The organism is Fluviicola taffensis DSM 16823 (genome assembly GCF_943372375.1).
Classification (GTDB): Bacteria; Bacteroidota; Bacteroidia; order Flavobacteriales_D; family Crocinitomicaceae; genus Fluviicola; species Fluviicola taffensis_A.
The window spans coordinates 1-57,671 of the sequence record NZ_CALRYJ010000015.1; the positions used below are offsets into that span (position 1 = coordinate 1).

Genomic DNA, 57,671 nt, shown 5'->3' on the forward strand with positions numbered 1-57,671 from the left:
CTTCCATTATCATCTACGATGCACAAGGAAAAGTTGTCATGACAATGAATCAGGTTCAATCCGGAGAGATGCTTTCACTTGAGGCATTCGAAAGAGGAGTTTACTTGGTGAACATTATGACTACTTCAGGTAATCATACCGAAAGATTGGTGAAACAATAATTTGCCATCAAAAAATAGAAAACGGCGGTCTCATTTGAACCGCCGTTTTTATTTTACCCCTTTCTAATTCCGGGTTTTCCCTGTTTTTTGTGTAACGAATAAGAACAAAAGACAAATAACCCTAATTTAGCAACGTTATGCCAAAAAAAAACGCTTCTTCCACTAAGCAGTCTTCGCAAAAAGCAACTGCACCAGTCGTACTGGTCGACAATTCACAATTAATCCAACGCAGAATTTTTTGGATGTTGTCCATTGCTGCATTCGTACTATTCGGATCTACTATCCAACATGGATTCGTACTGGATGATTTAGCCGTGATTGAAAACAATCGGTTTGTTCAAGAAGGTTTCGGGGGAATCCCGGATCTGTTTTCTACTTTTTACTGGAAAGGTTTTTGGGATGCCAATGCCGGATTATACCGCCCTTTATCCATGGTCATGTTTGCAATCGAATGGGCAATTTCACCTAACACCCCTGCAATACACCATTTCGTCAATGTACTTTTATATGCCCTTACCATTGGATTACTCTTTAAACTCCTGATAAAATTACTACCTAATTATTCCGTTTGGGTTTCGTTCGCAATCACACTTGTTTTCATGGTTCATCCAAGTCATACAGAAGTGGTAGCAAATATCAAAAGTCGGGATGAAATTCTCTGTTTCCTGTTCTTCCTACTCACTTTTCAAAGTATACTGAAAGCGAGAAAAGGAAAAACAATCGATACGGTCAAAACAGTTCTTTTATTCCTAGCTTGTCTCTTATCCAAGGAAGCCGGAATCATGTATCTACCGATTTTAGGACTTTACTTTTGGATGGTAAAAAGCGAATCAATCGGTTCAGCCTTTAAAAGACTAGTTCCATTGCTCATCATCACAGGAGCCTGGTTGATTCTGCACCAATTGGTCATTCATTCCGACCCTACTCCACCCATTCAATATGGCTACCATGATAATTCACTGATTGCATGTGAAAACGGGTCACGATACGCTACCGGAATCAGTATTCTTGGTCGTTATATCCTCGAATCCGTAGCTCCTTACAATCTAAGCTACGATTATTCCTACAATCAGATTCCTTGTTTGAGTTTTACTTCTCTTCCTGTAATTGGTACATTGGCAGCTTTGATCCTATCCGCAATGATTGTCATCAAAACACGCAAATCAAAACCCGAAATTGCATTTGGAATCCTGTTTTTCTTTATTACCATAGCCTTGGTAACGAATATTTTCTCTTTGATCGGAACCACCTATGCCAATCGCTTAGTTTACGCTCCTTCCTTAGGAATCATTATGGCATTCGTTATAGGTCTATTCACTTTATTCAAGGCTCAACAAACTGAAAAATGGCAATCAGGAGCAATCTTGATTTCGGGATTAATCGGAATTGGGTTCAGTGTCCAGACTATCCAGCGAAACCAGGTTTGGGAATCCAACGCGACTCTTTTCGCTGCAGATGTTCAAAACAGTCCGAACAGTGCGCGTGTTCACTTCAATAACGGTGTTCTGAAAATGAATACCGATGAACTCGATTCCATAGCGGCACGACAACAATTACTAGTTGCTGCATCCAGTTTCAAAAAGGCCATTTCCATTGATTCATTGGACGTAGGCTCTTATATTGATCTCGGAGTTACCTGCTTTCGATTGAATCAATTTGAACAATCCATTTTCTATACCCAAAAAGCGATCGATCTAAACCCAAAGGATACTTCGCTATATGCAAATTTGGGAGATGGTTATTTCATGATAAACGATTTTGACCGATCGGCTAAAGCGCTCAAAAAAGGTGTGCTTTGGAAAGATGCCACTCCTACCAATTACAAACACTACGGTATTTCCCTATTCAATTTGAAGCGCTACAAAGAAGCCATTCCCGTTTTCCAAAAAGGGCTTCAAAAATTCCCTGATGATGTCGAAATGGCTTCCAACTTAGGGAACTCCTATGGTGCTGCAGCTAACTTCGGAGAAGCCGGGCAGGTATTTGAAACTATTTACACCAAAGATTCTTCGAATGTGAATGCGCTTCGATTAATGGTCATATCCTATGAACAAGCTGGAAACAAGGCTAAAGTAACTCAATACGGTCCTTTATTAAAATAGGAATTCTGATGGCTTACTCAAGCTGAAAAGTATTAAAACCAAGTTACTACTGGTTAAATGGAGGCTCATCTTGGGTCTCCTTTTTTGTTTAATTTGTCACGTCCTGAAATAAAAAAGAGAGGAATTAATTAAAATTCCCCTCTTGCTTTAACTTACTCAAAAAATGATGATTTAGGTGGCAATTAATTTCAGTAAGCGCAAATGCATTTGAATCAAGGTTAAATTCTGCAATGCAATTTTGGTTGTATTGGAGGCTAGGTCAATCGAACTAATCTCAAACACCAAATCTTTTTGTTCAGGATAAGCCGCTTTTAATCTTCCGTTTATTTGTTCGGTCAACTTACAAATCAAATCCCATTTCTCTTGAATAGTTGCATCGATAACACGTGACATTGCTTCTTCCTTGGGCAAGCGGCTGAAGGCTTCATCTTCCGGCATTACATCGTATTCCTTTTCCGTTAATTGTGTTGAGCTTCGAATGATCATCGATTTCAAACTGATGATTTCCTGATTCAACTTAACCACTTGTTTCTGCAATGCTCTAACATCTGCTTGGTTTACTGATGTAACCTTTGATTGATCCATCTTTTGAACTTCTTCATTCAGCAAGCGATACGCTTGTTGCGAAGACTCTTCTACCTTGGTGGAATACCCCAAATTATACATTGCGAACAATAATCCGCCGCAAGCCATCATCAAAACGGAGTTAACAGTTGTATTGAATTTCAACTCCGGTTCTCTGAATCGTGTAAAGAAGTAGAGCGGAACATAAACAAAGGTGAAAGAAACCAATCCGCCTAACATCAATATGTTTGCGTATGGCCAGTGCATGATTTTAAATAAAAATCCGAGTGAGGTGAAGATCCCTATGAGGAAACCAAAACTAAGTACAATTTTATCGGTTTTAGAAGTTTTATCCTTGAATTTTATTGCAATCATCAAGGGCAAGAAAATTAAGCTGAACAGAGTTATTCCTAGCACTATGCAGACTCCGGCTCCAGGGTAATGTAAGATTTTAAAAATAGAGCCTATAAACGTGAATGCGGCTGCTAATAGTCCTGATATATTTACTATTTTTTTCATGGCGTAAAAATGTTTGAAGGTTAATAACAATTCTGTTTCCTCCTGAATTTCACGCAAGTTGTCGTTAAAAAATCGAGGCAAGAGCCCTTGAAAGAACTGGTCAAAGTTGTCTGTTTCAGACATTTCATTCTCAATAATACAGCACATGTGATCCAGTAGGTTATATTGCAGATCTTCAATAGTAACCCCATGCGCTTCAATTTCACGAAGAATAAAATCAACTTGCTCGTCCGAAACTCTAACCATTTCCAGTTCTTGGCTCTAAATCCAACAGGAACTTCATGGTATTCATGAAATCCACCAACTCGTTTACCTTCTCTTTGGCTGTCGACTGCCCTTTTTCAGTGAGTGTATAGTACTTGCGTACCCGTTTCCCGATAAACACCGCTTCCGTTTGCAATTCGCCTTGTGACTCAAGCGCATGCAGGGTTGGATAAAGTGCTCCTTCGGTAATTTGGATTTTCTCACCGGTGAGATCTTTGACGCGTTGGGTAATTTCATAACCGTACATTCTGCCGTTGTCCTTAAGCAGATTGAGAACGATTGTTTTGAGTGTACCTTTTAAAAGTTCTGATGAATACATAGGACAAATATACATAAGAATATTATGTATGCAAATTTTTACATAAGAAAGTTAGGTATAAAATTAACTTAAAAAGTTAATACATTGATTTTAAGTATTTTAATAATGTGTTATTTTGATTTTTTCTTGAGAAACTGAATTAGATCGATTATGCAAATCATCTTTTTCACTGACTTGAAAAGTCAAAAAGTGAAATACGGTTTTAAAAGTTCTTTCAAAAAACAGATTTTAGACTGCTGATTTAAGGCTGCTTATCCATTCCTCAGCTTTCTCCTGTGAAAGGAAAAATTTAACAGGTTTATCAGGCTTCAGATTTGAAAGAAAAAAATTCGCCATGATGCGTTGTGCGGGAGAATTAATAACATAAGCTTTTGCGATTGCATAAGACATGGCGAGAGGACCGGCTAAAGTTTGCATACTTTCTGCAGTGATATTGGAATATTGCCCGGAAAGAATGAGTAAATAATATTGCTTTCCTTCAGTTATTGACAAAATATCTCTTATCACAATTGCTGTTTGAGAATCATCGTACTCTACGTCTTTAAACGTTGTTATTTCCAACACATCATCAGATCTGAGCGTGATATTACAGTATTCGCCTTTTAGTTCTTTTAGTATCATTTTGTTACAAAGTAATGATCCAGTTCAAATGTAATTAATTTAACACAACAACCGATAATTGTTAATCGGAGAATGATTCATCCTTTACAAACTTACATTTTATCAAACAACAGAGCAAACCAATTTGAGCAACAAGATGGAATCGATTCAGGCATTGTGAGGATACATCTATCCAGTGTAAGATTAGCCCATTTTACCAAGGTAATATTTTTTCGAAGTCCAAATTGAATTGATTCGTCCCCATCAGAAGCACAATTTCCAGCCTTCAATCCAAATTTCCACCATTTTGGTACATTCATCAAATCCACCCTTTCGAATCTTTTCGAAAAGCAGTCAATTTGCTGCAAAAAGATGAAACACTCGTTTACTTCTATCGTTCTATTCTGCTTAACATTCCTCTTGTTTCAATCTGATTCAATCGCCCAGGAAATCAAATCCGAACCTGTAAAACCAGTCATCAAATTCAATCCGTTTGATGGCGTAATCGTTGCAGGATATGTTGATAATGGTGCTTTCGTGAATTTTACAGGACCAAGTGTCAGCCTCACTATTAAAAACTCAAAAATCCTTCTGGGGATGCTTCCTTCTCTTCGCTACAAAGAAGATCATGGGATCTTCAAAAACTCCCCGATTACTCCTAACCTGGGTTGTGGACTGACCTATTGCTATAAAAAAATTGCAGTGCAAGTCCCTCTTTACTATAACGCCAAAACAGCAACAGCAAACGGTAGGTGGAATATCGGGATTGGAGTCGGGATGCGCCTGAAATGAGAAAAAGCGATATTCAGATAAGTAATCCGTAATTTTACTCAGCTCTTAAGCCTGTAAAGACAATGGAACAAAAGCTTCTCTCCTATTTTTCAAGGATACTTCCTCTTACTCAAGAGGAAATTGATGGAATTGTTGCAACAATGACAATCAAAAAATATTCAAAGGGAACCATTCTATTAAGTGAAGGCAAAATTTCATCTGAAGCATATTTCGTTTTGGAGGGTTGTGTGCGTCAGTATTTCCTGATAGACGGTCAAGAAAAAACAAACAACTTTTTCACGGAAGAACAGTGGGTCATTTCCATGCAAAGTATGGCAAATAGTACTCCTTCAAAGCACTTCCTGGAATGTTGCGAAGACAGTCTTCTGGTTGTAGGAAACCGCGAAAAAGAAGAATTACTTTACCGTCAATTCCCCAAATTGGAAACGATTTCCCGCAAGGTGATGGAAAAAGTGTTTGCCGAACAACAGGAACTATCAGCATCCTATTTTACCGATACACCAGAAGAAAGGTATTTGAATTTGTGGCGTACACGACCAGAGTTATTGCAACGAATTCCACAATACATCATAGCAAGTTATGTAGGAGTAAAACCGGAATCACTCAGCAGAATCAGAAGGCGCCTTTGGCTTTGAATTTTCTCAATCAGCTGTAACCTGAATTCCCACATTCCCCTTTTTATGACCCAAGTCCACATAGGCATGTGCAGAGGCGATTTGATTCAGGGTATATGTCCGATCCAAAACAGGTTGATATTTCCCTTCGTCTATCAGATCCTTGATCAAATTCATTCCCTCTGCTGATTCCTTGATCACTCCTGTCAATACTTTCCGTCCGGTCATTCGTGCGAATCCTCCACGCAGCATTTGAGGCAATCCGGCAGCTCCGAGAATCAAGACTCCGTCTTTTTTCAAATGTTTGATGCTTTGAGAGAAACTCAGCTTATTTACCGCTTCATAAATTACATCGTAACGAGTGTTGTTTACAGATAGCTTTTCCTTTTGGTAATCGATCACGCTATCTGCACCGATCTGCTTCATCAAATCTGCATTTGAAGCACTGCAAACGGCCGTCACTTCCGCTCCGAAGCTTTTTGCCAATTGTACCGCTGCGGAACCCACCGCTCCGGAAGCTCCGTAAATCAATACTTTCTGTCCGGGTTGAATCCCTGCTTTTCGGATGAAATGTAAAGCTGTCATTGCTCCAAAAGGAATGATTGCTGCTTCCGTATGACTTACCGATTCAGGTTTTAAACTCAACGCAGCCGTTTCTTTAATTGCTTTAAATTCGGCATAAGCTCCAAAACTCATTCCGGTCGACCCAAAAACAGCATCTCCAACTTTAAACCGGGTAACAGCAGTTCCGATTTCTACTACTTCTCCGGAAAAAACACCTCCCAGAATGGGTTTCTTCGGTTTGGAAAATCCGAAAAACAACCGTACCGCCCAAGGGTCCGCTTTTCGAATGCGAACATCGCCTGAATTCACTGCTGTTGCGTGAATCCGTATCAGTAATTCATTTGCTTGAGGTGTCGGTTTGGGAAGATCCACCATTTTCAGTACCTCCGGACTTCCGTAGGCTGTACAGTAAACTGCTTTCATGTTCTATTACAATTGATTTGAACACAAAAGTATTCCAACAGCTTTCGGAATTCATTGACTTGGGTTAAGAAAACATTTGAATACTAAAATACGAGTCGTCAAAATTCATAATCTGATTATTCGACATTTCAAAAAAGTCAAAAAGAAACCAATTCAAGGATTAGTCTCTTTTTGACATAAAACGGAATTATTCAGGTTATTCTATGACCAATTTACCAAGTGCTTCCTTAGTAAACATTCTCAAATCATCTTGGTGACCTTCCTTGATTTTTTGTACCCAAAATGGATCTGCCAAGATTGGACGTCCAACAGCAACCAAATCAAAGTCACCTCTATCCAAACGACGAATTAATTCATCCAAAGATCTTGGTTCCGAACTTTCCCCGGCAAACGAACCAAAGAAGTCGCCTGACAGCCCCACTGAACCAACTGTGATTGTTGCTTTTCCACTTAGTTTTTTTGCCCAGCCAGCAAAGTTTAAATCAGATCCTTCAAACTCAGGTTCCCAAAAACGACGTTGAGAACAATGAAAAATATCGACACCTGCATCGCTTAAAGGATTCAACCAAGCTTCCATTTCCTGAGGTGTTTTTGCTAGCTTATAATCATAAGCTGTTGGTTTGAACTGTGACATCCGAAAAATAATTGCAAAGTCTTCGCCAACTTGTTTGCGAACCTCTTTGATCACTTCAACCGCAAATCGCGTACGTTCAGAAAGCGTTTTTCCTCCGTAAATATCCGTACGTTGATTCGTTCCTTCCCAGAAAAACTGGTCAATCAAATACCCATGCGCACCATGAATTTCCACCGTATCAAATCCTAAGCGTTTTGCATCAGCAGCAGCTTTACCAAACGCTGCAATGGTATCAGCAATGTCTGAATCAGTCATTGTTCTTCCATTATTAAATCCAGGATGATTCAACCCAGACGGACCTTCAAAAGGAACTGGAGGCAACCAACCGGAAGCATGATTATTCATCACCCCCATGTGCCAAATTTGTGGAGCCATTTGACCTCCAGAAGCATGCACGCTATCAATCACATTTTTCCAACCGTTCAGCGCATCTGTTCCATAAAAATGAGGAATATTTCCATCGTTCGACGATGATGGTCTATCAATGACTGTTCCTTCAGATAAAATCAACCCAACTCCACCTTCAGCTCTTTTTTGATAATAAGTTGCTACCTCAGTTGTAGGAACACCATTTGGTGAGAAAGAACGAGTCATTGGAGCCATGACTATGCGGTTCTTCATATTTAATGATTTCAGATTAAAAGGTCTGAATAGACTTGTATTTTTCATGAAAATTTTAATTTAAAGTTCTGATTGAATAAAGTTTGATAAAAGCGAAAAAGTCTCTTCATTCCGCTTGTAATAGGTCCACTGACCTTTTCTTGTTGACTGCACTAAACCTGCACGTTGCAACATCGATAAATGCTCCGATACGGTAGACTGCGTAAATCCACACTTTTGGTGAATTAGTTGAACACAAACTCCATCTCCATATTCTGCTTGCCCGGGAAAATTGACTTCGGGTTTTTTTAACCATTCCAGTATCTGCAGTCTGGCTTGGTTTGATAAAGCTTTGAATATTTCTACTTGATTCATGGTACAAAGGTATATCGGAATATCCCGATATATAAATTTATCCAACTTAAAATTTGTTAATCATTCTTCTTTAAGACGAAACTTAAAGCCCGGTAAGGAAATGACCAAAATGATTTTCTAAACCCTATTCTTTAGCTTGAAATAACTAATTTTAATTCATGGCTCAAAAAGCAATCATTATCGGATCCGGAATTGCGGGAATTGCGAGTGCAATCCGTCTAACTAAAAAGGGATACGCTGTTTCTGTTTTTGAAACAAATGACTATCCGGGAGGCAAACTGACAACCATTCAACTCGGGAATTACCGTTTTGATGCGGGTCCTTCCCTCTTTACGCTTCCAACGTTGGTCGATGAGTTATTTGAAATTGCAGGAAAAAATCCGAGGGATTACTTCAATTATCAACAACTCGAAATGCTTTGCCATTATTTCTATGAAGATGGGACTGTTTTACACGCTTACGCAGATCAAAAACAATTATTGAACGAAGTCGAGAAAAAACTTCAAGTAGATTCCAAACCTTTGAAATCATATCTGGAACACAGTGAATATATCTTTGAGCGCACAAGGCATTCCTTTCTTGAAAAGTCCTTGCATAAATTCAGTTCTTATATTTCTTTGGATATTCTGAAAACGGTTACTTCCATGCGAAAGCTGAATCTGTTTGAAAGCATGCATGAAGTCAATCAAACGCAGTTGAATCATCCGAAACTGGTTCAGCTTTTCGATCGATTCGCCACCTACAATGGTTCGAATCCTTACAAAGCTCCCGGAGTACTAAACAGCATCCCACATCTTGAATTCGGAATCGGTTCCTTTTTTCCGCAGGAAGGAATGCACCACATTCTAAAAGCATGTATGAAATTAGCAGAAGAATTGGGTGTGAAATTTCAGTTCAATGAACGAGTCCGAGACATTCAACTAAAGAATGGAAAAGTAATCGGAATTGAAACTGAAAAAGGAGTTTATCCGGCCGAATTGATTATCAGCAATTGCGATGTGAAACAAACTTACAATCAATTAATCCCAAAACAAAAAGCTCCAAAAAAGACAATGGAGCAGGAACCAAGCAGTTCTGCACTCATTTTTTATTGGGGAATTAACCAACCGTTTCCCGAATTGGATGTTCACAATATTCTATTCAGCGCTGATTACGAAGAAGAGTTTAAAGCCATTTTCAATGAAAATACAGTTAGTGCCGATCCAACGGTTTATATCCATATTTCATCCAAAATCGTTTCCGACGATGCGCCTAAAGGCACCGAAAATTGGTTTGTAATGGTGAATGTTCCCAGCGACCAAGGTCAGGATTGGGAAAAATTGCGTTTACGTGTTCGACAGGCAGTTATTGAAAAAGTCAACCGGATTCTGAAAACCGATATTGAATCGTTGATTGAAGTAGAAGATTATTTAGACCCGATTCGTATCTCGGAACGCACAAATAGTTTCGCCGGAGCACTTTATGGAGCAAGCTCAAACGACCGGATGGCTGCATTTTTCCGTCATCCCAACTTCTCTAAAGTAAAAGGCCTTTATTTCGCCGGAGGAAGTGTTCATCCCGGAGGAGGAATTCCTCTATGCTTGCTTTCCGCGAAGATTACTACGGACCTAATTGATTAGTCCTAGCCAATAATTGTGTATTTTCGACAGAACGAATGAATCATTTCCTTAAGTCGAATTTTTTGTGAAAACCATTTTACTAATCGAAGACGATGCCATTTTGAGTCGCAATATCAGCGATGCATTGATGGAAGAACAACTCCAGGTTGAATTTGTTTACGATGGAACCATTGCGGAAAAACTACTGAAGAAAAAAAAGTTCGACTGCGTTATCCTGGATATTAATTTACCTGGAAAAAACGGCTACGAAATTTGCAAAAGCTTTCGTTCGTATAATACTCAGACACCTGTTATCATGCTCACTGCTTTTGATGAATTGGAAGATAAGGTTCAAGGATATGATTGTGGTGCGGATGACTATCTCACGAAACCTTTCTACATGCGTGAATTGTTATTGCGCATCCAATCCCTGATAAAACGGAGTGAGACTGGTAATTCAAAAGATTCCTCTGAAAATGCGGTTCTTCTCGCAGACGATGTGGTCATTAATCAGACCACCAAGAAAGTCACCCGGAAAGGACAGGAAATTTCACTGACACCAAGAGAGTTCCAGATCCTTCTTAAATTGGTTTCTTCCAAAGGAGAATTGGTCTCCAAACAAGACCTGGTAAAAGAGATCTGGGGAAACATCGTCGATGCAAACACCAATACCATCGAGGTTTATATCAACTTCTTGAGAGGTAAGGTCGATAAACCCTTCGGGAAGCAAAGTATCAAGACAAAAATCGGCTACGGCTATTATTTTGATGCGGAATGAAAATCAGGAACAAGATATTATTCTACTTCTCACTGATCATTCCGGCGATCACTGCTATTGCCTTCCTGGTTATCTACATTTTGTCTTCAGAAAATAGGGAAGAAAGTTTCCAAATGAGACAAAAGGAAAAAATTTCCACCACACTCGAATTCCTTTCTGACATCAAGGAATCGGATGCGGATATCATTGAAACCCTGGATCAGATTACTATCAATGAATTATATAACGAAAAACTGCTTCTCTTCAACAAGGACAAGGAACTCATCTACTCCAATATTGTAGATATTCCTGTTCCCGTTTCCAAAGACATCCTGATCCACCTGAATCCAAAAAACAAATGGATCGAAACCAAAGACGGTTTATATGACGTTGTCGGGACCTACATTCACCGGAAAGGAAAAATCTATTACGGAGTAAGCAAGGCCTATGACGATTTCGGGTACTCCAAATTGCGGTATTTGAAATATATTTTGGTTATCACATTTATCAGTATCACTATCGTAATCGTTCTTGTATCCTTTTATATTTCGCGTAAAATCACCAATCCGTTGGAAAACATCACCGCCCAAATCAGCAGCTACGATTTCAGTTCCAATTTCCAACCGATCGCATTCAGGGATACGCGGGATGAAATTGCTGTCCTGGCAAATGTTTTCAATGAATTAATGACCCGGATGAATGAAGCTTTCGCCTTCCAAAAACACGCAATCCACCATATTTCACATGAACTGAAAACACCAATTGCAATTCTTGTCTCCAACTTCGAGCGAATGGAAAAAGAAACGGATCCCGAAGCATTGAAAACCCAGATCAAGAATCAAAAGGAAGATACCCGTAGTTTAAGTGAGATCATCAATTCACTGCTTGAAATTGCAAAAATTGAAACTACCAATGATCATTTCAATGAGCGATTCAGAATAGACGAGCTTATTTTCGATGTTTCTGACAACCTGAAAAATGTGTACCCCGATTTTGTGTTCTCAGTGGATTACCTGGAACCTATTGATGAAAGTCAATTGGAAATAACCGGTAATTCAAGACTCATGAGGGCCGCTCTTTCCAATCTGATGGAAAATGCAATCAATTACAGTTCCGATAGCCATGCATCCATTCACATAGAGAGCCAAGGACAATTGGAAATCTATTTTGAGAACAAAGGAAAAATCCTGACCAAGCAAGAAGTCAATTACCTCTTCAAACATTTCTTCCGTGGGGGAAATAGCAAAGGAAAAAAAGGATTTGGCCTGGGTCTGGTATTCGTGAATAAAATCATTACAATGCATGGAGGTTCAATAACTTATGAAGCAAAATCCAAGAACATCAACCGCTTCCGAATCATCCTTCCTTAAGCTAAATTTTACCCGTTTTAAGCTGTTTTTAAGCTCCTGAAAAGTTAATTTGTACTTTATAAAATCAAGTACATGCAACAATTAGTAGTGTCACTATTCCTGATTCTTCTGACCTCAGTTGGAATTCACGCACAAGATACGTTGCGACTCAGCATCAGAAGAGCAGACAGTGTATTTCTAGCTAAAAATTATTACCTCTTGGCAGCTTCCATGGATATTGAAGCACAAAGAGCACAAATAATTCAGGCGAAGATTTATCCCAATCCCATTTTCACAGCAGATTTCAATGCGTATGATCCATCCAATAATCAGGTGTTTCACGCAGGGAAATCAGGGCAAAAAGCATTCCAGCTGGAACAGCTCATTATACTAGGCGGAAAACGACATGCGGAAATTGAACTGGCAAAAACAAATGTCGGAATTGCCGAGTTGGAGTTCCAACAATTGGTCCGTGAGCTCAAATTTCGATTGCACAGCGACTTATACACCATTGGTCAACAGGATTTTCTTTTGAGAAAGTATGCCAATCAACTGAATTTGCTGGATACACTTCTGAAATCTTATGAGACCCAGGCGAACAAAGGAAACATCGCCCTGAAGGAAGTGGTGCGTTTGCGCGGTGCCTATATTCAGTTGAATAATGATCGCGCAGAATTGTTTCGATCTTACATCCAAACACAAACTGACCTGCAGATCCTCTTACAGACAAATTCCATTATTTTACCCGATTCCACGGAAAGCGATCTGAGTCATTACCTCATCCCTTCTTCAGTTGGTGATATCCAAACCACCGCAATGGAAAATCTTCCCGAATTGCTTGTAATCAGACAGAACAAGGTACTTGCAGAGCAATATCTGAACTATCAAAAACGCGCTGCGGTTCCCGATATCAACTTGTTTGCCTCCTATGACCAACGTGGAGGAGCATTCAACAATCAGATCAATGCCGGAATTGCGATTCCACTGCCTTTCTGGAATCGGAACCAGGGAAATATCAAAACCTCCCAATACCGTTTGCAGGAAGCGGAATACAACCTGTTTGCAAAGGAAAATGAGATCATCAGCCGAATCAATAACAATTACGCCTATTACGTGCAAACCGTCTCCGAATACAAAAAATCAACTGAACTGTACAATGATGATTTTGAAAAAACGGTGGAAGGGATGACCATGAATTTCCAAAAAAGGAATGTTTCCATTATTGAATTCATTGATTTTTTTGAATCGTACAATGATGTATTGGCAGAATTACTTCGCATTAAAACACAATTGGTCATCTCAGCAGAGCAAATCAATCTATTAACCGGAAAAGATATTTATTAAGATGAAAATAACCCGATATATTATTGGAGCATCCATTGCTCTTGGTTTTTTAATCCTTGACTCATGCAGCACTAAGGAATCCGAAAACACGGTGGAAACCTTCACCATGAGTGATACCATGTTGAAAAAGTGTGAGTTCTATACTACCGGTAATCAGGACGTAAAAAACAGCATCCGTCTCTTCGGGAAAATTGAAGCAGACAACAACAGAATGGCTCAAATCTATCCTATTCTGAGCGGTGTGGTGACCTCCATCAACGTGGGATTGGGCGACTATGTGAAACAAGGTCAGATTCTGGCAAGTATCCAGAGTGTGGAGATTGCAGGTTTCCAAAAAGAACGTTTGAATGCGATCAACGATGTTTCGACAGCTGAAAAAAACTTGCAGGTTGCCAAAGACCTGTTCTCCGGGAAATTGAATTCCGAAAAGGATGTTGCAATGGCTTCAAAAGAATTGGAAATGGCAAGAGCGGAACTCAGAAGAATCAATGAGATCTATAAGATTTACAATTTGAAATCCGGTTCAATTTACAACATTGTAGCTCCGATGAGTGGTTTCGTGATTACCAAAACCCTGTTTCAAAACGAGCAGCTGCGTTCCACTGATTCCGAAGCCTTGTTTACCATCGCAGAAACAAAAGAAATCTGGGCAGTGGCGAATGTGAATGAGATTGATATCAGTAAAATCAGGGAAGGATACGATGTCACAGTGCAAACCCTGGCTTTTCCCGATCATCCCTACAACGCAAAAATCCAGAAGATTTACAACGTGATCGACGAAAAGACGAAATCCATGAAAATCCGGATCTCCCTTCCAAATGCCGATTTCAAGTTAAAACCCGAGATGAATTGCACGGTGGATGTGCATTATTCTGAAAATCAGCAAATGATCACCATTCCTTCTTCTTCGATCATTTTTGACAAGAATAAATATTGGGTGATGGTTTTCAAAAACCGGCACGATATCGAAACCCGTGAAGTGGAGGTTTACCGGCAATTGGGAGACATTTCATACATCAATCACGGGTTGAAATCCGGAGAAAAGATCATTTCGCAGAATGGTTTACTGATTTACGACGCTTTAAACGATTAAAAAAGGGAACATGAACAATTTCATAAAAGGTATTCTTTCATTCTCCCTGAAGAACAAATTCTTCACGTTTTTCTGGGTTGGATTAATAGTAATCGCTGGAGTTATAAGCTATATCCGTATTCCGATCGAAGCTTTCCCGGACGTCACCAATACGCAAATCATCATTGTTACCGAATGGAACGGTCGAAGTGCCGAAGAAGTGGAACGCTTTGTCACCACTCCGATTGAGATCTCCATGAACAGTGTACAGCGAAAAACAAATGTCCGCAGTATCACCATGTTTGGTCTGTCTGTTATCAAAGTTATTTTTGAAGACGATGTGGACGACTTCTTTGCAAGACAACAGGTCAACAATCAGCTGAAAAACATCCAGCTTCCGGATGGTGTGGACGCCGATGTACAGCCACCTTATGGTCCAACCGGAGAAATCTTCCGCTATGTCTTGAAAAGTAAAGACCGCGATTCCAGGGAATTGCTTACCATCCAAAACTGGACCATTGACCGTGAATTGAGAAGTGTCGCAGGGGTTGCGGATGTAGTGGCTTTCGGAGGACAGGAAAAGATCTATGAGATTTCTGTTGACCCGGTAAAACTGCAGCAATACAACCTCACTCCTCTCGAATTATATGATGCAGTGAGTAAATCCAACCTGAATGTCGGTGGAGATGTAATCGAGAAAAACGGACAAGCTTACGTCGTCAGGGGAATTGGTTTATTGGATGGAAAAACGGATATTGAAAATACGATAGTCGATATCTTCAACGGGAATCCATTACTCGTGAAAAATGTAGCGACCGTTCAGGAATCAAGCGCTCCAAGGGTCGGACAAGTTGGATTGGACACCAAAGACGATGTAGTCGAGGGAATTGTCGTCATGCGAAAAGGTGAAAATCCCAGCGAAGTCCTGTCCCGCGTAAAGGAAAAGATTGATGAACTGAATTCCACCACCCTTCCTTCCGATGTGAAAATGGAAACATTCTACGATCGGGATAACCTCATGAAATATTGTACCGATACGGTGATGCACAATTTGGTGGAAGGGATTGTTCTGGTCACAGTTATCGTGTTCATTTTCATGGCCGATTGGCGTACAACGGTCATTGTAGCTATTGTAATTCCACTTGCCCTGCTCTTTGCTTTCTTTATGCTTTATTTGAAAGGAATGAGCGCCAATCTATTGTCACTTGGAGCCATTGACTTTGGAATCATCATAGATGGAGCCGTCGTCATGGTCGAGGGCATCTTTGTTGCTCTCGATCACAAAGCGAAACAAGTTGGAATGGAACGGTTTAACAAGCTAGCCAAGTTGGGCTTGATACGTTCAACGGGAGTTCAAATGGGAAAGGCGATCTTCTTTTCAAAATTGATCATCATCTCTGCCCTGCTTCCTATCTTCTCTTTTGAAAAAGTGGAAGGCAAAATGTTCTCTCCTTTGGCATGGACACTTGGATTTGCATTATTGGGCGCACTCATTTTTACATTGACATTGGTTCCTTTATTGAGTTCCATTCTATTGCGCAAGAATGTTGTTGAAAAGCACAATTTTTTCACGCGTTTTGTCAGCAATACGGTCGCTAAGGGATTTAATTGGACTTTTGGGCGGAAGAAATTAGCATTGCTCATCTCATTCATTGTCTTTGGATTAACCATCTTTTCCACTCGTTGGTTGGGTACCGAATTCCTTCCACAACTAAATGAAGGTGCACTTTGGGTGGAAGCTAAAATGCCTATGAGCTACTCTTTGCCTAAAACCGTTGAAATGGTTCATACTTTACGCGGAGAATTGACCCAATTCCCGGAAGTAAATGGTGTACTTTCCCAAACAGGAAGAAGTAATGACGGAACAGATCCAAGTGGTTTCTATTATGTTCAAATGCAAGTGAACCTGAAACCTAAAGACGAATGGAAGCGGAAAATCACTTTGGATGAACTGGTGGAACAAATGGATAAGAAGTTGAAAAAATATCAGGGTATCAACTACAATTATTCGCAACCGATTATTGATAATGTGGCAGAAGCAGTTGCCGGAATGAATGCTTCCAACGCCATTAAGATTTATGGAGATGATCTGGACAAACTGGATGAATATGCCAACCAGGTTCTCAACCAGATTAAAGACGTGCCCGGAATTAAGGATGTCGGGATCTTGCGGAACATCGGTCAACCGGAAATGAGTGTGGTTCTGGACGAAGAGAAAATGGCCATTTATGGCGTAACAAAAGCCGAAACACAAGCTGTAATTGAAATGGCGATCGGAGGAAAAACAGCCACTCAGAAATACGAAGGTGAAAAGAAATTTGACATCCGTATTCGTTACGACAAGGATTTCAGAAAGAACGAAGAAGACATTTTGATGTTGATGATCCCTACAATCAATGGAAACCGGATTCCATTGAAAGAAGTGGCAACGGTGAAAGAAGTAACCGGTCCAGCATTCATCTACCGTGACAACACCAAACGGTTCATCGGTGTGAAATTCTCCGTTAGGGAACGGGATCTTGGAAGTACGATAGCGGAAGCGCAGCACAAAGTAAAAAGTCATGTAAAACTTCCGGACGGTTACCGGATGAGTTGGAATGGAGAATTTGAAAATCAGGTGCGCGCAAGTCACCGATTATCACAAGTGGTTCCCATCAGCTTGATCATGATCTTCATTCTCTTATTCATCATGTTCAACAACGCGCGTGATGCTGCTTATGTTTTGATAAACGTGCCTTTCGCACTGATCGGAGGAATCCTTGCATTGCATATTACCGGAATGAACTTCGGGATTTCAGCAGGAGTCGGATTCATCGCGTTATTCGGGATTTGTGTGCAAAACGGTGTGATCCTGATTTCAGAGTTCCATAAACAGGCAAAATCCATGGATGACCTCAATCAGGCTATTGTGAACGCAGTTAAGGTTCGAACCAGACCTGTTGTGATGACAGCGATGATGGCCGCAATCGGATTACTTCCGGCAGCTATCAGCACCGGAATCGGTTCGGAGAGTCAAAAACCGCTGGCAATTGTCATTATCGGAGGATTGGTTACCGCAACGATTTTCACGTTACTCGTCTTCCCGATTATCTATCACAAAGCTTTGCATTTAAGAGAGAAAAAGAAACAAATTCCAAGAATTAAGTGAGGCTCTTTGTAGTGTTTGATGTCTCACAAGAAGTCCCCGATCTGCAAAAGCGAATCGGGGATTTTTAGTTTATCTCAAAATAGTGACATGACCATTGAGGTCAATGCGGTAATCCTTCATTTTTTGCTTGATGACGATCTTCCAGGTGTAAGCTCCTTCTTTACAAAGTTCCCCGTTGTATGTTCCATCCCAACCAACAGTTGTATCATGAGTTTCGAATAAAACTTCTCCCCAGCGGTCAAAAATAAGCATCGTATAAGATTGTTTATCGAATGCATCATTGAAAATCGGTAAGAACACATTGTTCACCTCATCTCCATCCGGAGTGAAGGCATTGGGAACATACCAGGTCAAATCCTCCTTTACCTCTATAGTTGCTTCCGCCGAATCAATACAAATTCCATTCGTTGCATATAAGACAATCGTATAATTCCCTGCCTTATCCGGATAAGTATGACTTGGATTGAACCCATTGGAAGTAAATCCATCTCCAAAATCCCAAGAGTAATTCGTTGCGTTCGAAGAGTTATTGTCTGTCGAAACAAATGGATTGTAGGATGAAAGTTCCGTTGGAGTCGCATCAAAACTTGCAACTGGTTGCGGGAATATCGTAATCATATCGGTATTCACCAAGGTATTTACGCAACCATTTAAATCCGTTACGGTCAAACTCACATCAAAGACCCCGTCACTCGTATAATTTTGAATAACCGTTCCACAAGTATTTTGTGGTCCTAACCCCTCAAAATTCCAGGTACAATTCGATGAATTCGGTGTCGTGTTATTGAACGTGATCTCTTGAGGATTACATCCTGAAGAAATATCACTGTTAAATGTAATCACTGGCAAAGCGTAGATTGTCACAGTCACATTATCCGTTGTGGAACAAGATCCGACACTTGCTGTGAGCGTATAATTCGTTACACCTGCAACGGTTGGATCAAAAGTTGGATTTGCACTATTTGCATTGCTTAACCCGGTTATTGGTGACCAGGAATAAGTTACTCCTGCAACCGGGGTTTGACCGATCTGATTCGTTCCCGATGAATTGGCACAAATAGTCGCATCGTTTCCTGCATTTGCTATTGGAGGAGAATCAACCGTAATGGTAAAACTGGTTGTTGACCCGACACACCCGCTTAAAGTTGGTGTAATGGTAATGGTAGCGCTATTAGAACCTGAACCCGAATTCAAGCCTGTAAAGGAAGTAATATTACCCGATCCGCTTGTAGCCAAACCGGTGGTTCCATTGGTATTCATCCAGGTAAATGTTGCTCCTGCAGGCGTTGAAGCAAATGCAGGAACAGAAACCGTCGTATTAGAACAAACGGCGATTGAAGCAACCGGATTTGCAGTTGGAGGTGATGAAATTGTTACCGTTACTGACCCAACCAATGCCGAACTACATCCACCCGGAGGATTGATTTGAACACTAACCAACGAATAAGTTGTTGTGGAAGTTGGAGAAACTGATACGGATGCATTTCCGGCAGCATCCAAAACAATGGTTTGATTCACTCCACCAACCTGGTATGTTACCGTTGCATTTGGAGTTCCTGTAAAACTGATTGGTGTACTTAAACCACTGCAGATTGTTGCACTTCCCGCAATAGTTGCAGTTGGTAAAGCAACTACAGTAATCACTTGTGTCGTTATACATCCTCCCGAATTCATGTAGGTAATCGTCGTTGTTCCAGCTGAAACCGCCGTTACAACACCAGTGCTTGAAACAGTAGCCACTGCCGTATTTGAAGAAACCCAGGGAGTGGATGCATGAGCAGTTCCCGTCCCTGTCAAATTGGTTGTTCCTCCGATACACAATGTCGCCAATGGAGCATTGATTGTAGGAGTTGGATTAACCACAATAGTCGTGGTTGAAGTACATGGAACCCCTGCCACAGTTGCAGTTACCGTATAAGTATACGAACCTGCTGCAGCAGGAACAGGAACTCCCGTAGGATTTTGAACGTTTGAAGTATAACCGCTTGGTCCGACCCAATTCCAGGTAGCTCCGACTACATTCGTTGCTGTCAAATTGAACGTTGCTACACCTTGACAAACATCTCCGCTATTTCCAGCCGTCACGGTACATCCTCCACAGGAATTCACAGTGATAGTTGCTGTTGCAGTTGTAGAGGACGGACATAATGCATTACCTCCGGATGAATTCACTGTATATGTATATGTTCCCGGAGTTGATGGTGGAGTTGCAGTAACAGTTGCACCAACAGTCGCACTTAAGTTTGGAGAAGCATTCCAAGTATATGTTCCATTTCCACCAGTAGCTGTAAGCGTGACAGATTGCCCGGCGCAAATTATTGAGGTAGAAGGATTTACATCTACTGGAATTGCTACACCACTATTTGCAGCAAAGGTATAATCACAAACATCACCATTAAAACCGTCAATCATGATATAGTAGGTGTTACCAGGAGTCAAACCTGTTGCCGAAACGTTTTGGGATGAAGCAGTTGGTCCTAATGCCTGACAATAATATGAAGTAACAGGACCAGAACAGTTAGTCGCAGAAAAAATCATGATTTGAATCCCTTCATTATTCTGGGAATTATAAACCCAAACATTAAATGAAATCGAAGTGGAAGATGCCACAAATGATAAATAAGAATCATTTTCTACCGATCCACAAAAGGCTCCAAGAAGACCAGTTGCAGGACAAGAACTTAATCCTAAAAATCCACAACCTAATAATGAACCTGCAGATCCCCAGGCATCCGGTGTATAACTTGCGGATGTATTTCCGCAATATCCATTTAAATCACAAATCGGTGTTGCCGTAGCACACGTATTTCCCGCAGCCGGATTTGCTCCACATGGAGGCTGTCCAATCCCTGATACACTGATCAGAACAAAAACAAAAAGGTAGATCAACTTTTTCATTTGACAACCTTTAAACGTTCCTCGATATAGAACAAAATTTGTTTATCCTTGTAAGATGACTGAGTTCTACTTCTGTAAGTATAGAATTCATGCCATTTTTTCAAATCAAAAACAGAAAGTTGATCAATTGAACGATAATAGATTTGCAATGAATCTGATGACAATGAATCAGAAGTAGCCTGATAAACAGACTGGGAACACACATCAGTAGTATGTGCATACGTAGTAGATGCACCAATAACCGAAGCTATTGCTGCTAGTAGTAGTAATCTCATAGTGTTGAATTATTTTACAAATTCTATCTTAAGAACGAAATTACAACAAAGTAGTTGCCTTATTTCATATCCAAACCAAGGTTTAACCGAATAATAACTAATTGTTTTTTATTTAACAATTAGTTATCTTCTCAATAGACCGTGTTTCAAGATCAAACTAGTTGCTTAAAAAATTCAGGATAATCCTATTCACAGTGGCTGGCTGATCAAAACTTAAAAAGTGTCCGGCACTTTCAATAGTTCCGGTTTGGACATTTGGAATCCACTTCTTCGCCTTTTCCAAACATCGCTGATTATTGATAATGTCCTTATCCCCTATTAATACCAAAACCGGCATGTTTAAAGTCTCCACAGATTTTCGGGAATAAGGCGTCATGTCGAAAACGCATCTGGAAATACCTTCCTTTTCCGTGCCTAAATAATATTGATCAAAATAGGTCTTACTTATTTTGATACTTCTCACAGATAAACCGGATAATACCTGATCCAACTTTTCCTTATTCGGAGAAATACTGTAAGTGATATTGCTTAATAAGGCAGAACTGGGTTTAATCCATGTAAAAGTCTGAGTCGGACTCAACGAATCAATAAATACAGAGGGATGACAAATCCGATCGTGCGCACCATATAAAGCAAAAAATTTATCTAATTTACCCGAAAAAATTGTGAACACAACCAATAATCAAAAGGCAGTCGATTTATTCAACAAAAAGGCAGATTCCTATCAGGAACGATTTTTATCTGTGGATGCATACTCTGAAAGTTTTCATGCACTCCTATCATTGCTCGACAAAAACAGTCGTGTCCTGGATGTTGCTTGTGGTCCCGGAAATATTTCCAAATTTTTATTGAATGAACGACCTGAATTAACAATTCTTGGAATTGATTTGGCTCCAAACATGATTGAATGGGCGAAAAAAAATAATCCTACAGCAAGGTTTATGGTTCATGATGCCCAACAAATTAATCAACTGTCAGAGACCTTCGATGCAATCATAGTGGGTTTTCTTTTTCCCTATTTCATGATGACACAAGTTAGGGAATTCATCGGAAAGGCTTATAAAAAGCTTCATACGGGTGGAATACTATACATCAGTACCATGGAGGACCGATATGAGAACTCCCGTTTGAGATCATCCAGTACCGGAGAACAATTATTGATGCATTATTACGAAGCCGCTGATTTAATTGAAATCCTGGAAATGAATCAATTTCAAGTCGTTTTTGAGAAAAGGCAACTGTTTTCCACCGATCTTCCTGAAAGCGATACCGATCTGATGTTGATTGCACGAAAAATCAACTAGGTTCGTCTTTTAGAATACTGTTCAAAGAGCCAGAAATCGCAAACCGACTCCTGAACAGCAATCCAATGAATAACTTCGTTATTCATTAAACTATTTGTACAGCGTAGGAGTTACTTTCTGACAAATCAATTTCATTCCGGATCACATCTTCCAGCTTTTCCCTTTGTCGGATCAGATGTGGAACCCCATCTCTCAGATAAACCTCCGCCGGTCTTAAACGGGAGTTGTATTGATTGCTCATACTAAAACCATATGCTCCTGCATTGTGAATTGCCAATATGTTTCCCACTTTCGCCTCTGAAATCGGGCGGTCATAACCAAAAGTGTCCGTTTCACAAATGTAGCCAACGACCGAGTAAAGCTTTTTCTGCCCTTCCACATTCGAAATGTTTTCAATTCGATGATATGCATTGTAAAACATGGGGCGTATCAGATGATTTTGTCCACTGTTAACCCCCAGAAAGACAGTTGAAGTGGTTTGTTTAACTACGTTCACAGAAACCAATAAGACGCCGCTTTCACTTACCAAAAACTTACCCGGTTCAAACCACAGTTCAATTTCACGACCGTATTCCTTGCAGAAATTTTGGAAGGATTCTCCGATCTTCATCCCTATTTCTTCAATCGGCGTTACAAAGTCCCCTTCCTTATAAGCTACTTTAAAACCGGAACCAAAATCCATGAATTCCAATTCAGGGAAGTAGCTTGCTGCCTGATACAACAGATCTGCGCCTTGCAAGAACACATCTGCATCCACAATATCGCTGCCAGTATGCATGTGCAAACCAACGATGTGCAATTTATAGTGATCCACAATCCGCTGAATATGTCGCAATTGATGAATGGAAATTCCGAATTTGGAATCGATGTGTCCCACCGAAATATTTGCATGACCACCTGCCAAAATATGTGGATTTATGCGAATACATACCGGAACACTTGATCCGTAAACCATTCCAAAATGTTCCAAAACACTCAGATTATCAATATTGATCATAACTCCCAAGGCTACCGCTTCCTCAATTTCAGAAAACGCCACTCCGTTTGGTGTATACATGATTTCACCTGCATCAAATCCTGCTCTCAAACCCAAAATCACTTCCTCAATTGAAACTGCATCCAAACCTGCCCCTTCGCGTTTAAGTGTCTTCAAAACATTAATATTGCTCAATGCCTTCATAGCATAGTGCAATTTCACCTCTTGGGACCCAAAGGCGTTTTTCAAACGTTTGTACTGTGAAATGATTTTTGCTTCGTCGTACACATAAAGGGGAGTTCCGTATTCTTTTGCTACAGATTCTAAGAGTGTTGAGTTCATTTTATTGTTACTTTTCAGGGTGCAAAACTATAAACAAAAATTAATTTCACAAAATTTTTGTTTTAACACATTTTGTTTGAAATAAAACATTTAACTCTTGAACGAATGAGCTTTTGATTTGTACATCACTAAAACCAATTCTATGAAAAAACCCATTTTAAGCGGATTACTACTTCTTTTCCCTATTCTTTTATTTGCCCAAAACATGCAGGAGCAAGTTTTGAAGACAGAAATCAAACGTGTCAAATTGTTTCTTACAGCCGGCGAAATGACTCATGAAACTCCGGTTAAATTAGCTAAAGGGAGAAACAAGATCATCTTTTCAGGAATTTCTGCATTTGCCGACCCTAGAACCATCCAGTTTACGGGTACTGGTACTTTTCGCTTGGTTTCTATTTCAACCGAAATGGATTTCCTGGCTGCAGAACAATGGAATCCAAGGATCAAAGTTCTGGCGGATTCATTGGAACACTTGAAAGATCGTCATCAGCTGAATGTGGATCTATTGGGATCTTATCAGGCTGAACTTGGGATCTTGAATACCAATAAGGATTTAAAAGGTCAGAATACTTTGACCATAGACCAGATAAAAGCAGCCGGAGAATATTACCGTACACGTACCTTTGAAATCAATAAGACGGTTACGAAAATTAAAAAGGAACAAGACGTTTTATCAGCTAAAATCAATGATACCCGTTTTCAATTGACTGAATTGAATTACACCGAAAACCAACGAAGCAATCAAGTGATCGTCCTGATTGACGTAGACAACAATACGGATATTTCAGGCGTCTTGAAATACCTGGTTTCCGATTGTGGCTGGGCAGCTACCTATGACCTGTCTGCTACTGATCTGAACCAACCTATCAATCTGAAATACAAAGCACAGGTATACAACAACACCGGAAACGACTGGAAAAATGTTTCATTGACTTTGAGCACTTCCGATCCGCTTCTTAGCGCTGCATCTCCGGTTTTAAATCCGTTTTATATCCGCTACGGGGAACAAGCTGAGTATAGTAAAAAAGCATCTATTCAACCTATTCAGCAAAAAACAGAATTCCGCAACGAAGTCATGAATGAAATCAACATGGCAAATCAGCGTGCGTATGATAATTATGTGTTGGATCAAAAGGTTAGTGAGAATAATGAATTTTTCTCATCTGACCGTTCAGGTTCCAAAAATGAAGGCAAAAAGGTCAGCACCGTTGCAATGAAACAAATCGAGATCTCTGATTTGAATGCAGAGTTCGTAATCGCACATCCATTTTCTTGTCCGACAGATGCGAAACCGTATATCGTAGAGATCAAGGAAATCAATATGCCTGCAACCTTCACACATGTTTCCATCCCGAAACTGGATCAAGGTTCATTCCTGTTGGCAAACATCGTAGGATGGCAAGACCTTGATCTGATCCCTGGTCCTACCAATGTTTATTTCGCAGGAAACTATGTTGGAGTCAGTGAGATCAACACCAATAATGTGGATGATACCTTGAGTCTATCTTTCGGTCGCGATTCTAAAATTCAGGTATTGCGTAAGTTGAAATCAGAAATGAGTACGAAAAAAGTTTCCGGAAGCACGAAAAAAGATACGTATTTCTATGATATTCAAGTTCGAAACAACCGCACGGTACCGGTAAAAATAAATGTATTCGACCAGATTCCACTTTCCAGCAATAGTGAAATCACTGTTACTGTGGAAACAATCGGAACGGGCAAGAAGAATGATCTGACAGGTGAAGTATCTTATTATATAACGCTTCAGCCAGGAGAAACCATTAACCTGGAATTGGGCTATTCGGTCAAGTATCCGAAAAATGCAAAAATCAGTACGCGAACTTACCGGACGATAAGTTGTCCCAGTTTTTAAATTGAAAAAGCTCTCCGTTTGTGGAGAGCTTTTTTTTTGATTTGTCAAATCAGATTCACTGAATATTCGATGAATGTAATGATATGCTAAATATTTAGTAAATAATCTGTTAAAAATTAGGAACTACCTATATCGTTTTAGTATGTTTGCGTTAAACTACGATTATGAAGCAGACTATCTTATTGCTATTCTTTAGCGTTCTGATTGGAACTCCCTTGCTCGCTTGTACAGGAGGAACAGCATCCGGAGCATTGATTCCAACAGCAGCATACCAGACTATCGCTACACAAAATGGAAGATATTATACCATAAATGTTGTACAGTGTAATCAATATGAATTTACATTCTGTGCAGGAGGCTCTTCATCCGGAATTGACACACAGTTAACGCTACTCGACGCAACCGGAGCAACCGAAATTGTCTATGCGGATGATATTTGTTCAACAAATGCTTCCATTAACTGGACAGCTACATTCACAGGGACAATTCGAATTTTGATTTCAAAGTATAGTTGTGTTCATGACTTGACTTCCAATGTTACCATGGCCTATAAAATGGTAGCAAACGTTGGTAGCTATTGTTTGAATGGAAATGCCAGTTACCAAACCATTGGTGGACAAAGTTGTATCGAATTGACCCCTGAAACAAACAATCAAACAGGATGTGCCTGGAATAATTCCGTAATTGATTTCAATCAACCGTTTAATCTTACTTTGAATTATTATTTCGGAAACAATATCAACGGTGCAGATGGAACGACATTTACTTTCCAACCCAATCCTAGTGCATGCGGAACAGCAGGAGGACAATTGGGTGCAGGTGGAATCCCTAATTCCTTAGTAATCGAATTCGACACTTATGACAATGACAATCCGGCACATGTATTTGATTTACTTGCAGATCATATTGCTGTAGAGATCGACGGAAATTTATCTGGTCCGGCCGCTCCTTATTGCGGACCTACTCCGGCATTTGCTTCTTCTGCCAATTTGGATGATGGTGTTGTCCATGCGATCATGATTTCCTGGGATCCTGTTACACTAAATCTCAAAATTTACGTGGATGGAAATTTACGTCTGACTTGCAATGGTAATTTTGTGACTTCCGTCTTCGGAGGAGATAATACGGTGTATTGGGGAGCAACTGCCGCAACAGGAGGATTGAACAACCAACAATACTTTTGTCCCTCATCTGTTGTTCTTCCTGTCGAATTAAGTGCTTTCAAAACGAATTGCGAAGGTGAATTCAATCGGATTTTCTGGAGAGCTGAAACTGAAAGTCGCTTGGATCACTATTCATTGGAATATACCTTCGATGGACAGCTATTCTATCCTCTCTCAACTATCCAAGCAAGTGGAAGTTCTGAAATTCCTCTTGAATATTCTTACGTGGACCAACGCAAATGGGAGAAGCAGATTTATTACCGTTTAACTTCAGTTGATATGGATGGAAAATTGGACTACAGTGATTTGATTTCCGCATTCAATTGTTCTGCTGATTCCAAAAAACTGATTACTAATCTATCTTCAGAAGAAGGTGTTATATCCATTCATTTCACAGACAAATCCATCTATTACCAAGTTTTTGATCTGAATGGAAAAGCAATTACAGAAATTCTGAACAATGACGACAAATCTGAAAATCAATTAATTACAACTGTTTCGAAAGGAATTTATATTCTAAAAGCTTGGAATAAGCAAGAAACTATCTTTGAAAATCAACGATTTTTGATCGATAAATAGAATTCATTCAGGTGTTATTTCTAAGCGTTCATAGCTTTTTTCTTAACACTTGACGAATAAATTAAATGAACTAGTAAATTAATTTGGAAGTAGTATTCTCCTGAGATATATTTGCTCGAGAAGAAATTCTAACACACACACGACCGATACAAGGCTGCAGAGTTTGTCTGCGGCTTTTTTTGTGGCTCACTTCGACTACGCTCAGTGGCCTTTCCAATTTATTTTTTATAGCATCTCAACCAAGGTGACTGAGCGGAGTCGAAGTCACCGATTAATGTGATCCCCGTTCAATGAATGAACACTCCATCATCAGATGTTTGCGGTTCTCAGTGGATTCTTTCAGTCTGTCCATCAGTCTTTCAACAGTTTCCTTACCGATACCGTTCACCGGCTGACTTAATGCTGTAACAGGTGGAGCAAAATAAGAGAATGCCTCTGAATCATCAAAAGAGATAATTCGGACCTTTTTAGGGATTTCGACCTTCAGAATATTCAATGCATTAATGGCATGCAATGCTACTTTATTATTTAAAGCGACAAAGGAATCAACTCCATCAGCAATCATCTGTTGCATTTTAGCGACGCTTTCTTCCTGGTTTTCAGTTAGTGATGCCAATTCATAAGGAATCCCTTGCTTTTCGCAGGCTGATCTTGTCCCATCAATGCGCAATTGAATGGTCATTACGTCTGATCTTTTAGGATGTAAAACACCTACTTTTTTCGGCTTTACGGAGAATTTCTTAATCAACATAGCAGATTCCATGTAATTGTCCACCCCGACAAAATCAGCAAACTCATCACCAATCCTATCCACCCAAACTACTGGAATCGGTGTCTCATCCAACACAGGTTTCAAAGCCGGTATTCCATTGCACGGAGCGATAATCAAAGCATCCACAGAACGCAAAATCAAATCGCGGATCAATTTAAGTTCCATCGTACTGTCATCGTTTGTAGAAACGATAAACAAGCTATACCCCTTTTCATATAATGATTCCTGAATCGCCTTACTTAGTTCCGAATAGAATGGATTGGATATATCTGCCAAAACCAAACCGATCGTTTGTGTCTTTCCCTCTCTCAATCCTTTCGCAAAATAATTCGGAACATAGTTCAGTTCTTTTGCTTTTTCCAGAATTAATTTCTGCGTCGTTTCACTGATATTGAACTGTTTTCCTTTACCATTCAACACAAATGAGACAGTAGATTTTGAAACATTTAAACTTTCGGCAATATCCGCAAGTGATGTTCTTTTTGATTTCATTCCTAAAACGTTAGTTTCTTTGATCTTTCCCCCATGACATTTTGTTGCGTATGGTGTCTAAGAAATTAGTGTCCTCTAATTTAATGACATTAATCATATATTCAGCCTTTCTAATCAAAACTTCTTCGTTCTGTTTAATGCTTTTGGCGTTTCCATCCAATGATATCAAGTAATTGCGTTCTCTTCCTTCGATACGCAATTTGATAGGCATGTTATCCGGAACCACCACCGGTCGAACATTCAGATTATGGGGAGCGATCGGTGTAATAATATGAACCTGACAACCCGGCGTGACAATTGGTCCTCCACAACTTAAATTATACGCTGTAGAACCTGTCGGAGTAGCTACGATCAAACCATCTGCCCAATAGGAATTCAGGTACTTATCATCCAAAAAAGCATCTACCGTTATCATCGATGAAGTATCTTTCTTTAAAAGAGTTACCTCATTCATCGCAAAGTTGTCTGCTCCATAAATACTGCGTTCTGTTTCTACGCGCAGCAGGGATCTTTTTTGAAAATCAAACCGCTTCTTATCGACTAATTCCAGTGCATTTTCAAACAGTTCATCACCAATGGTAGCCAAGAATCCCAATCTTCCGGTGTTTATTCCCAGGATCGGAACTCCCGAATCACGAATATAAGCCACTGTTCTGAGAAAAGTTCCGTCGCCGCCAATACTGAAAGCCAGATCTATTCCCGAATGAAAATCTTCATGATTGGTAAATTCTTGTGCATCCATGCAAATACCGGCCTTCTTAACCAACTGATCTTTCAGTTCTTTTTCCAAGATCAGCTTCCAGCCGAAACGTTCGGTCACCCTTACAAAATGCTTGAAAATCGGAATGGTAGCTTTATTGACCCTCTTACTATAAACAGCTACAAGCATCTTAAATATTTAAATAATTCATCAATGCGTCGTATCTGAATTGCATGTCATTCTCATCGGTAGATCTTTGGAAGCTCGCCTTCACAACCATATCGTAGCGTTCAAAAGAACGGATGATGCGGGATAAGTCCACTTCTGCTATTTTCAAGGTCACTTCTATTTTCATGGAATCAGATGACGACATGATGTACGAAGACAGAATCTTCGCGTTTTCGCTCTCCACAATCCGGGCAATTTGAGCCAGGGAATAATCGATCCGATTCATTTCCAAGACAACAATCCCACCAACTTCCTTGATACTGGCTGTATTCGCAACACAGTTCATGAGTTGATGTACGCTTGTACATCCCAGGTATTGCTCATTGATATCCAGAATCGGCAGGACAGAAATACGGTGCTCTGACATTTTTCCCAGGACTTCGTAGATGTGTGCATTTTCCAAAACATACGGTCTGGGAAGGTGATCAAATAGGGTATCAAGAGGCAACTCCAAATCTTTCTTATCCAAAATGTCACTTTCAGAAATCAAGCCCACAAAGTTGCCGTTTTTCAACACAGGAAGATGGGAAACTTTAAATTCTTCCATCCAAATAAGTGCCTTCTCCCCTGAATCAGTATGAATTAAAGGGGGAATCTCGTCTGTTATTACTTCTCTTGCTGTCATGTTATGCGCCAAAGTAGTAAAAACCTAGCTATGAGCGAAAACTTTGTGAAAATTTAATCTACAGAAATCACTTGGATCTTCGCTCTTTTATCTCATTTGATAAGACGAGCCGGGATCTTATTTTCCAGTCACTTTATTTCGAATGTGACTAAGTGAAACGGGAGTGATTCCAATATAGGATGCAAGGTCTTGCTGTGAGACTCGCTCCAAAAGGAGCGGATTTGTATTCAGTAAATGGATATAACGTTCTTCCGGTTCATCCCGCAAAAAGGAAAGCACGTGTTTTGAGTAATAAAGGAATCGATCCAGAATGTAATCCTGAAACCATTCTTTAAAATTGGTATCGTTCCTCATCAATTCATCGAAGGTTATTTTATCCAATACAAACAGTTTGCTTTCTTCAATCGTTTCCAAACAAAAGTCGCTGGTTTGCAGACTCAAAAAGCTTTCCAGAGAAGTCACCAATTTTCCTTCGAAAAAAAACTGACTGGTAATTTCATTTCCATTTTTGTTGAGCCAAATACGCAAAGCTCCCTTTTCAATGATATACATTTTCCGGGCGATGGAACCTTCTTCAAGCAATCGGGTTCTGGCGGGAACGGTGATCGATTCCAATCCGAATAAAGATGCCCATTCGATCGCTGTCATGTGATTTGATTTTGATTTCACTATTCGATCCGGTTTCCGTATTTCTTGCGCAGATGTTTGGTCTTCAAGTCTTCCTCTTTCCAACAGATATATTGCCCGAAAGTTCCTCTTAATCGCTGCCATTTTGATTGTCTGTCAACTATTGAAACAAAATTCGCTCGCTTGGCAGAACTTGGATCGATCGTTGGCTCCGTCAAATCTTGTTTTAGTAAGGTATCTTTGATTATCGGCAACAAGTCGATGGGAAAATCAAACTTTTTAATGAATTTCCGCATTCCATTCAATTGAAAAGGATCTGTTGCCAGCGCAATCTTCTTGAAACCATTTTTCTTCGCTACCCGATACGAATAATAGACATTTTCCGTTGTATGTTCCGCTCTTGGGTCTGTGAAAATATGTTCTTTCGGAATTCCCAAAGCTTCACCATATAGCGCCATGATTTTTGCTTCTTCGTATTCCGTATAAACTGCTGAACCTGAATAAATAATGTTTTTTGCAATTCCTTTTTTATACAGATAACTTGACCACTGAACACGATTTCGCATGGCTTCACTCCAATGTTTTCCGTCGAAGGGAACGCCCGGAACAATAATCGCATCGTAAGGGGCATTCGGTAAATACTTTCGATTGGTTTTTCCCGCTGATGGAGAAAAAATAAAACAGCCGCTGAGAAGGCTTATTCCAATCAACCAAATAACTATTGAAACTACTTTCATAAGTCAATAATACGGTTTTACCAGAAATAATCCGACCATCAAAAGTTAAAAACTGGTAAGAAACTTTCAAAAACTTTAACATTCTTAAGATGTAAATCCTCTTTATATTCGCAATCCAAAGAAAGAGAAGTCATGACAAAGCTGAGCGTAAACATCAATAAAATTGCCACTATCCGAAATGCACGTGGAGGAAATACTCCCAATGTAGTTCAAGTAGCTATCGACTGTGAACGATTTGGCGCAGCAGGTATCACCGTACATCCGCGACCTGATGAACGACATATTACCGGAAAAGATGTCTTGGATTTGTCGAAAGTGGTCACCACCGAATTCAATATTGAAGGATATCCGGATCAGCGATTCATGGAGATGATTGAAGCTATCCGTCCAGCACAAGCAACTTTGGTTCCTGATCCGCCTCATGTATTGACAAGCAACGCAGGTTGGAATACGAAAGAGCATTTGGAGGTTCTTCAAGACATTATCCGAAGAATCAAATCTTGGGGAGTGCGCACATCTATTTTTGTAGATACTGATTTGCAAAACATTGAATACGCAGTTAAAACCGGAACAGATCGCGTGGAATTATATACAGGTCCTTATGCAGAAGCATTTTCTGAAAACCCGGAAAAAGCAATTCAACCTTTTGTCATTGCAGCAAATCTTGCATTGGAACTAGGAATGGAAATGAATGCGGGACATGATCTGAATCAAGACAACTTGCGCTTCTTTAAAGAAAACATTCCTCAATTGGCAGAGGTTTCCATCGGACATGCATTGATTTCAGATTCGATTTATTTGGGGCTTGAAAATACGATTCAACGGTATAATTACTTGCTGCGCGATTGAGGCATCTAACTCTCTAGAAATCCTCATCCAAAATACACATAGACATGTGTCTATTTGGTCAGTAGTATCAAGGTTTTAAGCAGAAGCACCATTCGCGGAGTTGACTTTTACAACCAAGCGATTGAAACACCCAATCCTCAGAAAATCCTCATCCGAAAACACACATAGATATGTGTCTATTTGACCAATAGTATCGAGGTTTTAAGCAGAAGCATTAGCGGAGTTGACTTTTACAGCTATGCGATTGAAACACCTAATCCTCAGAAAATACACATCCGAAAATACACATAGACATGTGTCTATTTGACCAGTAGTATCGAAGGTTTTAAGCAGAAACACCATTCGCGGAGTTGACTTTTACAGCCAAGCGATTGAAACACCCAATCCTCGGAAAATCCTCATCCAAAATACACATAGACATGTGTCTATTTGGTCAGTAGTATCGAGGTTTTAAGCTGAAGCATAATTAGCGGAGTTGACTTTTACAGCTATGCGATTGAAACACCTAATCCTCAGAAAATACACATAGACATGTGTCTATTTGGTCAGTAGTATCAAGGTTTTAAGCAGAAGCACCATTCGCGAAGTTGACTTTTGAAGCCAAGCGATTGAAACACCTAATCCTCAAAATCCTCATCCGAAAATACAAATAGACATGTGTCTATTTGACCAGTAGTATCGAGGTTTTAAGCAGAAGCATAATTAGCGGAGTTGACTTTTACAGCTATGCGATTGAAACACCTAATCCTCAGAAAATACACATCCGAAAACACACATAGACATGTGTCTATTTGACCAGTAGTATCGAAGGTTTTAAGCAGAAGCACTATTCGCGGAGTGACTTTTACAGCCAAGCGATTAATACACCTAATCCTCAAAAATCCTTGCCCAAAAATACAGATAGACATGTGTCTATTTGACCAGTAGTATTGAAGGTTTTAAGCAGAAGCATCATCCACCGAATTGACTTTCTCATCGCTAAAGCCGATCCTCCAAGATCTTCTGGATATAATTATTGATCTGTTTCTTCTGCTTCCGAGATCCCTCATCATTCATTTGATTATGTGTGGTCCTCTTCAACTGAATGATCTTTATACCACAATTCAGGCAAACCTCTTCCGGAGGAATAACAGTCGAATCTGCCATCTTATCTGTGGAACGCAAACTAGAAAACTGCGGTTTTGACACATTTGGAATCGGCATTCTCAAATTGTCCAGGGTAATTACTTTCCGAATAAGTTCGGGATGATCTTTCGCCGTCAAAACACTCATATCTCCCCCATTAGAGTGACCTATTAGGTCAATGGATCTAATTTTCAGATTCGGATTTGATTCCTTGAAATGGTTCAGTACAAAAAGAATATTCGCTTCTCCTCTAATCCAAAAAGGCATCCGCACAATCTGTATGATTCCAAAAGTCGGGATCAAGGAATCTCCCTCCAATTCATGCTGAATACTCAAGGTCCAAAACCCTTCTTCTGCAAGTCTTTTGGTTAAGTAAGAGTAATTCAAATAATTCTTGGAGTAATTGGAACCATAGCCGTGGCTAAAAATGACCAACCGAATCGAATCACCTTTCATTTTGGGCGAATACAATGCATAAGGTATCAGACGATTCCGAATACTGTCGAACACCTGGAATTTCTCAATTCGAATCCCGTAACGCTTATTCCTAGTGTTATTTGAAGAAATTGAAGCAGGTTCTTCGGAAGACAAAGAAGCAAGCCCCCCGATGGTCAGGATAAAAACACCAACCAAAACTGTATAGAACCTGTTTTTTCTTCGCTTCATGATCTATTTTGAAACCAAGGTAAAGTTCACCCCATCAATTGTTACTGTTCGCACTTTATCTTCGGAATTGGTTACTTTACAGATCAATTTCTTTCCGCTTGTATTTGGAACTTCTGTGGTTTCCGACCAAAAATTTCCCAAACAGCTTTCAACATCTTCCAGACGATAATCCGACAAGGTTCCTTTTGAATCAAAAACCAGCAAAATATAGCCGATTTCATAACCGGCACCACACATTCCGTTTGGGTTTGCAGTTGAGGAAACAGAATACTTCAGGAGCACTTTGGAACCAGCTGCATCATATCTGGAAGCAAAAACAGAGTACCCATTATTCATGGGTCCAAGCTGACGAAGATCCAGACGTTTTTTTCCATTGTTTTGAACCGGGATTACTAAAAAACTCTGTGCTTTATCTAAATTAATATCACTTGTGCTAAAGCTGACACCGAGTTTTTTCTGGCTATTTTCCCAGGTTCCCTTGTATTGATAATCACTATACTCAAAATAAAATTTTTCAGTAAAACCGGAACGATTCATTAATTCATCTACACTTTCCCATGGATTGGAAACAGGTGATGCCAGTTTTTTAATACTATCAGCCCGCGCCTGATCTGCAAAAGAATAAAGAGTCAAACCTCCGGAATAAATTCCAACCAATGGGATTTTCTTTTTGATATTGTCGTAGTAATACCAGCCGGAAACAGAATAAAACATTCCCGTTTCATAAGAATATTGTTCAAACGTTAAATACATGGTAACTGAATATTTTTCGTCGATTACTCCATGAATAAGTTGATCGTTGATCGTGAAATCTTCAATATAGATCTTTTTCTCCTGTGCATTTAGTGACGACATTACAGGAAAAAGAAACAAGATTAGGATGATCTTTTTCATTTATTGCGTGTATTTTGAGTGATAATGATTTGTTCGTGAACCGTCCCTTTTGAATCGGTATATTGAATGGTAATATCAGGCTTTTCAAATCTCCTTCCAGTCACTGTGTAGTAGAATGATTGGTTTGCTGTAAAGTTGAACCGGGAAGGAAGGGCTTCAAAATCAGGTTTCGAAATAAATTGCAATGCTTTCGGTAGATACCAATTGTATTCCTTCACGATTAATCCGGTCGTTTTTATCTCAACATTAGTTCCAAACACACCGGATTCTATTTTCGTAATCTCTGTATTCCAAACACTCCCGACAGCTTCACCATTCTCTTGACAGCTTGCTCCTTTCAAATGCAAAACTTCACTCAATGATTCCCCATCAATCAAAAACAATCCCTGGTACAAAGGCCAGTAATCTTCTGTAGAAACACCATTTGCCTCACCTCCATGAATTACAAAAAAGAGCTTCCCTTTTGTATCATAAAACACCTCATCAACCGGGGAAGCCAAGGTGAAACTTCCCTGTAAATTAACAAACGGATTAAAATTGAGAAGTTTCCAGGAACCGTTTTGCTTTTCAAAATGAGCAATACTCAAAACACCTCTCGTAAATCTTCCGGTTCCGTCGTTCATTTCAGAACTTGAAAAACTAGCCACAGCTCTTTCAATACTATTTTTTGTTTTATAGTATAAAATGGATGTACAGGAAGTATAATTACGTTCGTAAGGAATCAATTCTTTTTCATCACCCTCGTCGGATTCATCTTTTTCAAAGGTATACAACTCTCCGCGCCAACAAGAAGAACAACTCCAATATGCAGCAGTTTTCCATTCCGACAATTCCGGATCATCTTCATTCATGGGGGCCGGAAAGAGTTGAAAAAGGACTTTATCTGCATTCAACGAATCAGTTCCGAAATCCAATTGTTTCAGCTTGTCCGGATCAAAAGAAATATTGATCGGAGGAATTGGTCCGTCTTCCTGGGAAAAACCCATCAAACTGCAAAAAGCAATCGAAAGAAGGAACATAACAGCAGGCAACTTACTCATTTAAACTAGTCTTCAATATCGAAATTACGGATAAATCTGCAATTGTCAATTCTGAAATTCAGGGCAAAAAAAATCCGGCAGTGATAGTCTGCCGGATTCCATGTGTTAGTTAATTTAAATCACTCCGTGAACGGTAGCTTCGTCATCTCCTTCGAGATTTATTTTCTTTCTTGTCAATTTCACTTGTAATCGATCCACTGTGTAGTACATGATCGGTACTACAATAATAGTCAAGAACATTGAACTTGTCAAACCGCCTATCAAAATCCAAGCTAAACCGTTTTTCCATTCTGCACCTGAACCAGTTGCCGTTGCAATCGGAATCATACCGACTACCATCGCGATAGTTGTCATCAGGATTGGTCTCATACGTTCCCGAACTGCTTCCAGAAGGGCATTGTAAGTTGATCTACCTTCCGCCTTCAAGTGATTGGTGAAATCCACAATCAAAATGGCATTCTTGGCGACGAGTCCCAATAGCATCAACATCCCGAGCATCGTAAAGATTCCCATATTCGAGGAACTCAGATTCAGTGCCAGAATTGCTCCGATCAACGAAACCAGGATCGAGAACAATACAACGAACGGGTAAACAAAATTGTCGTAAAGCGCAACCATGATCAGGTAAACCAGGATCAGACCGATTCCCATTGCCGTACCCAATGCTCCCATGGATTCTTTGGAACGTTTTACTTCTCCACCCCAAAGCATACGAACATTCTTATCCAATGGTGCTTTTTCCAGGAATTTAGTAATTGAATCAGCGACCGTACCTGCGGATGTACCCAGAACATACGATCTCAAAGTGGTGTTTGAAATACGATTCTTCCGTTCTAATTGTCCGTAACCATTTTCAATCGAAACATCCGCAAACTCACTCAGACGTACTTGTTTTCCATCATTCGTTACGAAAGTCATTTCTTTGATATTGTCTACATTGCTTCTGTCATACTTATCCAACATAATCCGGATATCGTATTCCTCGCCCTTGATATCAAAACGTGCATCGTCGTTTCCTGTCAATCCGTTTTGCAACTGCATTCCTACGCTGGCAATCGGTAAACCTAATTGGCCCATTTTCTCCCGGTTCAATTCAACGCGAACCTCCGGAGAAAACTCATCCGTTGAGATCGATGGATCTTTTGCTCCCGGAATCGTCAGAATGTGTTTTTTCAATCGTTTGGCTTCTCTCATCAATAGATCAGAATCATCCGAAGAAAGGAAAATCTCAATCGGTGCTTCTTCCGAATCCACCATCCCCATGTTCAAAGCCTTGACTTCAACACCCGGATATTTATTTTGGATTTTCATCCGGATTTCATTCATGTAATTCAAAGTCGGATATTTCTTTTGCATATCCTTCTTCATTTTCACGGTGATCTCAGACCTGTTCTCCTGTCCGAAAGAAGCAGCTCCCATTCCGGAAGAAGGTCCGCCGACATTTGAAAAGACAATATCAATCACATCTTTTTGAGCAATAATCATCTGCTCAATTTCCAATGTGGTGGTATTATTCTCTTCAAAAGTGGTACTCTTATCATACTTCAGTTTGATCATAAATTTCCCCTGATCACCCTGAGCCACGAACTCCTGACCAACGATTCCAAGTCCCATGGTAGCCATACTAGCGAAAAAGATCGCGACAACTCCAAGCCCCATGATAATCTTATGTTTCAAGGACCAGGCAACCAATTTCACGTATCCGTCCGTAAATGATTTGATCATACTTTCAAACCACATCAGGAAACGTTGGAACGGATTCTTCCGGTTCAATTTCACTTCCTTGGCCAAACGCGAAGCAAGCCATGGAGTCAGGGTAAAACAAACAAATAAGGACATTAAAGTAGAAACGACTACTACAACCGAGAACTGGCGTAAGATATCTGAAATGGTCCCTTCAATGAAAACAACCGGAGAGAACACCACGACATCCACCAAGGTAATTGCCAATGCGGTAAATCCAATTTCATTCCGTCCATCCAAAGCTGCTTTTCTTCGACCTTTCCCCATCTGCAAGTGACGGTAAATATTCTCCAAGACCACAATCGAGTCATCCACGAGGATACCGATCACCAAAGACATCGCCAGAAGCGTCATCAGGTTCAATGTATATCCTAACAAGTACATTGCAATGAAAGTCGAGATCAAAGATGCAGGAATTGCAACCAATACGATCAATGCATTTCTAAAACTATGCAAGAACAACATCATTACGGCTGCTACAAGTAAAACCGCCAATTCCAAATCGTGCAATACCGCATCTACGGATTCAATTGTCGGAAGTGAAGTATCCGTTGCAACGGTAAATTTGATTCCTTCTTTTTTATATTTCTCTTCAATTTCTTTGAACTTCTGTTTCGTCAAATTTGCCATATCCACGGCATTCGCATCACTTTGCTTTTTAATCCGGAGACCGATCCCATTTGTTCCGTTATAACGGCTCACCGTTACTACATCTTCCGAACCATCCGATACATCCGCAACATCTCCCAAACGAACAGAAGAAGTTCCATCCGTGTAGACGATCAGGTTTCTCAAATCTTCAACTGTCTGGAACTTACCAGCCAAACGAACAGTCATTTGTTCCGTTTCGTTTTTCAGTTTTCCCGTAGGAAATTCAACATTTGATGAGGAAACAATCTGATTCACCTGTGCCAAAGACAAACCGTACATTTTCAGTTTATCCTTATCCACATCTACCCGGAAAGCGCGTTTTTCACCTCCGATCACCTGAACTTCCGCGACACCTTTGGTCTGTTTGATTTGTGGAAGCAATTGCCTATCCATCAACTCCATGAACTCGCGATCATCCATGTTTTTAGCGATCGCACTTACCTGAAGTACGGGTGAGGCATTCGGTTCAATTTTAGCAAGTGTTGGAGATTTTGCTCCTTCAGGTAAATCATTCAAGATGTTATTGACCTTCCTTTGGGCATCTTCCAAAGCCATATCGATATCTGCTGAAGCCTTAAACTCAAGCATAACGACAGATGCGTTATCCATGGAGAAAGTGGTAACCTCTGAGATATTTTCAAGACCGCTTAATGCATCTTCCAAGGGTTTGGCTACCTGGGTTTCAACCGTTGCGGGAGAAGCACCAGGATACAGGGTTGTTACAGTAATAATTGGCGGGGAGAAATCTGGTAATAACTCATAGCTCAATTGATTGTAACTTATCAGACCTCCACCAATCAAAATTGTAAAAATTACAATGATGAAGGACGGTCTCTTAATGGATAATTCCGTTAATGTCATGACCTTAGTTATTTTTGATTGGTTTTAATTTTTGTTTTGTCTTGAAGATTCACTTGTCCTTTAACAACGATGATATCTCCTTTTTGAATACCACTAACCACTTCAATGTAATCTCCATCGGAAGTTCCTGCAGTGAAATCAGTCAAATAAGCAATCTTGTTTTTCACAACATATACTTGTGGTTTTTTTGTTGATCCGACAAGTGCAACACGTGGAACAGAAAGTGCAGTAACGCTCTCATTGTTTTTCAAACGAACCGATCCGTACATTCCTCCCATCAAATCTCTTTTTGGATTCGAAACAGTCACCTGAACTTTAAAATTGTGAGCTTTATCTGCAACCACACTGATGTTTGTGATTTTACCCTGGAAATCACGAGATCCGTAAATATCAACTCCAACAGAAACAGTTTGTCCCAATTTAAACTTCAATACATCTCTTTCCGGAACGTTCACTGTCAATTTCAAGCTCGAAATATCTGTCAATTCGAACAAAGGTGTTCCCTGACCTACAAACGATCCCAAATCGATCATCCTTTTAGTGACTACACCGGAATAAGGCGCGACTATCGAAGTACTTTTAATTTGTTTTTGAATCTGTTTCTTAGTTAATTCACTTGAACGAACTCCTAATCTTGTTTTTTCAACCTGAACACCGGAAACTGCATTTTCCTTTTCCAAGTTTGAATAACGTTTGTCGTCATTTTTCTGACCTTCCAAACCAACTTCTGCATTTTGAAGCTGCAATTGAAGCATCTCATCGTCCACTTTAGCAAGCAATTGACCTTGTCTTACCTGGTCTCCTTCTTCAAAACGAATACTGATTACTTTTCCATTTGCATCCGATCCGATCACATTTTGACGAGCCGGTTCAAATGTTCCCAAGAATGAAAGCGAACTTTCAAAGGAATGGGTTGTTGGGCTTGCAGTCTTTACCAAAACTGCAGCATTTACATCATTTATGAAAATTTTTGCCTTAACTTCTTTACTGTTAGACATTAATTTGAAAACAATTAGTCCTACCAAAACTACTGCTACGATGACTATAGTGATAACTCTTCTCATTGCTATTATAAGTTAATCTGATTATTATTTAACGTTTCCTATGTTTTTTAAATATTCCAATTCTGCCTGACGCAATTGCACGTATGCCAGGACCAGATTGGTTTGAGACTGTTGTAAATCCGTACTGGCTTTCACCAGGTCATTTGAATCAACCGTTCCTTCATTGTACTGAAGCTCTGTTTGCTTGTATACGCTTTGAGAAAGTTTCAATTGTTCCTGAGCTATTCCCAATGCATTTACCTGGATTTCAATCTGGCGCTTTGCATTTTCAGTTTGCATGTGTAATTGCTGAGCCAATAATTCCGATTGATTTTCCAATTTCTCATGCGTGATTTTGGTTACCTTTTGTTTGTGGTGTTTCTCCAATCCGTCGAACAAGGTCCAATCCAAACGAAGACCTAAGAATGCCGAAGGGATTCCCTGACGCACCTTATCTTCCGGTTTCATGTTGTAAGTGTAATTATATCCTGCAACGAATGAAAGGGAAGGCAAATAAGCCATATTCGTCCCTTTTTTCTCCTCTTCATTCAAGCGGATTTGCGCCCCAACCAATTCCATTTCAGGGTAATTGATCGTATTTCCATCTATCAGGATTGATTTCTCTACCAGGTCATCTGTTGCAAGTGTGATTTTCTGATCTTCCGGTATTCCGATCAGGATCTTCAGCATCATTTCGAGCTGCTCTTTGTTCGCTTGCAAGGTTTGTTTTGAATTCACCGAACTCAATCGATTGATGCGCAACTTGTCCACTTCTGTCTTAACAACCATCTGTTGTTTCTCCATGGCCTCCATATTGCCAATCAGGCGCTCGATATTTGCCAGGTTCGAATCCACAAAAGAAATTTGTTTATTGATCGCCTGAAGATTGAAAAAGGTATTCGCAACCTGTGTCTTACTATCTCTTTCGGTGATTTTTTGCTGAATTTCAACCACTTCCTGCTGGATCTTCAATGCACTAATCCCATAATTTATCTGAGGATTGAACAAGATTTGTTGCAGTTGCAGGGAAGTGCTTAAAACATAAGGAACACCAAACTTCACTGTTTGATAAGTTCCGGGAGCGCCTCCGAACATTTCAGCCGGGAGCAACTGACCAGGGATAATCGCATTGTACTTATAATCACCGGCAACGGAGATCTTTGGCAAACGCGCAGATAGATAGGCCGAAATCTGACTTTTATTTATTGCTACATCCAATCGGGAGTTAACAATAGATAAATTCGCTGTATCCGCCATTTTCAAACATGTTTCAAGGTCCAATACCTGAGCGGAAGCGTTACTTCCAACTCCTAAAACCAAGAGTACACCTAAAAAACCTTTTCTCATATTAAATCTTTGTTTAAATGAAGTGTTTAATTATTTGTTTTTGGGATAAATAAATATCCGATTAGCATTTCCGTAACATACTGTTTTTGGAGCGTAAGACGTTCCTGATATTCCTCTTCTGTCAATCCATTCAAATATTTCATTAATGATTTTGCCATGAAAGGATATTGACAATTCGACATGATCATCAACATCACATTTGTCAAGTCGATTTTGCGAATAATTCCTTTTTCCTGAGCATCTAACAATTCTTCCAAAACCCCCGTATCAGCAATCTTTTCAAGAATTGCGGCATGATCAAACTCAAACTTGTCACCTCGTGACAATTCGGATAAAATAAATCGGGGAATATCCGGATGAAGTATTAGGAATTCATATTCCCTTTCAATGAAAATGCGCATCTTGGATTCCAAACTGAGGTCTTTTTTAAACACTTCAACTGTTGATTGCATAAAGTCTTCCATCGTAGCTTCAAAGACAAGTTTAAACAATTGTTTCTTGGAACAGAAATAGTAGTTTACAAGCGCCACGTTCATTCCAGATGCTTTGGCTATCTCCCGGGAGGTGCAGCCGTCAAATCCTTTAGCAATAAACACATTCTTTGCAGCTTCACGGATCTTTTCTTCTGTTGACAGTTCTTTGCTCATATTTTTAAAATCGCGACAAATTTAAACACTAATTTTAAACAAGCGTTTAAATTTTATTGATTTAATTGTTTAACTAATTCAAAAAGCCAGATAATCCAAGGATTTCAAGCTAAATAAATTATTAAACAGGGCAAATTTGGGGATGAAAATCGGACGAACCCATTGAAAATCGGTGAATGGTAACCCAACTACCGCGAATGGTGGAAACCGTTAAATAGGATGCTGGAAATCAAAGGTGACTTCGACTCCGCTCAGTCACCTTTTTAAGATGTACTTCGAACATCAATTTACTTCGATCAATTCCATTTCACATGAAAATGAACGGACAATTCTAAAGAAAAAATCAAGGATTAAAATAAGAGGTGACTAGCGCAGTCGAAGTCACTATCTATGGTTCGTCAATAAATACGTCGGAACGCTTATTATTGAAATAAAGTGTCATTGCAAATCCTACAGAAAGAGTTTGAGTAGGCGCATTCAAATCACCAGGAGTATAACCTCCGGATGAAGTGGAGCCGATTCTGCTACCGTTAAATTTGTATCCGGAAAAATTATAACTCACAATCCAGCGGTATGCAACTGCTTCATCAGAAGCCAATATAATTGTGAATGCAGGTTCCACATACCCGCAAGTCACTTGTTGTGCACCGTAAGCTCTTGTTCCGGTAGTAATGAACTGTTGATTAGCAACTCCTGCACGAACGCCCAATTCAAGCCCCAGTCTCGGAGCCACCCAGCTTGTCCAGCCCAACTCCACATCTCCACCAAGCACATGCATTCCACCGCGCATTGAAACCACTTTCTGGTGATTCACTACGGAATTATCGTTTATACCCGGTTCAAATGGAATTTTGTACTCATTCACTTTGTAATAGGAATATTTCGGCCCAAAGGCAACATACCAATGTTTAAAAGGTTTGTATTGAATCTTAGGATGTACATTGATCAGTCCGTTCAGGTAATTTTTAAACATCTTATTTCCCATTCCCATTGGAAGAGTCAACTCTCCCGTTATATTCCATTTGTCATTCTCAATTTGAGCATTGGAATTTGCACCGGAAATAAGAATAAGCAATAATCCCAGAAACTTTTTCATAAACTCCTTATTTTAGTTCTAATCTACAAAAGTATTTCTACACATAACGTAGAAATTTATCAAACATTGGCAGAGATTGAACATACCTTGTAATTTTGCAGTATGATCAAAGGTATTATCTACATCATTCTTTCAGGAATGGCATTTTTTGTCATCAACTTCTTTGTAAAATTACTTGGAAACCCGGAAAATGAGCTCATACCTCACCTGCAAAAATACCCGGCTCATGAACTGGTATTTTTCAGAAGTCTGGTATCCTTCGTGATCAGCGCATCGATTATCAAATACCGTGGACTTCCACTATTGGGAAACAATAGAAGATGGTTACTTTTAAGAGGAACTGCAGGAATGCTCGCCTTGACCATTTTCTTCTTTACACTTCATAAATTACCTTTGGCAATCGCATCCACATTGCAATACCTATCCCCCATTTTCACAGTACTGATAGCTTCCCGTCTCTTTTCTGAAAAGGTTAGCAAAGCTCAATACTTCAGCAGTCTGATTGCATTCTCCGGCGTTATCTTCATTGGACTCAATGGTCTGACGGGAGGATTCGACCATCAAAAACTGGATTTGTTCTGGATGACCATGGGCGTACTCTCAGCAATTTTATCCGGGATTGCTTACAATGCCATCTCAAAACTGAAAGAAACGGAAGAAACCATCAATATTGTGATTTACTTTCCAATGCTCGCCCTTCCCCTGACAGGAATTTGGTGCTTGTTTGACTTCACATTTCCCAGGGGAATCGAATGGTTGATTCTCTTGACTATCGGAATCTTCACGCAAATCGCCCAAGTCTTGATGACGCGCGCATTCCTCTCAACAAATACGGCAATTGTTGCCCCGTTTCAATACATCGGAGCCATTTACGCCTTATTATCCGGTTGGTTTATTTTCAATGAAAAACTGGAAATGGCATCCATAATCGGTGTTTGTCTGGTGGTATTCGGAGTCATTTTCGGGACAATTTTCAGAGCAGGAAAACAACGGAAAAAGGCTTCCAAATCGGTTATCGAGTTAGAAACGGAAGTTCTTTCTTAAAATTCGTGAAACTTACCTGAAACAAACACATTTATACGTATTTTCGAACCATGTTGTCTACCATACAAAAAGACCTGCTAGCTCAATTCGGCAATCTTGAATTACTTGCGAAACAGGTCGTAGAAGGTTTTATTACCGGAATGCATAAAAGTCCGTTTCATGGATTCTCTGTGGAATTTGCGGAACATCGTTTGTACAATCCGGGGGAATCTACGCGACACATCGATTGGAAATTATTTGGTCGATCGGATAAAATGTTCACCAAAAAATACGAGGAGGAAACCAACCTTCGCTGCCAAATGGTGATTGATGTTTCGTCATCGATGTATTACAGCGGAAAAAATGAATTATCCAAAATTGAATTTTCAGTCTTGGCAGCAGCTTCCCTCTCTGAATTACTAAAAAGACAGCGCGATGCAGTTGGACTCTCCTTGTTCCACAATCGTTTATTCCTGCATACACCGGCAAAATCTTCGGGAGCACATCACCGTTTTTTGTTACACGAAATGGAAAAGCAATTGCATGAATACGAGGCAATCGATTCGAAATTGACCGAAACCATTTCTTGTCTTCATGATGTAGCTGAGTTGTGTCACAAAAGAAGTCTGATTGTCATTTTCACAGATTTATTGGACGACCCATCCAAGCTGGATGAATTCATGCAAAGTATTCAACACATGAAGCACAACAAACACGAAGTGGTTCTGTTCCATATAATGGATAAAGCTACCGAAATCGATTTTGATCTGGGACACAATCCTATCAACCTCATTGATATGGAAACAGGCGAAAAAATGAAGCTTCAACCAAGTGAAATAAAGGAAAAATACACAACTGAGATCAACCGTTATTTCAACGAAGTGAACTTGAAATGCACCCAATACAATGTCGATTTTTATGCGGTAGACATCAAGGACCCTATTCAGGATGTGTTGGTGAAATACTTATTAAAGCGACAGAAACTTTACTAATTATGAATTGGTGACTTCGACTCCGCTCAGTCACCTTTAGCTTCGTCCTATCAGTTCATCCGATTAAATTCGGTAACTGAGCGGAGTCGAAGTTCCGAATTACATCGGTTGATGTGCCTTATCCAACAAATCCAAAATGGATTTTACCGGACTGAACGTTTCACTTGGAATCTCCACAAAAACGGTATTCCATCTCGCCATTGAGCCATTCCACAATCCCGGTAGCTCTACGAAATGAATCGATTGTCCTTTATGGGATTTGCTCACTTTGAAATACGCATTTTCATCCTTGAACGCAGCCAGATCAATTTTTGAACCATCACTATTCTTCCCCTGGCAAACCATGATCACCGGATTGAAATGGGAAGATTGAACCATTACACGCACTTGGTCGCTTTTCGGATTAATTTGGGCTTTCTCCACAATCTGCTTCGTGATTTCGCCATTGTTTTCAACCCAGAACGGTCCTCCACCAGGCTGTCCTTCGTTTTGAACCATTCCACAAATGCGAAGTGGTCTTTTCAATAAATCCAGTTTTTCAGCATTTGACAACTCATTAGCAGATTCATGGAACAGCTGGTAATCTGCATTAAAATCATTCCATGCTTCTTCCGAAAAATCGGCGATCAGTTTCTCCACTTGAGCCTGCACTTCCAAAAACAAGCCTCCAAGCATCCGCTGGGTTTCAATTGCAATTTCAGAATGGTTGTAATGCTGAATATTGTCAATATTCTTAATGAAAATCAAATCCGCATCAACTGCTGCAAAATTCTCCAACAAAGCTCCATGTCCTGCAGGTCTTGTCAAGTACTCTCCTTCCGGGCTAATGATCGGCTGGAAATTATCATCAAAAGCGATTGCATTCGTTTCGGTATTCTGCACCGAAAAATCCACTTCAAACTTTTTAGAAGTCATTCCTTCCAGAAATTCCAACTGACGCTGGATATATTCTTGAAATTTAGACTGAATCGTGAAATGAAAAGAACAGCTATTCTGATTCAGCAATTGTCCTTGAACCACATGCTCCTGAATCGGGCAAAGTAAAAAAGGTCCTGTTTTATGAAAAGGGATCAATCCTTTCGGAAGATGCGCCAATCCATATCCTTTGTTATTCAAGATAAAGGATACAAAAGCATCCAGATCCATGCTCCTATTGCGCAATGCCTTCTGAATCGATAATGGAAACTGATAGAAAAAAGCAAAATCTTCAATGTGTGTCAAAAAACGCTCAACATATCCACTATTGCTCTCATTCGGGTTGTCCAAAAACTCGAACAAGAAATGAAACATTCTGGATCCCGAACCTGAAGCAGGAATGAAAAATGAAATTTTCTTGTCGGAATGGTAAAACGAATGAGCTAAATCGGCAATTTTCTCGTCACTTAAAACAATAATCCCTTCCTGAATTTTACAGGCAGAAACCAAATTCAATGCCGGTTGCGGAGCTCGTAAGCGTTCGATCTGTAATTCTATTGTAGTTTTTAGCATAAGCATGCTTCCTGTAGCGTTTTTTTGTTTCTTTGCGTCATGCAAAATTCCAAATCAATTTTCGGATTTTTACTCAAGTCAAAAGGCAGACATGGAATTCACTCTCCCTTTGTTTTCGACTTTGTCGACAACTGTTTAACGACAAAAGTGGATAAAAATTTTCTCACTTCACGAAAAAAATGGCTTCAAAAGGTCAAAAAAAACCGGGAACAATTTAAAATCACCGATTTAGGAGCCGGTTCCAAGCAAATGGGAAAGACGCGTTCTGTCTCGGATTTGGCACGAAATGCCAGTAGCAAAGGTCTTTATGGTGAAATTTTATGGAAAATTGCGAATCATTACAAACCGACACTTCTACTGGAGCTCGGAACATCCATTGGAACAGGATCCATTCATCTGAAATCAGGAAATCCAGCCGGTCATCTGATTACTGTTGAAGGTTGTGATGCCATTCTAACGCGTGCATCTCAGCAGTTTGACACATGGGATTTATCCGGAATCACGACCATTTGCAGCTCTTTTGAAGACTTTGTGAAACTTCCAAGCATTGGAACCTATGATTTGATTTTTCTGGATGGAAACCATTCCGGAGAAGCAACCAGGAATTACATTGATTCATTATTCGAACATACACACAGCAACACGGCATTTATCCTGGATGATATCCGTTGGAGCGATGACATGTGGGATTGCTGGAATGAATTGGTTTCAGACTCGCGTTTTCACGTTTCCATTGATCTGGGAAGGATGGGAATTCTTTGGCGACGGGAAGAACAAACAAAAGAAGGTTTTACAATTAGGCCAAAAATTTTCAAAAACAAATTGTTTTAGATACAAAAAACAGTCGGGGTGAAAAATTTTTCACCCCGACTGTTTTTAAATTTGTTCTAAGATTTCCCTACAGATCCCATTGTAATTAGGTAGCGAAGGATTTTCTCTTCTCCTGACGCATCAATAGAATTCCCTTGTTTTCCATTTACTTTTTTCACCATTCTAGGAACAATTGTTCTCCACTCATCTTCCGGTTCTGAAGCCGGCTTCTTCAATTTGTGACACAAGTTACAATTTGCTTCAAACAACTTTTTCCCCTGATACAATTCATCCAAAGTATATCCCGGAAATTTGGTTTGTACTCGATCAACATCTCCTTGTGAAGGCATCGCTTCTACTTTTGGAGTTGAATTCTTTGCGGTTCCGCAAGCAACCAAAATTGCAATGCAGGCACCTGCTAATAGACTTTTCTTGTTCATACTACTTTTGATAAATTGGTGTTCTTTTCAGGAGATAATTCAACGTTATTTTATAAGCATCATCTGCGCTCCAAAAGGATTGATGATCCTGAGAAAAATGGTTTCTCCCTTATCTGTGTAACTAATTTTTGTTTTCGTTAAACCAAATATAAGAAAAATCTTCTGTCCGCTAAACGGAATCACACCAAGAATAATCGGAAAATAATTAACTTTAAATCATGAAAGTTTATACCAAAAAAGGAGATAGTGGAACAACCGGTCTAATTGGTGGGACACGCCTTCCCAAACATCATATTCGTATTGAAAGTTACGGAACAGTTGATGAACTGAACAGCTACATCGGCTTGCTTCGTGACCTGATTCCGGAAGATCCCAAATCAGCTGTGCTCATTGAGATTCAAGATCGCTTATTTACAATTGGTTCTCATTTGGCGGCGGATCCGGTTAAATCAAAAATGACGTTACCTGAGATTTTTGAAAGTGATATCACTTATCTGGAAAATCAGATTGACGAAATGGATACTAATTTACCTCCGATGAAATTCTTCGTTCTTCCGGGTGGAAATGTCATTGTTTCGCAATGTCATATTGCGCGTTGTATTTGCAGAAGAGCCGAAAGATTAGTATCTCATTTAAGTGAATCAGAAAAAGTAAATCCATTGATCAGTGCTTACATGAATCGACTCAGTGACTACTTATTTGTCCTTTCCAGAAAACTCGCTCATGAACTAAAAGCAACGGAGACTCCGTGGAGACCTAGAACCACTTGATTTTCAATAAATTAAAAAGACGAGCAAAAGTTTTTTTTTTATCCCGAAGAAAACACTTGGATTTTTTTAGAATAAGATTATTTTTGCGCACATAAACAACAATATACTAAGACATGTACTGGACATTAGAACTAGCATCCTACTTAGAAGACGCTCCTTGGCCCGCAACAAAAGACGAGTTAATTGATTATGCGATTCGAGCAGGTGCACCCTTAGAAGTAGTTGAGAATCTTCAAGATTTAGAAGATGAGGGCGACGTATATGAAAGCATTGAAGAGATTTGGCCGGATTATCCTTCCAAAGATGACTTCTTATTTAATGAAGATGAATATTAATTCATAAAAGATTAAAAGGTTCTCTATGAGAACCTTTTTTTTGCTTCATGCTTTTTTGAAAATCGTTGATTTTCTTTTGATTAATTGAATTAACCAATATTTAACACCATTAAATTTGGCTATGTTTTAACTCTGAACTAGATTTGCGTCATGAAAAGTTTGCTTATTGGATTTTTTCAGCTTTTGTGCTTTCTCCAAGTTTTTGGAGCGAGTCAACTGAATGCACATCCATCAACTCAAGCAAACTCCTCCTACAATTTTCATCACCGACCTTCAGAACATACTTCATTTGTACTTAAGCATCACAAATCAAGTTCTTCAATCAGCAACAATTCTTCCATACCAAGTGAAGATACGGAACTGATTTTTGAGAATCTGGAAGAAGAAACAGAAGATTTTTCCTCCGGAAAACACCTTTATAATAATCTTTATTTTGCTGGTATACCCGTAGATCAATCGCTCGATTATCTATACGGAAATGCAAAAAACAGCTTAACGTTCTGTGAACAGTCGTCTTTTATCCCAGTGAATAAAAGACACGTCGTTTTTCAAGTTTTCAGAATATAGAATCCAGTAGACAATAATCCATTGTCGCAACAGTACAATTTTCCTATTGATTGATTTGATGTTCATTAAAACAATCAGCGATTAAGGAAACTATTGCTGGATCTACCAATCCAAAATACCATTTACAAAAAAACAAATCGTTTTTAAAAGCAAGATTATTATGAAGAGAGTTCTCATTCTCATGGGCTTGTGTGTTGCATTAATCAGCACAAGTTGCCAATCAGCAAAAGAAGAAAAGGAAGTTTCCAGCAAACTGTTGGTTACGAATCCAATCATAATGGACACAACCATTATTCGGGACTATGTGTGTCAAATACGTGCCATCCAACATATCGAAATCAGAGCCTTGGAAAAAGGTTACCTGCAAAAAATCTATGTAGACGAAGGTCAGACGGTTAAACAGGGACAGATGATGTTCCAGATCATGCCGATGATGTACCAGGCGGAAATGCAAAAAGCAGAAGCAGAAGCAGATTTCGCAAAAACAGAATACCTGAATGCTAAGTTACTGGCTGACAGCAATGTCATTTCCAAAAACCAACTCGCACTGGTAAAAGCAAAATACAACAAGGCAAAAGCTGAATTGTCGTTATCACAAGTACGTTTAGGCTTCACCGAAATCAAAGCACCATTCAACGGTATCATGGACCGCTTCCAGGTTCGACTGGGAAGTTTGGTGGATGAAGGTGATTTGTTAACGACACTTTCCGACAATAGCAAACTCTGGGTTTACTTCAACGTTCCTGAAGCTGAGTACTTGAACTTCAAAACAGTTTCCAACAGCGACAACATGAAAAATGTGCGCTTATTAATGGCAAACAATGAAGTGTATGAGCATCCGGGAGTAGTGGAGACAATTGAGGCGGATTTCAATAACGAAACAGGTACTATTGCTTTCCGTGCTACATTCCCAAACCCCAAAGCACTTTTGAGACACGGCGAAACAGGAAGTATTCAAATGGTTGTTCCTTTAAAAAAGGCCTTGATCATTCCTCAGAAAGCAACGTATGAAGTTCTGGAAAAGAAATATGTGTTTATTGTTGGTAAAGACAATGTGGTGCATTCCAGAGAAGTGGTAATACGCTCCGAAATGCCGGATCTTTACATTATCAAAAGCGGATTGAAACCCGAAGAACGAATCCTTTTGGAAGGAATCCGAAAAGTAAGGGATGGTGATAAAATCACTTACAAGTACCAGGAGCCGAAATCTGTGATTTCTCATCTACAAGTTTACACGGAGTAATTCACACTTTTTTAATCCGATCAGATTATGTTTAATAAATTCATCCATAGACCTGTTTTAGCGATTGTGCTATCATTGGTCATCATCTTCATGGGAGTACTTGCGATCAGCGGTTTATCCACATCGCAGTTCCCTGAAATCGCACCCCCAACTGTTATCGTAAGAGCTTCTTATCCCGGAGCTAGCGCGAAAGTATTGACTGAATCCGTTTTGATTCCGCTGGAACAGGCCGTAAATGGTGTTCCGGGAATGAAATACATGACCTCCGATGCAACCAGTGCCGGAGAAGCGAACATTCAAATCGTGTTCAACCTGGGTACGGATCCCGATCAGGCATTGGTACAGGTCAACACCCGTATTGCTCAAGTATTGAACCGTCTACCTGTCCTGGTGCAACGGGAAGGAGTTATTGTGAACCGGATTATGCCGAGTATGTTGATGTATGTCAACTTGTACAGCAAGGATCCGACCGCCGATATGAAGTTTATTTTCAACGTTGCCGGGGTAAATATGATTCCCGAATTACAACGTATCAATGGAATTGGTCAGGCAAGTATCCTGGGAAGTCGTCAGTACGCAATGCGGATCTGGCTGAAACCTGATCGAATGCGCGCTTACAACATCTCTGCTGATGAAATCATGGAAGCTTTGGGTTCCCAAAGTGTCATCGGTTCTCCGGGTCGTATCGGACGTAGTGACGGTAAACGGGCTGAAGCGTTGGAATATGTATTGACCTACAAAGGTCGTTTCAATGAAGCAGACGAATACAAAAATGTCATTATCCGTTCCACACCTGATGGAGAGATTCTTCGTTTGAAGGATGTGGCAAACGTGGAACTCGGAAGTGAGTATTACGATATTTACTCCAATAAGGACGAATATCCTTCCGCTGCGATCGTATTGAAACAGACATACGGAAGTAATGCAACGGAAGTAATTGGCCGTGTAAAAGAGAAACTGGAAGAATTGAAGAAAACATCCTTCCCTCCGGGAATGGAATACGAAATCAGTTATGACGTTTCGAACTTCCTGGATGCTTCGATTGAAAAAGTGATCCACACTTTAGGTGAAGCCTTCATTCTAGTTGCCCTGGTGGTATTCTTATTCCTTGGTGACTTCCGCTCTACCCTTATTCCGACAATTGCAGTTCCCGTTTCCCTGATCGGAGCCTTCATGTTCATGCAGTTGTTCGGTCTGACAATCAACTTGATTACCTTATTCGCATTGGTACTCGCTATCGGTATTGTGGTCGATGATGCCATCGTCGTCGTCGAGGCCGTCCATGCCAAGATGGAAGAAGAACATCTTTCACCTTACATGGCCGTGAAAAAAGTACTCAAGGAGATCAGTGGTGCCGTAATTGCAATTACCTTATTGATGACAGCGGTATTCGTACCGGTAGCATTCATGACAGGTCCGGTTGGTATCTTCTACCGACAGTTCGCCATCACCATGGCAACTTCCATTGTATTATCCGGATTGGTCGCATTGACATTGACACCTGTACTTTGTGCGATGCTATTGAAAAACAACCACGGAAAACCAAGAAAGAAAACGCCTATCAACCGATTCCTAGATTGGTTCAATAGAGGGTTTGAAAAATTGACTGGAAGATATGTCGGTCTTTTGAACCGAATAGTAAGCAGACGCTTGGTGACATTCGTGATCTTGCTTGCCTTCGGTTTGGGAATTTTCGGATTGAGTCAGAAATTACCTTCCGGATTCATTCCAAGTGAAGACCAGGGGATGATTTATGCGATCATTCAAACACCTCCGGGATCAACTTTGGAGAGAACCAACGATATCGCCCGTAAATTGCAAGGGATTGCAGAAAAAGTGGATGGTATCAAATCGGTTTCTGCCCTGGCAGGATACGAGGTATTGACAGAAGGACGTGGTTCCAATGCCGGAACCTGTTTGATCAACCTGGATCCTTGGTCGGAAAGAAAGCACAACGTTCAGGAAATCATTTACGAACTGGAAGAAAAAGCGAAAGTGATTCCGGGAGCAACCATTGAGTTCTTCGACCCACCGGCAGTTCCGGGATACGGTGCCGCAGGAGGTTTCTCTTTGCAGCTATTGGATAAAACCAATACAGGTGATTACCTGGAGCTTGAGCGCGTAAATACCGAGTTCATGAATGCGTTACGCAAGCGTAAAGAAATTACCGGTTTGTTTACATTCTATAGTGCGAACTATCCGCAGTATGAGCTTCAGATCAACAATGATTTGGCCATGCAGAAAGGAGTTTCCATTGGAAATGCGATGAATACCCTATCGATTTTGATTGGTAGTACCTATGAACTAGGTTTCATCAAGTATCAGCGTTTCTTTAAAGTGTTCGTTCAGGCTTCTCCGGAATACAGGAGATTACCTGAAGACATTATGAAGTTATACGTGAAAAATGACCGTGGTGAAATGGTTCCATTCTCTGCTTTCATGAAGATTGTGAAATCTCAGGGAGCCAATGAGATCAACCGTTATAACATGTACACAACCGCTTCCATTCGTGGTTCTGCCGCAAAAGGATACAGTAGTGGTGAGGCCATTAAAGCTGCACAGGAAGTAGCGAAAGCAAACTTGCCAAGAGGTTATGACATCGACTGGGGAGGACTTTCAAAAGACGAGGTAATGCGTGGAAATGAAGCCTTGTATATCTTCATTGTCGTTTTGATCTTCGTATACTTTGTACTGGCGGCTCAATACGAAAGCTTCATTATTCCATTGGCAGTGATCTTCTCGCTTCCTGCCGGAATTTTCGGATCGTTCTTCCTGCTTCAGATCATGGGATTGGAGAATAACATTTACGCCCAGGTAGGATTAGTCATGCTCGTCGGGCTCCTCGGTAAGAATGCCGTTTTGATTGTGGAATTCGCCATGCAGAAACACCACGAAGGTGCAACCGTATTGGAAGCTGCAATTGAAGGAGCCAAAGTGCGTTTCCGTCCGATCCTGATGACCTCGTTTGCATTCATTGCGGGATTGATTCCATTGGTTGTGGCAACCGGACCGGGAGCTATTGGAAACAGAACCATTGGAGCCTGTGCACTTGGGGGAATGCTCTTCGGAACCATTTTCGGAGTAATTATCATTCCAGGTTTGTACTACATCTTCGGTTCACTTGCAGCTGGTCGAAAACTAATTAAAAATGAGGATGACAGCTCTTTAACAGAAGACTTTGTGCATGCTATAGACAATTTTCCAACAACAGATGAAACTGAAAACAATGAGCACTAATAATAGAATCGGTAGCTGGGTTGTCATTGCTTCTATTGCAATCACCGTTACGGCTTGTAAAAGTCTTAAGATCCATTACAAGGAAGAGAATAAGTACACTCCTGAAGCTTATCAAAGCTCGAAGGACACAACCAATACGGGAGAGGTTAAATGGAAAACATTTTTCCATGACCAATATCTGATTGCATTGATCGATACAGCCTTGAAAAACAATCAGGAGTTGAACATCACCTTGCAGGAGATTGCCGTAGCCCAATCAGAGGTCAGAGCAAAAAAAGGTGAATTCCTTCCTTCTGCCGGAGTTGGTGTTGGTGCCGGTTTGGAGAAAGTCGGAGAATACACACGGGACGGAGCGGTTGAAAAAAACCTTCCGATCAGGGATGGAAAAGCTTTCCCTGATCCGCTTGGAAACTTTACCGTTGGCTTGAATGCATCCTGGGAAGTAGATATCTGGCGCAAATTGCGCAATGCAAGAGACGCTGCTTCTTCCCGCTATTTGAGCACCATTGAAGGAAAGAATTTCATGGTGACGAATCTGGTGGCTGAAATTTCCAATTCATACTATGAGCTGATGGCTTACGATAACAAGCTGGAAATCCTGAAGCAAAACCTGGAGATTCAAAAGAATGCCTTGGAAATTGTAAAACTTCAGAAGACAGCAGGTGAAGTGACCGAATTGGCTGTTAAAAAGTTTGAAGCTGAAGTTTACAAGAATCAGAGTCATTTATTCTATTTGCAACAGCAGATCATCGAAGCGGAAAACCGGGTCAACTTCCTGGTTGGTCGTTTTCCTCAACCGGTAGCACGCAACTCAGCAGCGTTCCAACAAATGGTTCCGGATACGATTTACACCGGGATTCCTTCGCAATTGTTGCAGAACCGTCCGGATATCCGTCAAGCGGAATTAGGTCTGACTGCATCGAAATTGGATGTGAAAGTTGCGAGAGCGAACTTCTACCCTTCTCTTCGCATTACTGCCGGAGTTGGTTACCAGGCTTTCAACGTGAAATACCTAATCACATCTCCTCAGTCTCTGCTTTATAATATTGCAGGAGATTTGGTTGCGCCGTTGATCAATAGAAATGCATTGAAGGCAAAGTATGCAGCGGCGAATGCGAAACAGATTCAATCGGTTTACAAATACGAGCAAACGATTTTGAATGCGTATATCGAAGTGACTAATCGTATGTCGAAGATCAGTAACCTGAAAAATAGTTACGATCTAAAACAGAAACAGGTTGACGCAATGAACCAATCGATTACAATCTCGACCAATTTGTTTAAATCTGCTAAAGCAGATTATATGGAGGTATTGCTAACCCAACGTGACGCAATTGAGGCGAAATTTGATCTGGTAGAGATCAAACAGGAACAATTGTCGAACATGGTAAGCATGTATCAAGCCCTTGGAGGTGGCTGGAAACAGTAATCTACGGGTTAAAAAATAAATTAACGAAAAGAGCACTCGTCACTGACGGGTGCTTTTTTATTGGTGTAAATTCCACTTTCAATTTTATTCGACCACTAAGCACATGAAGAGCACTAAGTTTTTTGATTTTCTAATGCCCTAAGAAATCTTTTTAAATCGAATTTTAGTTCATTGATATTATCATTCCAATACCCTAAATCAATAAAATCATTTTCCTCCGATATTAAATAGGAAAAAGGTTCCATTGATTTTCCTAGATTTTTTCTAAATATCAAATGTTCACCTTTACCTTTAATTTCATTCATGATATCCAAACCGAAGTCAATAATCTCGCGAGCTTCTCTTAAGGAAGCCTCTCTTTCCTCTAATGATGAAAGAAATTCTTTAATTCTGATTTCAAGCATTTTTTATTTTTTATGTAACCAAACTCAAATATAGATATTGAAAAACAGTTAGTTATGGTTATGTTGAGAACTCAATTCCACTGTGGACAAACAAAAAAGGCATCCGTGATTAACGAATGCCTTTGAATTTAAATGAATCTTTGTTTCTAGTTCTTCACGATTCGTACAGTTGTTGATGCATTCTCAGCTTGAATAATCAACTGATAAACCCCATCACTGAATGCTGTCAAATCCAATTGAGTCGAATCCCAAGCAGCTCCTTTCGTTACAATTCTTCCTTGAGCATCAGCTACAGAATAGTTGAACGAACCCGGAAGCTCGATAGTTGTCAATCCAACCGTTGGATTAGGATAAACCGTCAATTGACCTGCTAACAATTCGTCCACGCTCAAACATTGGTCAACCGTAATGGTTGATGAAGCCGTGTTCTGACAACCATTCAAATCTGTGTAAGTGTAAGTTACCGGGTAAATTCCCAAACCTGCTGTAGACGGACTGAAAATAACTCCGGTGATTCCTGTTCCTGCATAAGTTCCACCTGAAGGTGAACCCTGAGTCAAGGCAGCTGATCCATCTGAAAGACAGAAAATAGGAATAGTCGAAATGCTTACATTCGGTAGCTGGTTTACAGTTACAGTTATTTGGTCTTCTGCCTCACAACCTCCAGCGCTTGTTCCTGTTACAGTATAAGTGGTTGTTCCCAAAGTTGGAACGAAGGAAACACCATTTGTAACACCGTTGTCCCAATCGTATGTTGCAGCTCCCGAACCATTCAAAGTAATCGATGCTCCGTTACAAACTATTTGATCCTGACCGGCAGAAACGCTTGGAGCAGATTGAACAGTTACCAAAACACTTGTAGCCGGTGAAGTACAACCTGAGCCATCTGTATAAGTCAACATATACGTGTTTGTGGATGTTACATTGATACTTTGGGAAACGGCACTGGTAGACCATGAATTTCCGGATGCTTGTGAGGAAGTTAAAGTAACCGATCCGCCTGAACAGAATGTTGTTGGTCCATTTGGTGTGATGATCGGTGCAGGAGGATTACTGTTTACTGTTATTGTAATCGGCGTTGAAGTAGCTGAACAACCTCCGTTAGTATATGTAACCGAATAAGTTCCAGCCGTTGAAACCGTAATATTGGATGCTGTTGATCCATTTGACCAGGTATTTCCTGAACCTTGAGAAGAAGTCAAAGTAACAGAACCTCCCGAACAGAAACTAGTTGCTCCACTTGGAGTAATAACCGGTGTGGAAGGAATCGGATTTACCGTTAAAGTAATTGGAGTGGATGTCGCTGAACATCCTCCATTAGCATAAGTAACCGAATAAGTTCCTGATGTTGAAACAGTGATACTGGAAGCAGTTGAACCATTTGACCAGGTATTTCCTGAAGCCTCAGAAGAAGTCAAGGTTACAGAACCACCTGCACAGAAATTGGTAGCCCCACTTGGCGTAACAATTGGTGTAGAAGGAACCGGAGTCACCGTTACCACAACCGGAGTTGAAGTTACAGAACAAGCTCCGCCGTTTGAATAAGTTACAGAATAGGTTCCTGCTGTTGAAACAGTGATA

At 40.1% G+C, this 57,671-nt stretch carries 48 protein-coding genes (1 of these 48 running past the window's edge); 21 read left to right on the forward strand and 27 right to left on the reverse strand.

Annotated features, from left to right (window positions below; translation table 11 throughout):
* The first annotated feature begins 298 nt into the window (after window positions 1-298).
* Window positions 299-2,263, forward strand: coding sequence for a tetratricopeptide repeat protein (locus AAG807_RS17060; protein ID WP_341906549.1), 1,965 nt, complete (start codon window positions 299-301; stop codon window positions 2,261-2,263).
* 171 nt (window positions 2,264-2,434) lie between these two features.
* Here AAG807_RS17060 and AAG807_RS17065 read toward each other — a convergent pair whose 3' ends face one another.
* The 3 genes from AAG807_RS17065 to AAG807_RS17075 all read right to left on the reverse strand — a co-directional run bounded on the left by AAG807_RS17065 (window position 2,435) and on the right by AAG807_RS17075 (window position 4,550).
* On the reverse strand, window positions 2,435-3,592 hold the full coding sequence (locus AAG807_RS17065) for a hypothetical protein (protein ID WP_341906551.1): 1,158 nt from the start codon (window positions 3,590-3,592) through the stop codon (window positions 2,435-2,437).
* A complete protein-coding gene (locus tag AAG807_RS17070; RefSeq protein WP_341906553.1) occupies window positions 3,585-3,929 on the reverse strand; it encodes a PadR family transcriptional regulator in 345 nt (114 codons plus the stop codon). Before AAG807_RS17070 ends, AAG807_RS17065 begins: the two co-directional genes overlap by 8 nt.
* A gap of 228 nt (window positions 3,930-4,157) precedes the next feature.
* Window positions 4,158-4,550, reverse strand: a complete 393-nt coding sequence (locus AAG807_RS17075) for a hypothetical protein (RefSeq protein WP_341906555.1) — start codon at window positions 4,548-4,550, stop codon at window positions 4,158-4,160.
* Between the two features lie 351 nt (window positions 4,551-4,901).
* Here AAG807_RS17075 and AAG807_RS17080 point away from each other — a divergent pair, with 351 nt between their 5' ends.
* The gene (locus tag AAG807_RS17080) at window positions 4,902-5,321 is read left to right on the forward strand and encodes a hypothetical protein (protein ID WP_341906557.1); all 420 of its coding nucleotides are present in this window, start codon (window positions 4,902-4,904) and stop codon (window positions 5,319-5,321) included.
* Between the two features lie 62 nt (window positions 5,322-5,383).
* Entirely contained in the window at window positions 5,384-5,956 is a 573-nt protein-coding gene (locus tag AAG807_RS17085; protein ID WP_341906559.1) for a Crp/Fnr family transcriptional regulator, read from the forward strand.
* 6 nt (window positions 5,957-5,962) lie between these two features.
* Here AAG807_RS17085 and AAG807_RS17090 read toward each other — a convergent pair whose 3' ends face one another.
* The 3 genes from AAG807_RS17090 to AAG807_RS17100 form a co-directional block, all read right to left on the reverse strand.
* On the reverse strand, window positions 5,963-6,922 hold the full coding sequence (locus AAG807_RS17090; protein WP_341906560.1) for an NAD(P)-dependent alcohol dehydrogenase: 960 nt from the start codon (window positions 6,920-6,922) through the stop codon (window positions 5,963-5,965).
* Window positions 6,923-7,118: 196 nt separating this feature from the next.
* Window positions 7,119-8,225: an NADH:flavin oxidoreductase gene (locus AAG807_RS17095; RefSeq protein WP_341906562.1), complete on the reverse strand. Its 1,107-nt coding sequence runs from the start codon at window positions 8,223-8,225 to the stop codon at window positions 7,119-7,121.
* Between the two features lie 12 nt (window positions 8,226-8,237).
* A complete protein-coding gene (locus AAG807_RS17100) occupies window positions 8,238-8,531 on the reverse strand; it encodes a metalloregulator ArsR/SmtB family transcription factor (RefSeq protein WP_341906564.1) in 294 nt (97 codons plus the stop codon).
* Between the two features lie 158 nt (window positions 8,532-8,689).
* Between AAG807_RS17100 and crtD the strand changes: the two genes are divergently transcribed.
* The 6 genes from crtD to AAG807_RS17130 all read left to right on the forward strand — a co-directional run bounded on the left by crtD (window position 8,690) and on the right by AAG807_RS17130 (window position 17,799).
* Window positions 8,690-10,150, forward strand: a complete 1,461-nt coding sequence (gene crtD / locus AAG807_RS17105) for a 1-hydroxycarotenoid 3,4-desaturase CrtD (RefSeq protein WP_341906565.1) — start codon at window positions 8,690-8,692, stop codon at window positions 10,148-10,150.
* A gap of 64 nt (window positions 10,151-10,214) precedes the next feature.
* Window positions 10,215-10,907 carry a response regulator transcription factor gene (locus tag AAG807_RS17110; protein WP_341906567.1) on the forward strand — a complete coding sequence of 231 codons (693 nt, stop codon included), beginning with the start codon at window positions 10,215-10,217 and terminating at the stop codon, window positions 10,905-10,907.
* Window positions 10,904-12,256 (forward strand): ATP-binding protein, encoded by a 1,353-nt coding sequence (locus tag AAG807_RS17115; RefSeq protein WP_341906569.1) that lies wholly within the window; start codon window positions 10,904-10,906, stop codon window positions 12,254-12,256. Before AAG807_RS17110 ends, AAG807_RS17115 begins: the two co-directional genes overlap by 4 nt.
* Window positions 12,257-12,328: 72 nt before the next feature.
* On the forward strand, window positions 12,329-13,579 hold the full coding sequence (locus tag AAG807_RS17120) for a TolC family protein (protein WP_341906571.1): 1,251 nt from the start codon (window positions 12,329-12,331) through the stop codon (window positions 13,577-13,579).
* Window position 13,580: 1 nt separating this feature from the next.
* Window positions 13,581-14,672, forward strand: coding sequence for an efflux RND transporter periplasmic adaptor subunit (locus tag AAG807_RS17125; RefSeq protein ID WP_341906572.1), 1,092 nt, complete (start codon window positions 13,581-13,583; stop codon window positions 14,670-14,672).
* A gap of 10 nt (window positions 14,673-14,682) precedes the next feature.
* A complete protein-coding gene (locus tag AAG807_RS17130; RefSeq protein ID WP_341906574.1) occupies window positions 14,683-17,799 on the forward strand; it encodes a CusA/CzcA family heavy metal efflux RND transporter in 3,117 nt (1,038 codons plus the stop codon).
* 69 nt (window positions 17,800-17,868) lie between these two features.
* Here the strand turns inward: AAG807_RS17130 and AAG807_RS17135 are convergent, their stop codons facing one another.
* The 3 genes from AAG807_RS17135 to AAG807_RS17145 all read right to left on the reverse strand — a co-directional run bounded on the left by AAG807_RS17135 (window position 17,869) and on the right by AAG807_RS17145 (window position 21,645).
* Window positions 17,869-20,697: a PKD domain-containing protein gene (locus AAG807_RS17135; protein ID WP_341906576.1), complete on the reverse strand. Its 2,829-nt coding sequence runs from the start codon at window positions 20,695-20,697 to the stop codon at window positions 17,869-17,871.
* Complete coding sequence (locus AAG807_RS17140; RefSeq protein ID WP_341906578.1) at window positions 20,694-20,972, reverse strand: hypothetical protein; 279 nt, start codon at window positions 20,970-20,972, stop codon at window positions 20,694-20,696. The genes AAG807_RS17135 and AAG807_RS17140 overlap by 4 nt, the downstream gene beginning before the upstream one ends.
* Window positions 20,973-21,129: 157 nt before the next feature.
* A complete protein-coding gene (locus AAG807_RS17145) occupies window positions 21,130-21,645 on the reverse strand; it encodes an alpha/beta hydrolase (protein WP_341906580.1) in 516 nt (171 codons plus the stop codon).
* On the opposite strand from AAG807_RS17145, the gene AAG807_RS17150 reads away from it, so the two are divergent.
* On the forward strand, window positions 21,638-22,276 hold the full coding sequence (locus AAG807_RS17150; RefSeq protein ID WP_341906582.1) for a class I SAM-dependent methyltransferase: 639 nt from the start codon (window positions 21,638-21,640) through the stop codon (window positions 22,274-22,276). The two genes, AAG807_RS17145 and AAG807_RS17150, sit on opposite strands and share 8 nt — an antisense overlap.
* Before the next feature lie 85 nt (window positions 22,277-22,361).
* On the opposite strand, the gene lysA is transcribed toward AAG807_RS17150, so the two are convergent.
* Window positions 22,362-23,594 carry a diaminopimelate decarboxylase gene (lysA, locus tag AAG807_RS17155; protein ID WP_341906584.1) on the reverse strand — a complete coding sequence of 411 codons (1,233 nt, stop codon included), beginning with the start codon at window positions 23,592-23,594 and terminating at the stop codon, window positions 22,362-22,364.
* A 142-nt stretch (window positions 23,595-23,736) separates the two neighbouring features.
* Between lysA and AAG807_RS17160 the strand changes: the two genes are divergently transcribed.
* Window positions 23,737-25,467, forward strand: a complete 1,731-nt coding sequence (locus tag AAG807_RS17160) for a DUF4139 domain-containing protein (RefSeq protein ID WP_341906586.1) — start codon at window positions 23,737-23,739, stop codon at window positions 25,465-25,467.
* Window positions 25,468-25,631: 164 nt separating this feature from the next.
* The gene (locus AAG807_RS17165) at window positions 25,632-27,209 is read left to right on the forward strand and encodes a hypothetical protein (RefSeq protein WP_341906588.1); all 1,578 of its coding nucleotides are present in this window, start codon (window positions 25,632-25,634) and stop codon (window positions 27,207-27,209) included.
* A gap of 271 nt (window positions 27,210-27,480) precedes the next feature.
* Here AAG807_RS17165 and AAG807_RS17170 read toward each other — a convergent pair whose 3' ends face one another.
* From AAG807_RS17170 to AAG807_RS17190, 5 genes are all read right to left on the reverse strand, one after another.
* On the reverse strand, window positions 27,481-28,473 hold the full coding sequence (locus AAG807_RS17170; RefSeq protein ID WP_341906590.1) for a LacI family DNA-binding transcriptional regulator: 993 nt from the start codon (window positions 28,471-28,473) through the stop codon (window positions 27,481-27,483).
* Window positions 28,474-28,483: 10 nt separating this feature from the next.
* Window positions 28,484-29,362, reverse strand: a complete 879-nt coding sequence (locus tag AAG807_RS17175; protein ID WP_341906592.1) for an NAD kinase — start codon at window positions 29,360-29,362, stop codon at window positions 28,484-28,486.
* A 1-nt stretch (window position 29,363) separates the two neighbouring features.
* Window positions 29,364-30,026 carry a CBS domain-containing protein gene (locus AAG807_RS17180; RefSeq protein ID WP_341906594.1) on the reverse strand — a complete coding sequence of 221 codons (663 nt, stop codon included), beginning with the start codon at window positions 30,024-30,026 and terminating at the stop codon, window positions 29,364-29,366.
* A gap of 117 nt (window positions 30,027-30,143) precedes the next feature.
* Window positions 30,144-30,674, reverse strand: coding sequence for a Crp/Fnr family transcriptional regulator (locus AAG807_RS17185; RefSeq protein WP_341906596.1), 531 nt, complete (start codon window positions 30,672-30,674; stop codon window positions 30,144-30,146).
* Window positions 30,675-30,694: 20 nt separating this feature from the next.
* Window positions 30,695-31,390, reverse strand: a complete 696-nt coding sequence (locus AAG807_RS17190; RefSeq protein WP_341906598.1) for a YdcF family protein — start codon at window positions 31,388-31,390, stop codon at window positions 30,695-30,697.
* Between the two features lie 132 nt (window positions 31,391-31,522).
* Between AAG807_RS17190 and AAG807_RS17195 the strand changes: the two genes are divergently transcribed.
* The gene (locus AAG807_RS17195) at window positions 31,523-32,239 is read left to right on the forward strand and encodes a pyridoxine 5'-phosphate synthase (RefSeq protein WP_341906601.1); all 717 of its coding nucleotides are present in this window, start codon (window positions 31,523-31,525) and stop codon (window positions 32,237-32,239) included.
* Between the two features lie 978 nt (window positions 32,240-33,217).
* Here the strand turns inward: AAG807_RS17195 and AAG807_RS17200 are convergent.
* From AAG807_RS17200 to AAG807_RS17235, 8 genes are all read right to left on the reverse strand, one after another.
* Window positions 33,218-34,030, reverse strand: a complete 813-nt coding sequence (locus tag AAG807_RS17200) for an alpha/beta hydrolase (protein WP_341906602.1) — start codon at window positions 34,028-34,030, stop codon at window positions 33,218-33,220.
* Between the two features lie 3 nt (window positions 34,031-34,033).
* Window positions 34,034-34,924 carry a hypothetical protein gene (locus AAG807_RS17205; protein ID WP_341906604.1) on the reverse strand — a complete coding sequence of 297 codons (891 nt, stop codon included), beginning with the start codon at window positions 34,922-34,924 and terminating at the stop codon, window positions 34,034-34,036.
* Entirely contained in the window at window positions 34,921-35,964 is a 1,044-nt protein-coding gene (locus AAG807_RS17210) for a hypothetical protein (protein WP_341906605.1), read from the reverse strand. Before AAG807_RS17210 ends, AAG807_RS17205 begins: the two co-directional genes overlap by 4 nt.
* Before the next feature lie 114 nt (window positions 35,965-36,078).
* Window positions 36,079-39,219 (reverse strand): efflux RND transporter permease subunit, encoded by a 3,141-nt coding sequence (locus AAG807_RS17215; protein WP_341906607.1) that lies wholly within the window; start codon window positions 39,217-39,219, stop codon window positions 36,079-36,081.
* Window positions 39,220-39,227: 8 nt separating this feature from the next.
* Complete coding sequence (locus AAG807_RS17220) at window positions 39,228-40,283, reverse strand: efflux RND transporter periplasmic adaptor subunit (RefSeq protein ID WP_341906609.1); 1,056 nt, start codon at window positions 40,281-40,283, stop codon at window positions 39,228-39,230.
* Between the two features lie 24 nt (window positions 40,284-40,307).
* The gene (locus AAG807_RS17225; RefSeq protein WP_341906611.1) at window positions 40,308-41,609 is read right to left on the reverse strand and encodes a TolC family protein; all 1,302 of its coding nucleotides are present in this window, start codon (window positions 41,607-41,609) and stop codon (window positions 40,308-40,310) included.
* 26 nt (window positions 41,610-41,635) lie between these two features.
* The gene (locus AAG807_RS17230; protein ID WP_341906613.1) at window positions 41,636-42,256 is read right to left on the reverse strand and encodes a TetR family transcriptional regulator; all 621 of its coding nucleotides are present in this window, start codon (window positions 42,254-42,256) and stop codon (window positions 41,636-41,638) included.
* Window positions 42,257-42,644: 388 nt separating this feature from the next.
* The gene (locus AAG807_RS17235) at window positions 42,645-43,352 is read right to left on the reverse strand and encodes a hypothetical protein (protein WP_341906615.1); all 708 of its coding nucleotides are present in this window, start codon (window positions 43,350-43,352) and stop codon (window positions 42,645-42,647) included.
* A gap of 102 nt (window positions 43,353-43,454) precedes the next feature.
* On the opposite strand from AAG807_RS17235, the gene AAG807_RS17240 reads away from it, so the two are divergent.
* Together AAG807_RS17240 and AAG807_RS17245 are read left to right on the forward strand one after the other, a co-directional pair.
* Window positions 43,455-44,396, forward strand: coding sequence for a DMT family transporter (locus tag AAG807_RS17240; protein ID WP_341906617.1), 942 nt, complete (start codon window positions 43,455-43,457; stop codon window positions 44,394-44,396).
* Window positions 44,397-44,446: 50 nt separating this feature from the next.
* On the forward strand, window positions 44,447-45,367 hold the full coding sequence (locus AAG807_RS17245; protein WP_341906619.1) for a DUF58 domain-containing protein: 921 nt from the start codon (window positions 44,447-44,449) through the stop codon (window positions 45,365-45,367).
* Window positions 45,368-45,466: 99 nt separating this feature from the next.
* Here the strand turns inward: AAG807_RS17245 and AAG807_RS17250 are convergent, their stop codons facing one another.
* The gene (locus AAG807_RS17250) at window positions 45,467-46,861 is read right to left on the reverse strand and encodes a DUF4301 family protein (RefSeq protein WP_341906621.1); all 1,395 of its coding nucleotides are present in this window, start codon (window positions 46,859-46,861) and stop codon (window positions 45,467-45,469) included.
* A gap of 33 nt (window positions 46,862-46,894) precedes the next feature.
* Between AAG807_RS17250 and AAG807_RS17255 the strand changes: the two genes are divergently transcribed.
* On the forward strand, window positions 46,895-47,686 hold the full coding sequence (locus AAG807_RS17255; RefSeq protein WP_341906623.1) for a class I SAM-dependent methyltransferase: 792 nt from the start codon (window positions 46,895-46,897) through the stop codon (window positions 47,684-47,686).
* A gap of 56 nt (window positions 47,687-47,742) precedes the next feature.
* On the opposite strand, the gene AAG807_RS17260 is transcribed toward AAG807_RS17255, so the two are convergent.
* Window positions 47,743-48,105: a hypothetical protein gene (locus AAG807_RS17260; protein WP_341906625.1), complete on the reverse strand. Its 363-nt coding sequence runs from the start codon at window positions 48,103-48,105 to the stop codon at window positions 47,743-47,745.
* 218 nt (window positions 48,106-48,323) lie between these two features.
* Here AAG807_RS17260 and AAG807_RS17265 point away from each other — a divergent pair, with 218 nt between their 5' ends.
* The 5 genes from AAG807_RS17265 (at window position 48,324) to AAG807_RS17285 (ending at window position 55,686) form a co-directional block, all read left to right on the forward strand.
* The gene (locus AAG807_RS17265; RefSeq protein ID WP_341906626.1) at window positions 48,324-48,875 is read left to right on the forward strand and encodes a cob(I)yrinic acid a,c-diamide adenosyltransferase; all 552 of its coding nucleotides are present in this window, start codon (window positions 48,324-48,326) and stop codon (window positions 48,873-48,875) included.
* Between the two features lie 113 nt (window positions 48,876-48,988).
* A complete protein-coding gene (locus AAG807_RS17270) occupies window positions 48,989-49,210 on the forward strand; it encodes a DUF2795 domain-containing protein (protein WP_124745056.1) in 222 nt (73 codons plus the stop codon).
* Between the two features lie 727 nt (window positions 49,211-49,937).
* Window positions 49,938-51,020, forward strand: a complete 1,083-nt coding sequence (locus AAG807_RS17275; protein WP_341906630.1) for an efflux RND transporter periplasmic adaptor subunit — start codon at window positions 49,938-49,940, stop codon at window positions 51,018-51,020.
* Window positions 51,021-51,047: 27 nt separating this feature from the next.
* Window positions 51,048-54,257, forward strand: coding sequence for an efflux RND transporter permease subunit (locus AAG807_RS17280; RefSeq protein ID WP_341906631.1), 3,210 nt, complete (start codon window positions 51,048-51,050; stop codon window positions 54,255-54,257).
* A complete protein-coding gene (locus AAG807_RS17285; RefSeq protein ID WP_341906633.1) occupies window positions 54,247-55,686 on the forward strand; it encodes an efflux transporter outer membrane subunit in 1,440 nt (479 codons plus the stop codon). Before AAG807_RS17280 ends, AAG807_RS17285 begins: the two co-directional genes overlap by 11 nt.
* 113 nt (window positions 55,687-55,799) lie before the next feature.
* Here the strand turns inward: AAG807_RS17285 and AAG807_RS17290 are convergent, their stop codons facing one another.
* Together AAG807_RS17290 and AAG807_RS17295 are read right to left on the reverse strand one after the other, a co-directional pair.
* Complete coding sequence (locus AAG807_RS17290) at window positions 55,800-56,090, reverse strand: hypothetical protein (RefSeq protein ID WP_341906635.1); 291 nt, start codon at window positions 56,088-56,090, stop codon at window positions 55,800-55,802.
* 146 nt (window positions 56,091-56,236) lie between these two features.
* Window positions 56,237-57,671, reverse strand: the 3' portion of a protein-coding gene (locus AAG807_RS17295; protein ID WP_341906637.1) for a T9SS type A sorting domain-containing protein. It continues 2,147 nt past the right edge of the window; the window shows 1,435 of its 3,582 coding nt (coding positions 2,148-3,582); its start codon lies beyond the right edge, outside the window; it ends in the stop codon at window positions 56,237-56,239.

Bases quoted from the DNA above. Each gene is read 5' to 3' on its own strand.
- AAG807_RS17060 (WP_341906549.1), top strand. From the start codon at position 299: ATGCCAAAAAAAAACGCTTCTTCCACTAAGCAGTCTTCGCAAAAAGCA.
- AAG807_RS17065 (WP_341906551.1), bottom strand. From the start codon at position 3,592: ATGGTTAGAGTTTCGGACGAGCAAGTTGATTTTATTCTTCGTGAAATT.
- AAG807_RS17070 (WP_341906553.1), bottom strand. From the start codon at position 3,929: ATGTATTCATCAGAACTTTTAAAAGGTACACTCAAAACAATCGTTCTC.
- AAG807_RS17075 (WP_341906555.1), bottom strand. From the start codon at position 4,550: ATGATACTAAAAGAACTAAAAGGCGAATACTGTAATATCACGCTCAGA.
- AAG807_RS17080 (WP_341906557.1), top strand. From the start codon at position 4,902: ATGAAACACTCGTTTACTTCTATCGTTCTATTCTGCTTAACATTCCTC.
- AAG807_RS17085 (WP_341906559.1), top strand. From the start codon at position 5,384: ATGGAACAAAAGCTTCTCTCCTATTTTTCAAGGATACTTCCTCTTACT.
- AAG807_RS17090 (WP_341906560.1), bottom strand. From the start codon at position 6,922: ATGAAAGCAGTTTACTGTACAGCCTACGGAAGTCCGGAGGTACTGAAA.
- AAG807_RS17095 (WP_341906562.1), bottom strand. From the start codon at position 8,225: ATGAAAAATACAAGTCTATTCAGACCTTTTAATCTGAAATCATTAAAT.
- AAG807_RS17100 (WP_341906564.1), bottom strand. From the start codon at position 8,531: ATGAATCAAGTAGAAATATTCAAAGCTTTATCAAACCAAGCCAGACTG.
- crtD (WP_341906565.1), top strand. From the start codon at position 8,690: ATGGCTCAAAAAGCAATCATTATCGGATCCGGAATTGCGGGAATTGCG.
- AAG807_RS17115 (WP_341906569.1), top strand. From the start codon at position 10,904: ATGAAAATCAGGAACAAGATATTATTCTACTTCTCACTGATCATTCCG.
- AAG807_RS17120 (WP_341906571.1), top strand. From the start codon at position 12,329: ATGCAACAATTAGTAGTGTCACTATTCCTGATTCTTCTGACCTCAGTT.
- AAG807_RS17125 (WP_341906572.1), top strand. From the start codon at position 13,581: ATGAAAATAACCCGATATATTATTGGAGCATCCATTGCTCTTGGTTTT.
- AAG807_RS17130 (WP_341906574.1), top strand. From the start codon at position 14,683: ATGAACAATTTCATAAAAGGTATTCTTTCATTCTCCCTGAAGAACAAA.
- AAG807_RS17135 (WP_341906576.1), bottom strand. From the start codon at position 20,697: ATGAAAAAGTTGATCTACCTTTTTGTTTTTGTTCTGATCAGTGTATCA.
- AAG807_RS17140 (WP_341906578.1), bottom strand. From the start codon at position 20,972: ATGAGATTACTACTACTAGCAGCAATAGCTTCGGTTATTGGTGCATCT.
- lysA (WP_341906584.1), bottom strand. From the start codon at position 23,594: ATGAACTCAACACTCTTAGAATCTGTAGCAAAAGAATACGGAACTCCC.
- AAG807_RS17160 (WP_341906586.1), top strand. From the start codon at position 23,737: ATGAAAAAACCCATTTTAAGCGGATTACTACTTCTTTTCCCTATTCTT.
- AAG807_RS17165 (WP_341906588.1), top strand. From the start codon at position 25,632: ATGAAGCAGACTATCTTATTGCTATTCTTTAGCGTTCTGATTGGAACT.
- AAG807_RS17170 (WP_341906590.1), bottom strand. From the start codon at position 28,473: ATGAAATCAAAAAGAACATCACTTGCGGATATTGCCGAAAGTTTAAAT.
- AAG807_RS17175 (WP_341906592.1), bottom strand. From the start codon at position 29,362: ATGCTTGTAGCTGTTTATAGTAAGAGGGTCAATAAAGCTACCATTCCG.
- AAG807_RS17180 (WP_341906594.1), bottom strand. From the start codon at position 30,026: ATGACAGCAAGAGAAGTAATAACAGACGAGATTCCCCCTTTAATTCAT.
- AAG807_RS17185 (WP_341906596.1), bottom strand. From the start codon at position 30,674: ATGACAGCGATCGAATGGGCATCTTTATTCGGATTGGAATCGATCACC.
- AAG807_RS17190 (WP_341906598.1), bottom strand. From the start codon at position 31,390: ATGAAAGTAGTTTCAATAGTTATTTGGTTGATTGGAATAAGCCTTCTC.
- AAG807_RS17195 (WP_341906601.1), top strand. From the start codon at position 31,523: ATGACAAAGCTGAGCGTAAACATCAATAAAATTGCCACTATCCGAAAT.
- AAG807_RS17200 (WP_341906602.1), bottom strand. From the start codon at position 34,030: ATGAAGCGAAGAAAAAACAGGTTCTATACAGTTTTGGTTGGTGTTTTT.
- AAG807_RS17205 (WP_341906604.1), bottom strand. From the start codon at position 34,924: ATGAAAAAGATCATCCTAATCTTGTTTCTTTTTCCTGTAATGTCGTCA.
- AAG807_RS17210 (WP_341906605.1), bottom strand. From the start codon at position 35,964: ATGAGTAAGTTGCCTGCTGTTATGTTCCTTCTTTCGATTGCTTTTTGC.
- AAG807_RS17215 (WP_341906607.1), bottom strand. From the start codon at position 39,219: ATGACATTAACGGAATTATCCATTAAGAGACCGTCCTTCATCATTGTA.
- AAG807_RS17220 (WP_341906609.1), bottom strand. From the start codon at position 40,283: ATGAGAAGAGTTATCACTATAGTCATCGTAGCAGTAGTTTTGGTAGGA.
- AAG807_RS17225 (WP_341906611.1), bottom strand. From the start codon at position 41,609: ATGAGAAAAGGTTTTTTAGGTGTACTCTTGGTTTTAGGAGTTGGAAGT.
- AAG807_RS17230 (WP_341906613.1), bottom strand. From the start codon at position 42,256: ATGAGCAAAGAACTGTCAACAGAAGAAAAGATCCGTGAAGCTGCAAAG.
- AAG807_RS17235 (WP_341906615.1), bottom strand. From the start codon at position 43,352: ATGAAAAAGTTTCTGGGATTATTGCTTATTCTTATTTCCGGTGCAAAT.
- AAG807_RS17240 (WP_341906617.1), top strand. From the start codon at position 43,455: ATGATCAAAGGTATTATCTACATCATTCTTTCAGGAATGGCATTTTTT.
- AAG807_RS17245 (WP_341906619.1), top strand. From the start codon at position 44,447: ATGTTGTCTACCATACAAAAAGACCTGCTAGCTCAATTCGGCAATCTT.
- AAG807_RS17250 (WP_341906621.1), bottom strand. From the start codon at position 46,861: ATGCTTATGCTAAAAACTACAATAGAATTACAGATCGAACGCTTACGA.
- AAG807_RS17255 (WP_341906623.1), top strand. From the start codon at position 46,895: ATGCAAAATTCCAAATCAATTTTCGGATTTTTACTCAAGTCAAAAGGC.
- AAG807_RS17260 (WP_341906625.1), bottom strand. From the start codon at position 48,105: ATGAACAAGAAAAGTCTATTAGCAGGTGCCTGCATTGCAATTTTGGTT.
- AAG807_RS17265 (WP_341906626.1), top strand. From the start codon at position 48,324: ATGAAAGTTTATACCAAAAAAGGAGATAGTGGAACAACCGGTCTAATT.
- AAG807_RS17270 (WP_124745056.1), top strand. From the start codon at position 48,989: ATGTACTGGACATTAGAACTAGCATCCTACTTAGAAGACGCTCCTTGG.
- AAG807_RS17275 (WP_341906630.1), top strand. From the start codon at position 49,938: ATGAAGAGAGTTCTCATTCTCATGGGCTTGTGTGTTGCATTAATCAGC.
- AAG807_RS17280 (WP_341906631.1), top strand. From the start codon at position 51,048: ATGTTTAATAAATTCATCCATAGACCTGTTTTAGCGATTGTGCTATCA.
- AAG807_RS17285 (WP_341906633.1), top strand. From the start codon at position 54,247: ATGAGCACTAATAATAGAATCGGTAGCTGGGTTGTCATTGCTTCTATT.
- AAG807_RS17290 (WP_341906635.1), bottom strand. From the start codon at position 56,090: ATGCTTGAAATCAGAATTAAAGAATTTCTTTCATCATTAGAGGAAAGA.